The sequence below is a fragment of the Virgibacillus byunsanensis genome (genome assembly GCF_042675965.1).
Taxonomy (GTDB): Bacteria; Bacillota; Bacilli; order Bacillales; family Amphibacillaceae; genus Virgibacillus_R; species Virgibacillus_R byunsanensis.
Genome location: NZ_JBHTKJ010000013.1, coordinates 1 through 57,671, shown reverse-complemented (window position 1 = coordinate 57,671; position 57,671 = coordinate 1). Strand labels below are relative to the sequence as shown.

Here is a 57,671-nt window from a genome sequence, read left to right as displayed (position 1 = left end):
GAAGTAAATACGATTATTGGTGACCCAGTTGAATCTCCAGATGGAAGTGTGATTATTCCAGTATCTAAACTTGGGTTTGGCTTTGCTGCAGGTGGAAGTGAATTTAGTCCATCTCAAAGTTCAGGTGATTCAAGTGAAGATGTACTTCCATTTGGAGGTGGTAGTGGTGGAGGTGTCTCGATAACACCTGTAGCATTTTTAATTGTAAGTGATCGAGGTGTGAAAATGGTGCATTTAGATCAAAGTACACATATATATGAAAAGATGATTGACTTTGCACCTCAAGCTGTAGATAAGATCCAACAAATGCTGAAAGAAGCAACGCAATCAATCGGTTCAAACCAAGGCAAAGAAAAGGATAAAGACCAAGATAAAAATAAAGATAAAGACCAAGACCAGGATAAATCCAAGGATGAGAAAAAGGGAAAAGAGAATAAACAACAAAATGAACGTTCAAATTATGACATTTAAGATTTGAATCATTGGACATATGACTTGTACTTCTTCATAATTTAATTATATAGAAAGTAAATTTTTAGGAGGAATGATTCATATGGCTAATGTTACATTCCATCAAGAACCTGTCACACTTGTGGGTACAGAAATTAAAGTCGGGGATCAGGCACAAAACTTTAAAGTGTTGACAAACGACTTAAAAGAGGCCAACTTCGATGACTATAAAGGAAAAGTAAAGTTAATTAGTGTTGTACCGTCCATTGATACTGGCGTTTGTGCTGAACAGACAAAACGATTTAATGAGGAAGCAGACAAAATTGAAAACGTACAAGTTTTAACAATTAGTATGGACTTGCCATTTGCGCAGAAACGTTGGTCTTCAGCTAATGATATTACAAAATTAGAAACGTTATCAGACCATCGCGATGCAGATTTCGGTGAAAAATATGGTGTGTTAATTAAGGAATTACGATTGCTATCAAGATCTATATTTGTTGTAGACTCTAACGACAAAGTAACATATGTAGAGTATGTAAAAGAAGTAACGAACCATCCAGATTATGATGAAGCATTAAAAGCTGCTCAGGCTGCTAAATAAGTCAAAGTAAATCTCCCTCACTACAATAAGTGGGGGAGATTTTTATTATAAGTAATGAAAGTATAATTTGAAAAGTCATAGCTAAAACGTACAGGATAAGGAATGCTTCTTTAAAACGTAGCATCGCACAGATTTTCAAGGACGTGACGTTTTCATCGTCCAGTGCTTAGACACCCGAGGTATAAGCAGATCAACTTAAAGGTATCCACACTACGCGACCTGCTTATATTTGTCTTGTCATTCAAGGCGCTTTCCTTTTGTTTGATACCTTTATTTGTACATCCCCACCTTTATTTTGGTACAATAGAAACGCTTTAGCAGGATGGAACGGAGGATAAATAATGAATAAATCAAATGTAGAAACGTTATTCGAATGGATTGACCAAACAACAGAAACAATTCAACAGCATGAAAATGAACCATACTTAGATAGCTTAGCAGTTTCGTTTGAAACACTTTTTCACCAGAATGTTTCGGAGGAGATTGATGATATATTAACGCATAAATTACAAAATCAGCTAAAAAATATAGACACTGCTGCTTACAATACGGAAGATATTCGTAAGGCAACACAGCTTGCTATTCTAAAAGGAATGAAGGGATCGACTCAACAACAGCATTTAATGACGCCTGATACTGTTGCTTTAATCGTAGGATATCTTGCAGAGAAGGTGACAGAACCTAAAGAGAACCTGCGTATTTTTGACCCTGTAAGTGGAACTGCTAATTTATTAACGGTTGTTTTGGACCACTTGAAGCAACAGGTCGATGCTCTTGCAAGTGAGGTGGACCCAACATTAATTAAACTCTCATTGCTGAATGCAAACTTACAGAAGAAGCAGGTTGAATTCTTCCACCAGGATAGTTTAACACCATTTTTATTAGATCCAGTTGACTTAGTAGTTGCTGACTTGCCAATAGGGTACTATCCAGATGACGTTCGAGCTAATGATTTCGAGCTTAAGGCTGATACTGGTCATTCTTACTCTCATCACCTTCTCATGGAGCAAAGTTTACGTTATACAAAGGATGGTGGATACCTAATATTTGTTATTCCAAGTTTTCTGTTTGAAAGTGACCAATCAGATAAACTTCATACTTTTTTACATGAGTATGCACATATTGTAGGAGTCTTACAATTACCTGAAAGTGCCTTTAAATCAGAAAAAAATAGTAAGAGTATTCTAGTTTTACAAAAGAAAGGCGAAAATACAGTTACTCCGAAACAACCTTTGCTTGTTAAACTTCCTTCATTTAAAAATACGAAAGCTATGGAGGATATATTAAGCCAGATGAATGCTTGGTTTTCTACGTATAATAGCAAATAGATCCAAGAAGGAGTTGAGCTTCATTGAGTAATGTTTTAGCTATAAATGCTGGTAGTTCTTCATTAAAATTTCAGTTGATTCAAATGCCCATGGAAGAGGTAATGGCTAAAGGCTTAATCGAGCGAATAGGGATTTCTGATTCTGTCTTTACTATGGAGATAAACGATAATAAAGATAAAATGGTGAATGATATACCTAATCACGAACAGGCAGTTAAACATTTACTTGAAAAGTTAAAGGCTTCAGGGATCATACAATCCTTAGAGGAAATTGATGCTATTGGACATCGTGTAGTTCATGGTGGAGAGAATTTTAATGATTCAGTAAAAATCACTGAAGAAGTTATACAAACAATAGATGAAGTATCAGAATTAGCTCCATTACACAATCCGGCTAATCTTACAGGAATTCGTGCATTTCAAGAAATTTTACCAAATATTCCCATGGTCGCTGTATTTGATACAGCTTTTCACCAAACGATGCCGGAGAAATCATATTTATATAGCTTACCATATGAATATTATGAAAAATATGGAATCCGAAAATATGGTTTTCATGGGACCTCACATAAATATGTTTCACAACGGGCAGCTGAAATGCTTGGAATGCCATTAGAGCAATTGCGTTTAATTTCGTGTCACTTGGGAAATGGGGCGAGTATAGCAGCCATTGAACAAGGGCGTTCTATTGACACGTCAATGGGTTTCACACCGCTAGCTGGAGTCACAATGGGTACACGTTCTGGGAATATTGACCCTGCATTGATACCCTACATCATGGAGAAAACAGGTCAATCTGCTTTTGATGTAATTGAAGTACTGAATAAAAAGAGTGGAATGCTAGCATTATCAGGGTTTTCCAGCGATTTACGTGACATCGAACAACACGCTTTAGATGATGATCGTGCAGAACTTGCACTAGAAGTCTTTGCTGCTCGTATTCACAAATATTTAGGCTCGTATGCGGCAAGAATGTCTGGAGTCGATGCTATTATATTTACTGCTGGAGTTGGGGAAAACAGTGATACGATTCGTGAGAAAGTTTTAACCGGATTAGAGTTCATGGGTGTTTATTGGGATCCTAAATTAAATAAGGTTCGTGGTAAAGAAGCATTTATAAGCTACCCACATTCACCAGTTAAAGTGATGATTATCCCAACGAATGAAGAAGTTATGATAGCGCGTGATACGGTACGCTTAACTTCCGATAGTTAGTTATAAAAGAGGGGAGAAAGGGTATGTCTGTTAAGGAACATAAAAACAATCAGTTATCTGTAAATTGTATGATTATAACAGTTAGTGATACAAGGACTGACAAAACAGACAAAAGTGGGAACTTAATGGTTAAACTGTTAGAACAAGCTGGTCATCGGATTGTTCTGAAAGAAATAGTACCTGATGAAAGGTCTGCAATTAAAAATATGATTGATACTGGACGGAACAATCAGGATGTTGATGTCATTTTAACCAATGGTGGTACAGGAGTTTCTTTTCGAGATGTTACCATTGAGACTATCAAAAACATGCTTGATAAAGAAATGTCGGGATTCGGTGAGCTATTCAGGATGTTAAGCTATCAAGAGGACATTGGTTCTGCTGCTATACTTTCACGAGCTTTAGCAGGTGTTAGTAATCATACCGTTATATTTGCCACACCAGGTTCATCTGGAGCAGTGAAACTGGCTATGAATAAATTAATTTTACCGGAGCTCTCACACACTGTTAAAGAAGTGAAAAAGGATATAGAATAATAAAACGTCCTCCCAATTGGAGGACGTTTTGAATATGGAAACTTATCGTATGACTAACACGTCACAGTTGGCATACCTTGTAATACTCTCTGATACGCTGCCAATCAGGAAACGTTCTACAGCATTCATTCCTGTTGCTCCGCAAATAATTAAGTCAGCACCAAAGCTTTGTGCAATATCTTTAGCAATTTTTACTTTTGGTGAACCATATTCTACACATCGTACAAGGTCTGTAACACCTACTGTTTTGGCATTCTCAACATAACTGTCTAATAGTTCTTTTGCGTATTCTTCTGCTCGTTCTGCTAGGGTGCGGTCATAGGCTTCCGCTGTAGCAAATGTCCGCGAATCAACTACATGTGCGAGGATAAGCCTTGCATGGTTGCGTTTTACAATATCTAATGATTTTTTAAAAGCCTTTTCTGATGCTTCAGAACCGTCAACGGCAACCACAATATTCTTGTATTCAAAATCCATGCTTCCTCTCCCCTTTCATCTCTCTATATTTATTATATACCCTTTTCAGTCGTATAGTAAGCCTTTTTTACTAAATATGGTAACCAAAATATCGATAGAGTTACAATTTTGTGGACACACTAAGCATGGAGGTGATGGTGTTGGTAAAAAAAGAAAAGAAGCAGAAAAAAGAAACGTTTTTTGAGGATAAAGATGGTGTAGCAGCTGTACAAAACCAACTAAATGAAAGTTATCAAAGTGGCGTAGTAGAAGACCAATTGCACAATAATAGGGGCATATACACGTTTAATAACCAAAAAAAATAATAATGATTAGGACAATCCATCCTTGCTACGGGGATGGATTGTTTTCCTTTAGGGGCTTGTATTATGATATAATTTTAGATATAAATTGATGGTTCTTTTTGTTGTAAAGGGGGGCGAAAATTGGGTCATGCTCTAATAACTGCAGGAACTTCTGGACTTGGCAGGCAAGTAATAGAAGCTTTCTTGAAGGCAGGTCATCATGTAACCACTACATATCATAGTAATCTTGAAAAGTCTTTACAGGTTAAAGAAGATTTATCTGCCTATAGTGATTTATTACATATCGTACAAGCTGATGTTACACAAAAGAGGGATATGGAGGACTTAGTGGATGCTGCAAATAAGCATCAAGGAGGGATTGATTATTTAATTAATAACGCTGGTCCATTCATTTTTGAGCGGAAAAAACTACTTGATTATTCTGAGGAAGAATGGCAGGAAATGATGCGAGGAAATCTGGACGCAGTCTTCTATTTATTAAAGTTAACAGTTCCATACATGCGTAAGCAAAAATTTGGCAGGATTATAAATTATGGATTTCAAGGTGCAAACAGTGCATCCGGCTGGTTGTATCGTTCGGCGTTTGCCGCAGCAAAAAGCGGCTTGGTCTCATTGACAAAAACAATCGCTTTCGAAGAGGCTGAGTATAAAATCACTTCAAATATGGTCTGTCCCGGAAATATTATGGGGGCTATGAAAGAAGCTCAAATAAAAGACAGCAAAAAAATTTTTGATGATGATACCCCGGTAGGACGATCTGGAACTGGTGAAGATATTGCAAGAACCATTCTTTTTTTATGTGATGATGACTCTGATATGATTACAGGTTCTGTTTTTGAAATTACTGGTGGTCAGGATGTGATTCATCGTTATAGGTAATAAATTATTATTGGTGCTTTTTTCTGATGTATTTGTTACACTCGGAAGTAGGAAATACTTTCTAAGATTATATCTATAATTCTTCCAAAAATTATAATAATAATAGTGTTAGGAGGATTTTAAAATGAAAATTGGAATACCAAGAGAAATTAAAAATAACGAAAACAGAGTCGCCATCACACCGGCAGGAGTATTGTCTTTAAAACAGGCAGGGCATGACGTTTTTGTTGAAACTGAAGCAGGGTTAGGATCTGGATTTATGGATGATCAATATACCGAAGCGGGTGCCATTATTGTATCCACTGCAAAAGAAACTTGGGAGCAAGAAATGGTAATGAAAGTAAAAGAACCTCTATCTGAGGAATATGACTATTTTTATGAGGGTCTTATTTTATTTACTTATTTACATCTAGCAGCTGAACCAGAATTAACGAAAGCATTAATCGATAAAAAAGTAGTCGGTATCGCATATGAGACGGTTCAATTATCTAATAATTCATTACCACTTCTAACACCAATGAGTGAAGTAGCTGGACGTATGGCCTCACAAATCGGTGCACAATTTTTAGAGAAATCTAAAGGTGGTAAAGGGATACTTTTAGCTGGGATTCCAGGTGTGAAACGTGGAAAGGTTACCATAATTGGTGGCGGTGTAGTTGGTACAAATGCTACTAAAATAGCAGTTGGATTAGGTGCTGATGTAACTATTATTGACTTAAATCCTGAGCGATTAAGGCAACTAGATGACATTTTTGGTTCGTCGATCAATACAATGATGTCCAATCCGCTTTCTATTAGTGAATCTATTGCTGAATCAGATCTAGTAATTGGAGCTGTTTTAATTCCAGGAGCGAAAGCACCCAAGCTTATCTCCGATGAAATGGTGCGAGGTATGAAAGAAGGATCTGTAATTGTTGATGTTGCAATTGATCAAGGTGGTATTTTTGAAACGAGTGATCGTATAACGACACATGATAATCCTACATATACAAAGCATGGAGTGTTACATTACTCTGTTGCAAATATGCCTGGCGCTGTACCACGAACATCAACTATTGGTTTAACAAACGTAACTGTTCCATATGCATTACAGTTGGCTAATAAAGGTTATAAAAAAGCATGTCTTGATAATGAAGCATTGTTTAAAGGACTTAATACATTAGATGGCTATGTAACGTTCAAGGCTGTTGCAGAATCACATGAATTAGCTTATGATGACGCACATGCCCTATTAAAAAAATAAACCATTAAAAAAGAGCACATTGAATGTAACGGGTTTTGTTCCTATCACAAACATTAAAAATGTAACGTAAAATGCCCATCAAGGTGTATGCAAATTTGATGAGCATTTTTTGGTGGTATAATAGAAATTTACTGTTTAAAATCCATTATAATTGTCGTGTGATTTATACCCCCGATTTGTTTGGTAATAATAGCAAGTGTAAGTCTACATTTTGACCTACAAATTCGGATGCAAATTACCATACATAAATTTACCAATAAATTGGGAATCGTTTTACGGATGGCACAAGAAGAGCAGTCGCTTCTTGTGAAAAGAGGTAGATAATGGACGGAGAAATTTTAAGCGGACCCCAGTGCCCTTATTTGTGTCAAAAACAATGATTTTAAGGTCGAGCGGACTCAACGGACCTTATTGCATTAAAAAACAGTCTATTACCCCTAGAACTGTTACAAATAAGGTCCGCTGAGTCCGACAACAGCGATGAATATACATAATGAAAGAAAATAAGGTCCAATGAGTCCGCAAAAAAGATAGGTTGTCACACCAAGGGGACCTTTTTTATTCAATACGCATTTTGCTTTATTACAGGAATGCTTTCTTATTTGCCAAGAAAAATCTCAGTCCAGTGAACAGAGATTTTTAAATTTTTAGTTACGAAATACCACTATTAATACGATGCGATTAATTGTACAAATTTAGGTACATTTTATAGTGTGATTTCGAGTTTTGCGATAGGTAACGGAACTCGTTAACATTGAATGCTCTTTTTTAACTGCTTAGGAATTTATAAAAATAGGAGCCCATGGTTAACTTTTAACTGTTTAAGCCACGTTCGGCTCCAGCGCCCGTACTGTTAGTGGGCTTCCTAATCCTCCTTACGATAAGTCAACATCGATTCGATTAAGCATTAGGACGGCCGACTAAAAACGGGCTCCCGGTCCAACGTCGACCCACCCGCGATGCGCGGGCGCAGCCCATACGTCGCTAAACGGGCACTTCGAGCTTTTGTTCTATTATTCAATTATTTGTAATTCTTTTGGAAATTTGGTTAATGATTCCGGTCCTCTGTCAGTCATGAAAACCATATCCTCGATCCTCACTCCTCCAGTATTCGGAACATAGATTCCAGGTTCAATTGTGTAGCACATCCCTGCTTGAAGCGGAAGTTCGTTCTTGCTATGCATGGAAGGGTACTCGTGTGTTTGTATACCTATGCCATGACCAATACGGTGTTTAAAGTAATCCCCGTAACCAGCTTGGGAAATGTGATTTCTCGCAGCTTGATCAATATCTCCTACAGCCGTACCTATTTGAGAAGCTTCAAATGACTTTTGTTCAGCAGAGAGTACAGTGTTATAAATTTTTTCTTGCTCTTTTGTTATTGATTTATATGCAACGGTTCTAGTTGTGTCTGAACAATAGCCTTCAAATATGACACCGAGATCAAATAACACCATATCTCCTTCTGTTATCTTTTTCATGTTGGGTGTGCCATGCGGGGATGCTGTTTTTGTACCAGATAAACACATAGTGTTAAAAGACATTTCCTGAATACCTTGTTTTTTCAATTCATATTCTATTTTAGCAATAACTTCCAGTTCGCTAACTCCTTTATTTATTGCTTTTATTCCTGTTTCTACTCCAAAGTCAGCTAGAGAAGCTGCTTGTTTAAGAAGTGTATATTCTTTCTTGCTTTTGATAACTCTTAAGTTGGCTAATATTACCTGTGCGTCTGATATGTTTGCCTTAGGAAGAACTTGTTTTATTTGATTGTAACGTTCCATTGTCAGATGGTTATGCTCAAGACTTATTGATTGAGGAATACTATTGTTTCGTTTCAGATAGTCCTTAAAGAGGCTCCAGGGATCTTCATGATCCTCGTAACCAATTAGTTCATAACTCCAACCAGCATTTTTGGCATCTTCTATTTCCATAGAGGGTACTATTAATAATGGATCATGGCATTGACTAACGTAGACAGCAATAACACGTTCATGTGGCTCTGTATAGTAATTGCTCAGGTAGTAGAAGTTTGCTTTTGATGTAACAAGCATACTATCAACGTTATTCTCTTTTATTTTATCCAGTAGTGTGTCTAATCTGTTTGTCATGTAAGCACCTCATTTAAATTTAATTATTTCCATTATAGCAAAACAAAATAACCTTTCAAAAAAAGAAATTATGTTACTCTTATTTATGAAACCTTTTTATAAATAAATACGTATTAAATATGGAACAACATTTTAGATGGCATATGAGGTGGCGTAATGGGTCTATTTTCAAAAATTTTCTCAAAAAAAGAACAGCATAAACCCGTACCAAAAGAACGTACAGCATTGTCCATAGCAGTTGGTGATATCGTAACCTATGACCTTAGAGACTATGAGGTTGTCGGGAAAATCACATACCGGGATGGAAGCTATGAATGGTACGGCTATCAGTTACTAGAAGGAAAAGATACTATCTGGCTGGCTGCAGAAATGGATGATGAACTGGAGTTGGGTATATACAAGAAAATACAATACCCTGTATCAAAACCTTTTCCAAAAGAATTAACTTATGAGAATAGGAATTTTTTTCTGGAAGAGACTGGAACAGCAAGAGTTCAAGGAGAGGGTAGGAGTGCCAATCTTCATGGTTCAGAAACAAACTATGCAGTCTATAGTACAGAAGACGAAGCACATTATTTAAGTTTTGAATCGTGGGAAACGGAGATAGAAGCAAGTTATGGGTACCCTATTGAATCTTATGAACTTAAAATATTAGCTGGATCAAAATAGAGGAGGATTACTATGTTCAAATTTTTCAAACGAGTTAAAACGGTAGTGGGTTCTGAAATGAATGCCATGCTTGATAAGGCTGAAGATCCTGTTAAAATGCTGGAACAATTTATGCGGGACATGGCTGAAGATATTCGTGAAGTAGAAGAAGCTGTTGCCAAGCAGATTGCTAACGAAAAGATGCTTAAACGTAAATCAGATGATGCGCAGGCAATGGTGGAGAAACGCCAAAGTCAAGCAGAGCAAGCAATTGAATCTGGTAATGAAGATCTGGCTCGACGTGCACTAGAGGATAAAGGAGAGCATGAGAGCCAAGCAGCATTGCTAAAAGAATCCTGGGAGCGGGCAAAGCTTGACTCCGATACACTTAGAACTAAGCTTGATGAAATGAAAAAAGAATATCAACAGATGACCCTTCAAAAAGATTCTCTAAAAGCACGTGCAGAATCAGCTAAAACCAGAACGAAGATGAATCGGACAATGTCTTCGATAGGAAGTGATGACTCCAAACAAGGATTTGAACGAATGGAAGAAAAGGTTATGCAATTTGAAGCAGAAGCTGAAACCAGTGAGGACCTTTCAAAAGCTAGCCGTACATTGGATGACGAATTTGAAGAATTAGAGAACAAAAACGGAATAGATGATGAGCTTGCAGCACTAAAAAAGAAAATGGGTAAGCAATAAGAAGAGTAAGGAACCGGGACAGACTCTTGCTTTATAAAAGTGGCTGTCCCTACTATGTTATTGTTCGAAATAGAAAGGGGGATCTGTTTGATAAAAAAATGGATTGTTCTCATATGTTTATTATTCATAACCCTTATAGCAACTGCTTGCTCATCTCCTTTTCAGGATAGAGGTATGCCAGAAGAAGTAACGATAACTGCAGGTGACCTCCCTCAGGAACCTGGCAAAGACGAACTTACTTCTACTATTAAAGGAAATACAAGTAATGATATTGATAGCATTATCGAATCCAATTTTCCTTTAATGGATGTTGTTACTGGTGAAGGTAATCAAAGTGCAGAAATATATGCAACAAATGTATTTAGCTTGTCAGAGTTGGAAGCTGTACTTACATCTGCAATAACACCAGAGGAAATAAGTGAAGTGAAGGATAGTCAACAAATTTTAATCTATCCAAACCACTTTGTTACATTGAAGGTTAGTGATGATGATCAGGATGTAATGCTAATTGAAGTTGCTGAGGATGAATTTGTACAAAAGAATTATTCGCCAAGTTTTTTGCAAACTTATTTTGCATTCCGAATTTTAGATAGTGTTCTTGGTGTGAATAATTGGGGAAATAGAAGAGCTAGTGAATGTAGAACAGGAAACTGTTATGGTGGCTATACAGGACAAGGATATGGTACACCTGGCCGTGGCAATTCTTCATATAGAGGCGGCGGGCCTGGATCAGGAAAATAAAAGGAGTGTGACAAAATGGGACCATTTATAGCGACGTTTGTATATTTTGCTATCTCAGTAGTTATCGTTTTGATTGGTTTAGTTATTTTTGAGCAGATTACACGTAAATACAAAGATATGGATGAGGTTTTAAAAGGGAATCAAGCAGTAGCATTATCCATTGCCGGAAAAATAATAGGTATATGTATTGTGTTAGCTTTTGCAATTTATCATAGTAATGAGGTTTATGAAACACTAATTTGGGGCGTATATGGTATGATATTGCAAATGCTTGCTTATGTATTGTTTGAACTGTTTACACGCAAGTTTTCCGTTCAGGAACAATTACTGAAAAATAACATTGCGGTAGGAACTATATCGATGGGAGTTTCAATCGGGTTAGCTTTTGTTATTGGTGCATCTATTACATAGTAGATCTGAACAAAAAAGAATGGACTTTAATGAAGCGGTCAGCATATATGCTTGACCGCATCATTATTTTAAAGTTTAAATACTAGCAGTAAAGCCAAGATTATATAATGGTTTGAAATCATGGAGTGGTTAGTGTGGACGATAAATCTATAAGACAAAGCAACTTCATCTATTGGGCCTCCGGAATTGTATCAATTTGTGGAATTATTTTTGAAGTATTGTTTGGTGCCCTGGGTTCATACATATTAGGTGATGGCGTTAAACAGTATACACTGACAATATCGTTATTCTTAACGGGAATGGGAATAGGTGCTAGTTTAAGTGAAAAAGTAATGAAAAACTTAATCATAGCATTTATCTATATTGAGTTTTCTGTGGCCATAATTGGAGGCTTTTCGAGCTTTACCATGTTTGGTATTACAGCATTTGCACCAGCTGGAACGGATGCATTTTACTTATATCTGATAACAATAATTGTTGGTGCATTGACAGGTGTTGAATTACCGATTCTGATACGTAAAGCAAATGAAATTGGGGTAACACTAAACAAGAGCACGGCCAGGGTTTTGTTCTCTGATTATGCCGGTGGGCTTGTTGGTGGTCTGTTGTTTGTATTTTTACTACGGCCGCAATTTGGCATGGTGAAATCTGCCTTTCTTGTCGGCTGTATCAATTTAACAGTAGCGTTAATCGTATTATGGCTTTTCCGTAAAGAAATTCGTCGATTTGCAATACATGCTATTGTCGGACTTAGTATTGGGCTAATGCTGGTAATTGGTTTATTTTTTGGAGAGGCAATGGCATTTAGTTTTGAACAAAAATTGTATAAGGATCCAATTATACATATGGAGCAAAGCGCCTACCAAAAAATAATCCTCACACAGGATCAGGATGATACGAGGTTGTTCCTGGATGGATCTTTACAATTAAGTTCAATCGATGAATATCGGTATCATGAAGTGCTTGTCCACCCTACAATGGAATATGCAAAGGAACCTGAGAATATCTTGATTTTAGGTGGCGGGGATGGAATAGCTGCAAAGGAAGTACTTAAATATGAAAATGTAAACGACATAACCGTTGTGGACCTTGACCCGGCAGTAACGGATCTGGCAAATTCCAATCGTCTGCTTCTTGAATTAAATGAAGGCGCATTAACGAATGATAAGGTAGAGGTAATTCATATGGATGCATTTACATTTTTGGAAAGTAGCGAGGAATGGTATGACGCAATTATTGTAGATTTGCCTGATCCGAATAATGAAAGTTTAAACAAGCTGTACACAAAGGAATTCTACTCTCTTATACGGAATCATTTGTTACCGGGGGGAGCGGCAATGATTCAGGCAACTAGTCCCATTTTTGCAACCGAAGTATATTGGACCATTTCTAAGACAGTTGCATCAACAGGAATGGAAACAGAAAATCTTCATGTTGATGTCCCTAGTTTCGGGAATTGGGGGTTTGTGATGGCAAGTAGAGGGCAAATTGACATGGATTCGATTACGATCAATAAGTCTACCAGATTTTTAACAGATGGTATACTGAAGGGATTAACTGGATTCGGAAGAGATGAAGATCAACAGATAACAGATGATAAAGGAAACACTGTCAATTTGGAAGTGAACACTTTAATCGATCCTCAATTAATTCAGCTTTATGAAAATGCATGGGAGAACTATTAAACGGGTAAAGGAATTATGTAGTTTCATATTGAATATATAAAGTAGCAAATTTTTAAAAGGAGTGACGAAAATGAAAGTATCTTATCATGGACATTCTGTTGTTCAAGTTAAAACAGATAAGCAAACCATTTTAATTGATCCATTTATATCAGGGAATGAAGCGTGTGACTTGGATGCGGGTACAGTGGAAGCTGATGTAATTTTACTTACACACGGTCATAATGATCATGTGGGTGATACAGTGGATATTGCCAACCGTAATGATGCGCTAGTAGTCGCGCCATTTGAACTGGCTAATTATTTAGGGACTAAAGGACTAACTATTCACCCCATGCATATAGGCGGAGGACATGAATTTGATTTTGGTCATGTGAAATTTACCCAAGCATTTCATGGCTCATCGTATACTGAAGAAGACGGTTCCACTATATATACTGGAATGCCAGGTGGAATACTATTAACTATTGATGGGAAAACAATCTATCATGTGGGTGATACTGGGTTGTTTTCAGATCTGAAGTTAATTGGTGAATTAAATGATATTGATGTAGCTTTTGTCCCAATTGGTGATAACTTTACAATGGGACCAGAGGATGCATTGATTGCAACTGAATGGATTAAAGCCAAGATGATTGTGCCTGTGCATTATAATACGTTCCCAGTAATTGAGCAGGATGCAGGGGCATTTGCTCGTAAGGTTAAAACGGGTGAAGGTAGAGCGATGAGTATTGGAGAAGAACTGGAATTATAGTTAAACGTGAGCTTAAGGCTCACGTTTTTAATTTGAGGAACATGAAATACTTTCTTCTATGACCATGTTCTCACCAATGACTTCTCTATTACATGTTATTTGACCTTCAATAAAGATTTCTGTTAGATTTTTTTTAAATATAATATTTCCCTTAAATGTGGCATCTCCATGTATGTAGATTTCTGTCTTATTTTTTTCAAAGTCAAGATCGCCATTAAAAATAGCATTTCCAAAAACCTCAAGCTCAACATTATTTGGGTTATTCTTAAGTAAGGAAATACTCTTCAAAAACTCTGCATTCCCATCAACTGTAAGAGTAAGACTTCCCTTATTAATCAACAAATCGTTCGGAAATTCTGCATTACCATCTGTGACTATACATCTATAATGAGCGTTTATTTCATTCATATTAAACGATGTGTTTCCAGACAAATTACAGCCATCACGTATATTATCTTTGGTAACTTCATTTGGAAAGTCAATTTCCTCATTTATGGAAACAGAAAAGTTATAGTCTGTTTTGCTTGTCCATGTTGTCTTAACAGAAAAATTTTGATCAGATTTGTTAGAAGTAGTTAGCAATATATGTAATGGTTCAGTATGATCTACATTTTCTACACATCCATTGTTAATTTCTAATTCTCTATTACCGTTAGTGATACTTGTTTCATCCATTACTAGATCTATTCTTCCTTCACTAGTGTCCATACAAAGTATAGAATTTTCGTCATAGTATGTACTTCTCATTTCACTTACAAGAACATTCGTATCTTGTTTTAACGAAATTTGATCACTCGTTTTTTCTTCGCTATTTAATAGCTGGATAATAATTGTCGATGATAAAGTGACAAGAATAGCAAACAAACTTATGGCTGCAAGTAATTCCACTAAAGTCATGCCTTGTTCGTTATGATATTGTCGAAATGGCATATAATTCACATCCGATTTCATGATATAATAGGTAAAAAGTCACTATCAAGGAGTGAACTCTATTGTATAATAGATTGCAAAAAATAAATAGTAGGGGTTTTACTCTTGTAGAAATGGTAGCATCAATAGCCCTTTTAGGAATGGTTATAGCCGTGTTCTTACCTATTTTCCCACAGATAATGGGCTGGACAGAGAACACGGATGAGGAGTTAGTTGCTAGTAATTTATTAAGTCAAGTGGCTAGTGATACAGAGCATATAGAAGTTGTCGACTTTTTTGATGATAGTATAGAAGAATGCAATGCTTTTTTGACGGAGGATGTCTATTATAAAGAGTATCCACTAAATGGTGACATATATAAGGCTAAATTGAATGTATGTAAGGAAATAAATGTCGAATTATACCGAACAAAAATAAAGATCTATTCATCAAATGATAGACTAGTAAGTGAATCTTATACATACATTTCTGGTGATTCAAATGAATAGTTTTAAAAATGAAAAAGGTGCTATGTTAGTACTAACTTTAATGATTATTACATTATTTCTAACTTTTATATTAGTTCAGTTTACGCAAATTACGAATACATCAAGACAAGTAGAAACAATGGAAAAAAATATAGAAGCTAGGCTAATTGCTGAAATGGGAGTAGATTATTACCGTAAACTAGTGAAATCTACTGTTTCTGAAACGGTCGCAAATAGCGATGATATAATATTGCCAGATCTGAGGGAACAACAAATACTCGATGACAAAGGTAATTATAAATATGAAATTAGTAATCCTGAAATAGTGGAAGAATCTTCTGAACAGGTTAAGATCTCATTTACCAGTAAAGGGACAGCCCTTGATACAGTCCAATACATTGAAAATACGACCATTACTATCAATTTACTGACGGAGTGATTATTATGTCTACACGTAAACGTTTAGGAGACCTTCTTCAAGATGCCGGTCTCGTAATGGAGGAACAAGTTAAGGAAGCATTGGAAAATAAAAAAAGTGATCAAAAGCTTGGTGATGCTTTACTTGAAAGAGGTTTTATTACAGAACGTCAACTAATAGAAGTATTAGAATTTCAGTTGGGCATTCCCCATGTCTCCTTATATCAGTATCCAGTTGATGAACAGGTTTTAGGTTATATTTCAAAAGAAATGGCACAACAGAATTTTATTATGCCGTTAACTATTAAGGATAATTCGTTTGTAATCGCTATGAAGGACCCGATGGATTATTACATTATAGACGATTTAGAAATGGCAACAGGATTCAGTATTTCACCAGTAATTGCAACTAAGAATGATATATTATATGCAATCAATAAATATTATTTTAAAAGTAATTCCGAGCTAGAAGTGGAAATGGGGGATAATGACGATGAGGAAGCCCCTGTTATACGATTGTTGGATCGGATTTTAAATACAGGTACTCAATTAAAAGCTAGTGATATACATATTGATCCCCAAGAATCCAATGTACATGTTCGTTATCGAATAGACGGTCGCCTGCAGACGGAAAATATCATTCAAAAAGAAATGCAAAACTCCATAACTGCACGAATAAAAATCTTAGCTGATATGAATATTACGCAAACACGATTACCACAAGATGGTCGAATAAAGATGAAAGTTGGCACGACACCTGTAGATTTACGGATATCTTGTTTACCAACTGTTCATGGAGAAAAAGTTGTCATTCGCATACTAGATTTAAATAATGCACTTATGCAATTAAGCGAATTAAACTTCTCAAAAGAAAATCACAGGAAATACAGACAATTAATCTCACAACCATCAGGACTTGTTTTGTTAACCGGTCCTACTGGTTCCGGGAAAACATCAACACTATATGCTTCCATTAACTTTTTGAATCAAGAAATGGTTAATATTATAACCGTTGAAGACCCCGTTGAATTTCAATTAGAAGGTATTAATCAAGTACAAACTAATAGTTCGATTGGTCTTACATTTGCTAATGGGTTACGCTCCATTTTGCGACAGGATCCAAATATTATTATGGTTGGTGAAGTTCGTGACCAGGAAACTGCTGAGATAGCAATTCGTGCATCACTTACAGGGCACTTCGTTTTAAGTACTTTGCATACGAATAGTGCCATTGATACAGTGCCAAGATTAATTGATATGGGTATTGAACCGTATTTAGTAGTATCTGCCTTAAACGGGATTGTAGCCCAGCGTTTAGTGCGTAAAATCTGTCGTGATTGTCGAACAGAACGAGAGCCGACAGAAATGGAAAAGGAAATTTTCTCGAGCCATAATATCGAAATGGATACGGTTTATTATGCAAAAGGCTGTAACAGCTGTCACCAACGAGGATATCGAGGTAGACTTGCAGTACATGAAGTATTAGTTATTGACGATAAAATAAAAAGTATGTTGCTTAATAAAAAGTCGTTAGCAGAAATTCAAGGCTATGCAAAAGAACAAGGGATGGAATTTTTAATGCAAGATGGACTTGAAAAAGTAAAAGAAGGACTAACGACGATGGAAGAAATGATGCAAGTTTCTATTAGTTTATAAGGGGAGATACACATGAAAGAACAATTTGATAAATGGTTGACAGAGGCATACCATATGAAAGCATCAGACGTTCATTTAACCATTGGTAAACCCCCTATTTTCCGTGTGAATGGCAAATTACTGGACCAAGTTGAAGAAAAATTGGAGCCTCTTCACACAAAGCAAATTGTTAAAGCAATCATTCCTGAAAATTTATGGACAAAGTTGACGGAAAAACGTGAACTGGATTTTTCATACGGAATAAGAGGGTTATCAAGATTTCGGATCAATACCTTCTATCAACGTGGTGAATTATCGCTTGCAATCAGGATTATACCAACGAGAGTCCCTTCCGTTGAAGAGCTGGATTTACCACAAATTGTGAAACAAATGGTTCATGAGCCACAGGGGTTAGTACTTGTTACAGGGCCTACTGGAAGTGGTAAAAGCACAACACTTGCTTCGATGATAAATTATATGAATAAAACGATGAACAAACATATTATTACCCTTGAAGACCCCATTGAATATATGCATAAACATGATCAATCCATTATTGATCAACGGGAAATTGGGTTTGATACAAATAGTTTTGCAGGGGGACTAAGAGCAAGTTTACGACAAGATCCGGATGTTATTCTAGTAGGAGAGATGCGGGACTTAGAAACAATTTCCACAGCAATTACAGCTGCTGAAACTGGTCATTTGGTTTTAGGAACATTACATACAACGGACGCAGTTTCTACCATCGAACGTATTATTGATGTATTTCCTCCAGGTCAACAAACACAGATACGGATTCAACTATCAACCATTTTAAAGGCTGTTATTTCTCAGCGACTACTTATAACGAAAGATAATATGGGTCGCAATGTAGCAACTGAAATATTGATCAATACACCAGCAGTTAAAAATCTAATTCGAAACGAAAAGCTGCATCAAGTTCAGAATGTATTACAAACATCTAAAGAACAAGGTATGCACACTCTAGAAATGGATCTTAAACGTTTACTCCAGGATGATAAAATTTCGCTGGACACTGCTGCTCCTTTTATGCGGGAAAGGAGTTAATCATGAATGAATTACCAATATACTGGTAAAAAAACCTCAGGACAAAAAATAACAGGAAAAGTAGAAGCGGATTCCAAAAAGGATGCACTTGTAGAGCTTGAAAATAGTGGTTTAATAGTTTTTGAGATTGCAGAGGCGAAAACATGGAATAGAGATATTGTACTGAACAAAAAGGTTAATAATAAAGAGTTTGTCATCTTTCTTAGACAATATTCCACTTTAATTCATGCAGGGATTTCGATTTCGGAAGCTACAAAAACCATGTTTAGGCAAACTGAAAGTAAAGTTTTAAAACTTGCACTTATCGACATGGATAAACAATTAGATCAAGGTCAATCACTTTCAAAGGCTGTAGAACGTCATCCAAAAGTGTTCCCGTCACTACTTGTCAATATGATTAACGCAGGAGAAGCTAGTGGTAAATTGGATGACATTCTTAATCAAATGGCAGATTACTATGAAAAGGAATATCGCAATAAACAAAAGGTCGTGTCGGCGTTAATTTATCCAGGTGTAGTAGGAGTTATAACGCTGGTACTTAGTATATTTTTATTAGTTTTTATTGTGCCACAATTTGTCAGTATGTTTCATTCACTTGGTGAGGAGGTCCCTCCGTATACACGATTTATTTTAAATTTAAGTGATTGGCTTCGTTCGTTTTGGTGGGTATTCGTTATATTAATGGCATTGGGGATTGTTATTTACAAGTATGTGATACAATTTGACAGTCTCATTTATCGAATAGATAGAATTAAAATGAAGTTTCCTTTCCTAGGAGCTCTGGTTCATAAAGGTGCAATGGTTCGAATGACACAAACGTTAAGTACATTGGTTAATAGTGCTGTACCTATTTTACAATCGGTAGAAATCACCGAAAAAGTTGTTGGTAATAGGGTGATTCAAGATGTTCTTGAGCAGGCAAGGAAGTCATTGGAGGTAGGCGAGTCGATTACGATACCCATGAAAGATCATTGGGCGTTCCCTGCTTTAGTTACACAGATGATTAAAATCGGTGAAAAAACCGGGACATTAGATCAAATGCTTTCAAAAGCCGCTGAATTCTACGAAGAAGAATTAGATCAGTTGTCTACGAGAATTAAAACATTGATTGAGCCTTTGATGATAATCATATTAACTGTAATAGTTGGAGGTATTATCACAGCAGTGGTTATACCGATGTTTTCGTTGTTTGAAACTTTTTGAATGGTATAGAAATTCATAGATATTTGTCAAGTAATGTATTATAATGGAAATAGAACTTTAGTAGGATACTTTGATAGACTATCTTCATTTGGGCACTTGGTTAGTCAGGAGTACGTAGTACAACCGACCAGCTATGGTATGAAATTTTTATGCTTTAAAAAGGTGGGAATAATTTATGCTAACACGCATGAAAAAGATATTGAAAAGGGAAAAAGGATTCACTTTAGTAGAGTTATTGGCAGTTATCGCTATTTTAGCAATTATTACGGCAATCGCAGTACCGACTATTGGGAATGTTATTGGAGATTCTGAGGAAAAGGCACATGAGGCTAATGTTAAATTAATAGAAAATGCTGCTAGATTAGCATATATTGGTGGTTTAGATGAAGTTCAAGACGGTAATGTTACAATTAACGAACTTGTTGAGAATGATTATTTAGATGATGTACCTCAAGATGTTGGTGACCACGAATATAATGAAGATCATGTGATTAATAATGTTTCAGAATCTGGTGCTACATTTTGATGTTAAAATTGGTTTTATCTGAAAAAGTAGTACGGTGAATAATGACGCCCATGCAATTTTGTTGCAGGGCGTTTTATCTTATAGGGACAGGAGCTTTATTACATGGATACAGTAATAATCTTATTTTTCTTCCTACTTGGCCTAATCTTCGGCTCATTCTTCAATGTAGTCGGCTTACGCTTACCACAAAATCAACCCTTCGCGAACGATCGATCAATTTGCCCACACTGTAACCATACACTCTCATGGTATGAACTCATTCCGGTTTTATCCTACATATTTCAGGGTGGGAAGTGTCGCCATTGTAAAGGGGAAATATCGTTTATTTATCCTGTGATGGAGCTAACGACTGGATTATTATTTGCATATAGTTATGTTACGATTGGCTTAAAGATAGAATTAATTGTAGCATTACTATTAATTTCAATGCTTGTTATAATAATCGTTTCTGATATGACATACATGCTCATACCAAATAAGGTATTACTGTTCTTCTTACCTCTATTTATCATCATGCGCTTTATACAACCACTTGATCCATGGTGGACTTCCATTGCAGGGGCGCTAGTAGGCATTGCCACTATTGCAATTGTAATTATGATAAGCCGTGGGGGTATGGGAGCCGGAGATATGAAGTTGTTTGGTGTTCTAGGGATTGTGTTAGGGATCGATAAAGTATTACTAGCCTTTTTCCTCTCTTGTGTGATCGGAGCTCTAGTAGGCATGATATTGCTGGTATTTAAACTAATTAATCGTAAGCAGCCAATTCCTTTTGGTCCATATATTGTTATAGCAACATGGATTACATATTTTTATGGTGAATCCATCATTAATTGGTATTTTAATTTAGTATAAGCAGGTGGCAACATGGGATATTTGAATAATGGCAGAGTAAATATAGTAATAACAAATCGTCTTTTGCGTTTCACCTACCATAAAAATCCTTCAGCAGAGGGATTGGTTACACATGGTGAGGTAGAGCTTCCAGAAGGCACTATTAAGGATGGAACAATTGTTAATAAATCAGCACTATTAGAAGTCATCCATCAACTAGTTCGTAAACATAAATGGAAGCGGAAAAAACTTATATTTGCTGTTCCAGATGATACGGTTGTTATTCGACAGTTGCAAATTCCTATTTCTCTAACGAAAGAAGAATCAATTTCTTATGTAAACACACAAATAGGGAATAGTTTCTATTTGCCATTTGCAAATCCAGCACTGGACATTGAATTTTTGGGTGAAGACGAGCAAAACAGGAACATCCTTTTATTTGCTTACCCAAAGGAAAAAATCATAGCATATGAAACCGTTTTTGAGGAAGCCGGACTAAAACCAATTGCTGCCGATCTTACTACGTTGTCCGTTTATCGGTATTATTATTTGCAGCAAATGGAGGAAAAAGCTCATGTACTTCTTATTCATTGGAATCAGGATGCACTAATACTGACTGCGTTTCAGCATCATAAAGCAGTTTTTACTAGATATATGACAATAGAAGCTAATACAGAGGGAAATGAAGAAATAGCAAAAGAAATCATTAATGAATTTGTAATTGAGATTAACCGGATTATCGACTTTTATCATTTTTCCATTACAAAAGGTGAGGCAAGTATTAATAGGTTGCTTTTAACAGGTGATTTCTCTTTTTTAAATTCTGTTAAAGAAACACTTTCTGAATCAGTGACGATACCAATACAAAGCTTTGAAAAAGAAGAATTACAGTCAGCATATATCGATGTCCTTGGTTTGGCATTAAAACGAGATGTTTAAAAAGGGGTAACACAATATGAATACAGAAATCAATCTTCTGGAAAAACAACCAAATAAATATATAGCCCCAGTAGTTTTTGGTATTTTGTTTATTCTATTGATGGTAGGTATTTTTGCGTTCTTACTTATTCAAAAAAATAATTACGAAAGTCAAATTGAGAACCAGGAAAGCAAGATTGCTCAAATCAATACGTTATTAATGGAGCATCAAGAAGATACCTCCAGCGAACGAAATCTTAAACAACTAGAACAAGCCATTACTTCTTTACAAGCCGAAAAGCTACCCATTGTTGAACTATATAAACGTGTTATTGGGTTATTAACGTCTCCTCAACAATTAATTGATTACGATTTCACAGAAGAAAATGAACTCATTATGAATGCTAGCTTTGATAACCTCAATGATGTTGCAGATTTTGTAACGAGGTTACTAGAACAACCATTCATAGACGACACAGAATTAACGAGCATCAGAAACGTAGAATCAGCTTATCAAGCAACGTTAACTATTAGCTTGAATAATAAAATATTGGTAGAGGAGCTTGGTGAAAATGAATAAACAATGGACGAAAAAATATACATTTATCACAGTAGCGATAGTTGTAGCAGCTCTTTTAATCTACGGTATTACTTATTTTTCTATTATTAAGCCGATACAAAAAGAAGCAAGAACCTTAGAGCAAGAAGCAAAGATGTATGAAACACAATATGAAAGAATAACAAATGAAGATGATCGTTCATTAAATGAGGAATCTCCTGATGCAATTATGAAAATTCCAAATCTGTCATCTCCAGATAACGTGTTAAATAACCTTGAAAGTTTCGCCAGTTCAACAAATACAACGATCACATACATAGAGTCGATCACTACTGATAGATCAGAGGAATTGGAAAAAGATGGGGTTGCTAGTCAGGAATACGCTATGGATATCACTGGTGGAAATTTGGCTGATATAGATAACTTTTTAGAAGCGATGCTAGAAAGCGAACGATTATTGTTTATTGATACCATATATATTAGCAAATTAGATGAAAGTCATGATCTATCGTTAACATTTAGAGCTTTCTCAACGAAATAATACTAGCAGACAGAGTAATTTTGCAGAAAGTTACTCTGTTCTTTTGAATGATTAGTTCTTTAAGACTTCTTTTCATCATAGATTAACACCAAAAGGAGGAGTTAATTTGCGACATTATGCTATTTTACGTATATTACTTGCTGGCTTTTTTCTATATTTCGCTTGGCCAATAATTCCTGAAGCAGTCACACAAATAGAATTTATTTTCTGGGGAGGATGGCTTGCATTTTTCTTACTTGTGATTGGCTCTAATTTTGCAACACTCTTACAAATGACTTCCCCACCTGTAATGGAACAGGAAAGAACAAGGGAGCGCCAAACCCTTAATCATTGAGCTTCTGTGAAATCAACTGTATAATAATATGTAAGTAAAGAGACTAGTACAGTTGAAAGTCGGTGAATAACTAATGGCAACAAAGCACGAGCAAATTCTGCAGCATATTATTTCCTTAGGTGTTGGAAATAAGATATCGGTAAGACAAATTGCTAAAGCACTAAATGTAAGTGAAGGAACGGCATATAGGGCGATTAAAGAAGCTGAAAACCAAGGATTGGTCAGTACTATGGAACGTGTTGGCACGATTCGGATTGAACGTAAGAAAAAAGAGAATTTTGAACGGTTAACATTTGCCGAAGTTATCAATATTGTAGATGGACAAGTACTAGGTGGACGGGAAGGTTTGCATAAAACGTTAAATAAATTTGTTATTGGTGCAATGCAACTTGACGATATGATGCGATATACAGAAGCAGACTCCTTATTAATTGTTGGTAATCGTGTGAAAGCACATGAATTGGCATTGAATGAAGGGGCTGCTGTATTAATTACAGGTGGTTTTGATACTGACGACCATATCAAACGGTTAGCAGATGAAAAGCAATTGCCAATAATGTCGACAAGTTATGATACATTCACAGTGGCCGCTATGATCAATCGTGCCATTTATGATCAATTAATCAAAAAAGAAATTGTGTTTGTTGGTGACATTTATACACCTTATGATCAGTCATTCTACTTATATAACAAAGATACATTGAAAAGATGGTATGAATTAAATGAGCAATCAAAACATACACGTTATCCAATTGTTGATGATAAAAAAAGAGTATCTGGCATGTTGACTTCCAAGGATGTTATAGGGAAAGATCCCAACTTACTGATCGAGAAGGTGATGACTAAAAATCCATTAGTTGTTCAATTTAAAACATCCTTAGCTTATGTAGCACATATGATGGTGTGGGAAGGTATTGAAGTAGTTCCAGTTGTAGATCAATCCTATATATTACAAGGGGTTGTTTCGAGACAAGATGTGTTAAAGGCATTACAACAAATACAACGCCAACCTCAGATTGGTGAAACGATTGAAGACATTGTATCGAGCAATTTGGAGACAGTTGAAGATGAGCAAACGGTATTCCGAGCAAAAGTAACGCCGCAAATGACTAACCAATTAGGTACGCTTTCTAATGGGGTTTTCACGGCATTAATTACCGAAGCAAGCAGTCGGCTCTTGTTATATGTTAAAAAAGGTGATCTTGTTGTTGAAAATCTAACGGTGTATTTTATAAAACCAGTTCAGATTGATAGCAATTTAATCGTTAAACCAAAGCTTCTAGAAGCTGGTCGAATTTATGCTAAAATTGATGTAGAAGTGTTTAGTAATCAGAAATTAGTAGGAAAAGGTTTATTAATGGCTCAATTAATCGATCGATAAAGAAAAGCTGACTATTCGTATAGTCAGCTTCTGATTATTTTTCTATGATGACGGATTCAATCGTTTCCACTCATTTCGATAATGCTTTACTTCTTTGAAACCTAGATTTAATTGCATACCACCTAGAACTAATAGGATTATTCCTATAAACAGTGAAATTTGTGTCTCATAAAAAAGATATTGATTTATGGCAAAAAAGAAAACGAAACTTCCAAGGCAAATTCGAGATTTAGCATTAAAATAGGATTGAGTTAACGGATCCTTTGTTTTAAGAATGGCCACCTTATAATATATGTATAAGACAAGTGATAGAGCAATAATAGTAGGGAAAATAATCATAAGACATACTCCTATGTTAAAATTTTGAATCAAATTCCTTTCCTCATTGTAGCTTGTTTTTACTAATTATGCTAGAAATAAATAGTTAGGGGTAGAGAAATGACAAAAGAGAAAATAATACATACTATGAAGGAATTCGAGACAATTATTATCCATCGACATGTACGACCTGACCCAGATGCAATTGGGTCCCAGGCAGGTTTGCGTGAGATGATTAAACATTCATTTCCAGAAAAGAACGTGTTTATAGTTGGGGATGAGGAACCATCTCTACTCTTTCTTGCTCAAATGGATGAGGTTGAAGATGAAGTGTATAAAAATGCGTTAGTAATTGTATGTGATACAGCTAATGCAGCACGTATTAGTGATGCAAGGTATAAATTAGGTAAAAAAGTAATTAAAATTGACCATCACCCGAATGTCGATCTGTATGGTGATCTTATTTGGGTTGATACAGAATCAAGTTCCACAAGTGAGATGATTTACGAATTAGTACTATTGGCTAAGTATGAGGGGTTCACATTGAATAATGAAGGTGCAAAGCTTATATATGGAGGGATTGTCGGGGATACAGGCAGGTTTTTATTTCCGAGCACAACAAAGAAGACATTTCAGTATGCAGCTGATTTAGTTACTTATGATTTTGATCGCTCGAATTTATATGATGGTATTTATAATACGAAGGACAATATTGCTAGATTAAGGGGCTTTATCCTACAGCATTTTAAATTGTCATCTTCAGGTATGAGTACCATAAAATTGACAACGTCTATCTTAGATGAGTATAAAATTAGTCCAAATGAAACTTCTCAGTTGGTAAATGTATTAGGAGATATTGAGGGGATTAAAGCGTGGGCTTTCTTTATCGAAGAAGAAGACCTAATACGTGTGAGGCTCCGTTCGAAAGGGCCTGTTATTAATGATATTGCAGCAAAATATGATGGTGGCGGTCACCCTATGGCAGCTGGTGCATCTGTTCGAACATGGGATGAAACGGACAAGGTTACCCATGATTTAGACCAAGTATGTATGGCATTTGAATAAATTTAGATAAAGAACAAAAGCGCAAGCGCCCGTTTAGCGACGTATGGACTGGACTTATCCGCATGAGATAAAGGAAACACGAAGAGCGGTAGCGAATCGATGTTGACTTATCGTAAGGAGGATAGGGAAGGCCAATAGTCGCTAAACGGGCGCTGGAGCTGGACGCGGCTTACACAGTCAATAAATTATTCACAGGCCTCCAAATTTTATAATTTCCTAGAATAATAAAAAGTGGTGAAACTCAGAGAATGAGTTCACCACCAGTATGTTTAATAACGTATGCCTGTTTCATTAGCTGCTCTTTTTATCAGATAGTGGTATAAACCAACATCCTGTAGTAGAGCAATCGAAATGAACAGTCAAATGTTCCTTTTCTATATCACGTTTGATTAACCGTATTAGTTCATGAGATTCTGCGTATGCCGTACGGCCGTTCTTTAGTAGTGCAATCTTTTCGTCACGAATACGTCGATTCATAACCAACATATAAAACAGCTCCCTTCCATAATGTACTATATGAAGTTTATGTGGAAAGTTTTCTTATCTGTACAATAATTATATAAGAATTTTCTCAGGAATACTATAGGTTTACGTATTTTTTCATGAAATGTTCACATCAGTTGGAAACTTTTGCCTCAACTGTTAATTTAACCGTTTGTGAAATGGTAAGCTTGCTAACATCGAAATAATACGTAAAATCATCTACAGTGAAACCTTTATTTTCAATAGTAGATATTAAAAGTTGGTCACTCTTGTCAATAACGTTAATGTCTTGACCGATGACGTGACTAATTTCCTGCTTAACCATTTCTTCTAATTGATGTATAATTAATCTGTCTAATCTTAATTGTTCTTCATTAGTGATTTTCACCTCAACCGTGTTGATAACCAACGGCTCCTTTGCCTTTTCATCTAAATCCTCTTTGTCTTCTAACAATGCTTCATTTTGATTTTTTAATTCAGTTACCTGTGATTGTAAGTCAAGGTTTTGTTCAAGTAGTCTTTCATACATAGCCCCGTACATAAAGATGACAATACAGTATGCAATGATACCTCCAATAACTATTCCAATTAAAAAACGTTGCCAGCTAGGCTTTTTATGATATGGAGGTATGTGCATTAGGTTATATCCTCCTGTATAAGCCATTCGATTAAGATAATAGCCGTTTTAACTCCGCCCATCGCAGACAAGATAAACAAAAATTGCTTAAATAGGTCTATTGTTTGTCCGTCCAAAAACCCCTTTTCAAAATTGGATATCGCATCGAATGTGCCACCAATTGCGGCCACTATCGCCCAGATACGGAGACTTTTCGCTATTCGGCTTATTGTTGTAAGAGGGGCATCCCCTGTAATAAAAGCACCAATACTGCCGATGATTGCACCACCAATAATTACACCAAAGGCGATAAAGTAACAATGAATAAATGAAGCTATAAATCGTTCCTCCATAACATTCTCCCCTTACTAGACAAACTTCCTTTCATTATATGAGAATAGTGGACGAGATATGTTATGATGCACGTTAGGACAATATGAAACAACATATATGCAGTACATAGATAGATTAGCTATAATAAAGAATAGAGAAACTTTCAAGGTGGGATGATATGTCTTTTACACATTTGCAGGTTCGAAGTGGTTATAGCTTGATGGAAAGCACCATAACGATAGAAAAATTAGTTGAGAAAGCTAGCTCGCTACATTTTGATGCACTAGCACTTACTGATGAGCACGTCTTATACGGTGCCATTTCCTTTTATAAGACATGTGAGAGGTATGGGGTTAAACCAATTATTGGTATGTCTGTTAAGGTTCTGGATGAGGACCAGCAGATGGTGTCCTGTATTTTACTAGCAAAGAGCAATAAAGGATATAACCAATTATCAAAATTAAGTACATATATCCAACAACACAAACAAGAGTCAATAACTATAAAAGAACTTCAGTCTTTTATTTATGACCTTATTTGTATTTTGCCAACGGATAATAAAATAGTCGAATCCTTATTACTTACAGAACCATACATGAAAGCAAAAGGATACATACAAACATGGAGGAATATGTTTCATGATGAAGATTTTTATTTTGGTATTCTAGATCATGGGTTGGAAAATGATCGAAAGGTACAAACTTCTCTTAAAGCATTTCATGAAAACTATCAAATTCCGGTGGTAGCTATAAATGATGTACGTTATCTTAACCAGGAAGACGTTGTTGCTTATGATTGTTTACAAGCGATGAAAAAAGGCAATAAGTGGTCAAAAGATAACGTAGATACGAGTAATGAGCAACACCACTTACGATCCAGCTCTGAAATGGATACGTTATTTCAATTTTGGCCTGAAGTAATAGAGGAAACGACTAAAATAAAAAAGAAGTGTAATGTATCGTTTGATTTTAATAAAAGAATGCTCCCGGCATATCCCGTTCCAGAAGCAATGGATGCACACGAATTTTTGGAAAAGTTGTGTTGGACGAATGTGGAACAAAAATACGACCAACCTAACTATCAAGTAAATGACCGTTTGAGCTATGAATTAAGCGTTATACAATCTATGCAATATAGTGATTACTTTTTGATCGTGTGGGATTTTATTGCCTATGCAAAAAATAACAATATAACAGTAGGTCCTGGACGTGGTTCGTCTGCAGGTTCTTTGGTCGCTTTTGTTCTAGGTATTACTGAAGTTGATCCAATGAAATATAATCTGATTTTCGAGCGTTTTCTTAATCCTGAGCGAATAACAATGCCAGATATTGATATCGACTTTTCAGATCAACGGCGGGATGACGTTATTGATTATGTGCGTGACAAATACGGACATGAAAATGTAGCACAAATCATTACTTTCGGTACTTTTGCAGCGCGTTCCTTATTACGGGAATTGATGAAAACTATTAGTATTGATCAACAAGATGCTAATTTTATTTTAAAGGAAATTCCAATTCAGGCAAAAAAATCATTACGCGAATATGTTCTTGATTCCGAGGGATTAAAGCAATATATTAAACAATCACCCCCGTTGACAACCTTGTTTTCAATTGCAACAAAATTGGAAGGAATACCAAGGCATATATCAACACATGCAGCAGGTGTAGTTATAAGTGAACAGCCCCTTGTAGAGCATACACCATTAACTGTTGGTGCAAATGAAACCAGTCTTACACAATTCCCAATGAATGATCTTGAAGCAATCGGCTTGTTGAAAATGGATTTTTTAGGATTACGTAATTTGTCATTGTTGGAGAAAGTCGTTCGGACGATTGGATATACTGCCAACAAAGAAATAGATTACCGTAAAATTCCTGAGCATGATGTAAAAACGTTTGAATTATTACAAAAGGGAAAAACAAACGGAGTATTCCAGTTAGAATCCAAAGGAATGAAGCAAGTTCTTACACAGTTAAAACCAACATCCTTTGAAGATATTGTAGCAGTTAATGCTTTATTCAGACCGGGTCCAATGGAATATATTTCGGTTTATATTGACCGGAAACACCGACGAAAGCCGGTAACCTTTCCACATCCTGATTTGGAACCAATATTAAAACAAACATATGGTGTACTCATCTATCAAGAACAAATTCTGCAAATAGCACATAAAATTGCTGGTTTTTCTTTAGGTGAGGCAGATGTTCTGCGCCGGGCTGTTAGTAAAAAACAACAAGCGGTCATGGATCAACAAAAAGAAGTTTTTATCCAAGGATGTTTAAAAAATAGATATGAAAAAGAGGTAGCAGAAGAATTATTTGCATGGGTTGTAAAGTTTTCAGATTATGGGTTCCCAAGAAGTCATGCAGTTGCTTATAGTAAAATTTCGTATCAGCTTGCCTATTTAAAGGCGCATTATCCTGCTTGTTTTTTTGCTGAACTATTAAGTTCTGTTGCAAACCAACAAGATAAAATTCAATTATATTTACAGGAAATGAAGGAATTAGAGATTTCTTTAGCTTCACCGTCGATCAATAAAAGTTTTGGGAAGTATGCAGTAGAAAGTAACAATATAAGAATGGGTCTGTTGTCCATAAAAGGAATAGGCAATCAAGTAGTACGAGAGATTATTCAAGTAAGAAATGCAGGGGCATTTAAAAGCTTATTTGATTTTTGCCTACGGATTTCGTTAAAGATAGTGACTAAAAAAACAATCGAGACACTAATACTAGCTGGAGCATTTGATGAACTCTATACTAACCGCGCAAGTCTTCTGGCATCCATTGACCAAGCTATTGAACAAGGGGAACTTTTTGGTGAATTCAATGATCAGCCAAGTCTATTTCATGACAAGCTTGAATTGGAAGAGATCTATGTCGAAATAGAAGATTTTAGTCAAATGAAGAAATTAACAGATGAAAAAGAACTGCTTGGAGTCTATGTATCCAGTCATCCTTTGCAGAACCATCGTCATATTTTACGAGAAAATGGTCATGTGTCACTCAATAAGGCACAACACCTAGTTGGTAAGAAAAAAATAAATAGTGCGGGGATCATTCAGACTATTAAACCTATACGAACTAAGCGTGGGGACTCAATGGCTTTTATGACAATTGAGGATGAAACAGGAGAGATGGAGGCAGTGATTTTCCCTGATTTGTATCGAAATGTTTACAGGTGGCTTCAGGAGGAAATGATTATCGTATTCAATGGAAAAGTAGAATTAAGAAATAAAAGTATGCAATGGATTATCTCTGATGTACATCCACTTAAAGAAGAGACTTTTCAAGTTCAACAGAAGACTCAGCGATTATTTATAAAATTATCCGATCAAACTAAGGAAACGGCATTAAAGATAATAAAGAATATTGCCAATGAATCCCCTGGAAGTACACCGATTATTGTGTACCATGCTGAGAAAAAACAGACATATAAGTTAGCTAATGATTATTATATCAACCCGAGTTATGCCTGCTTGCAGTCGTTCATAAGTGAGTTTGGTAAGAACAGTGTTGTGTTAGAAAAAAGAAACAATAAATAGACTTCCTTGCACCATCTTGCACCATATAGAATACTTTACACATATACACCTTCTGTTATAATAAAAATAGCAAAGTGGTCTGACCACCCTGGAAATAATCCTATAATTTCTATTACTAAAAGGAGTGAACTATACGTGTCAAACTTAAGAGACGAAGCGCTACATATGCATAGAGTAAATAAAGGAAAGTTAGAAATAAAATCTAAGGTACCAGTACGCAATGCTAGAGATTTAAGTCTTGCATATTCTCCTGGTGTAGCGGAACCCTGTAAAGAAATATATGATCGTAAAGAAGTTGTATATGATTATACCATGAAAGGAAATATGGTAGCAGTAGTTAGTGACGGTTCTGCTGTATTGGGACTTGGAAATATAGGACCGGAAGCTGCATTGCCAGTTATGGAAGGGAAATCAGTTTTATTTAAAAGTTTTGCCGGTGTTGATTCATTTCCTTTATGTTTGGCGACACATGATGTAGAAGAGATTGTTCGCACAGTAAAATTAATGGAGCCAACTTTTGGCGGGGTAAATTTAGAAGACATTGCTGCACCAAACTGCTTTATTATTGAGGAAAGGCTAAAGAAAGAAACGAATATTCCAATCTTTCATGATGATCAGCATGGTACTGCCATTGTTACGGTTGCAGGATTAATCAATGCTTTAAAGTTAATCGGGAAATCATTTTCTGATATTAAAGTAGTAGCTAATGGTGCTGGGGCTGCCGGTATTGCAATTATAAAATTATTATATAACTTTGGTGTTCGTGACATGATTATGTGCGATTCAAAGGGAGCTATTTTTGAAGGCAGACCCTATGGAATGAATGATGTAAAAGATCAAGTGGCTAAAATGACGAACAAAGAAAAAGTAGAAGGTGATTTGGAAAAAACACTTGAAGGAGCTGACGTATTTATTGGCGTTTCAGTAGGTGGCCTTTTATCAGAAGAAATGGTTAAAAAAATGAATGATGATCCTATTATATTTGCAATGGCAAATCCTGATCCAGAAATTATGCCTGATGCGGCAAAACATGCAGGTGCAAAAGTTATCGGTACGGGTAGATCTGATTTTCCAAACCAGGTTAATAATGTATTAGCATTTCCAGGTATTTTCCGTGGCGCACTAGATGTACGAGCGACACGTATAAATGAAAAGATGAAAGTTGCTGCTGCTGAGGCAATTGCTTCACTTATTTCTGAGGAAGAATTGGAAGCAGATTATGTTATTCCAGCGCCATTTGATGCACGCGTAGCACCACTGGTAGCTTCAAGTGTTGCGAAGGCTGCTATGGAGTCTGGAGTAGCAAGGATCACACTTGACCCTGAAGAAGTAGCTGAAAAAACAAGAAGATTAACTGAAATAGATGAAGACTAAAGTAGTTTAAAGGAGTGAATCATGGCAGTGTCCATGTCGCCTAAACAAAAAGTATACCAAGGAGTATTAACGGAAATACGTAAATTCATTGAAGATAACGACTTAAAGCCAGGTGATAAGCTTCCTTCTGAGAGAGAGTTAGCAGAAAAATTAGAAGCAGGGAGATCTTCTGTTAGAGAAGCATTGCGGGCGATGGAACTATTGGGCCTTATAGAAACCAGACGCGGTGAAGGGACATATCTGAGCACATATCGTCCTTATCAAACGGTTGAGTTATTATCGTCATTTATTTTACAGGAAAAGAACACAATAAGTGACTTAGCACTAGCAAAGCAAGTATTAGAGAAAGAAGCTGCTAAACTGGCCTTTGACCACATAAAAAGAATAGATATAGAGGAACTAAGGGCTTTATTGCATGATTCTAATTTAATGTTGCATGAAAAGCATGAAGCATTTTTTAACTATTTATTTAATAAGACAGAGAATTTTTTATTAACAAAAATTTGGAATCTAATGGAAGATTTTTCTCGTACAGTAAACAAGCATTATTATATGGAAGAGTTTTATACTTCACTAATTACATATTATTCAAAAAAGAGGTATGACCATATTGAGGATTTATTTTTAACTTCAAGGTACAAGGAAGAAGTATAAACATACACATTAACTTTGTATTCTAAAGCATATTAACGGCAGAATATGTCGCCATTTTGTAATTATATTCGTTATACTATAATAGAGTTAATCGCAATCATATCTATATTGAGTTATCTGTACATGCATTGGTTTTGAGAAGGAGGAGCTACCTTGCTTAAGGATTTTTTTGTAAAGAAAAGAAAGTATGCATCTATCCCTAGTGAACAGGCTAAACAGGATGTTCCTGAAGGGTTAATGATGAAGTGTGATGGTTGTCATAAAATCTATTATCGCAAAGAGATGAAGAAAAATATAAATGTCTGTCCAAACTGTGATTTCCACCACCAGTTAAATGCCTGGGAACGTATCGAAAGTTTATTTGATGAGGGTACTTTTCAGGAATGGGATAGTGGTTTAATTACAGGTAACCCTCTAGATTTCCCGGATTATGAGGAAAAAGTGGAGAAGGACCGTAAAAAGACAGGGCTGAATGAATGTGTGATAACAGGGAAAGGGTTCATTAATGGGCAAGAAACAGCATTCAGTGTAATGGATTCTACTTTTAGAATGGGGAGTATGGGCTCTGTTGCTGGAGAAAAAATTGCTAGAGCAATTGAAAATGCAAAAAATGAATCGATCCCTTTCATTATTTTTACTGCTTCAGGTGGTGCAAGAATGCAAGAAGGTGTCTTAAGTTTAATGCAAATGTCCAAGACATCTATAGCTATAAAACGTTTTAGTAATGAAGGTGGTCTAATGCTTTCCATAATGACACATCCTACTACTGGAGGTGTATCAGCAAGCTTTGCATCACTAGGAGACTATAATTTTGCCGAACCTGGGGCTTTAATTGGTTTTGCTGGGAGACGAATAATCGAACAAACCATACGCGAAAAGCTGCCAGATGATTTTCAAACTGCAGAATTTCTATTAAAACATGGACAACTAGATAAGGTTGTACATCGGCATGAAATGAAGCAACTTCTGACAACATTGCTTGGAATGCATCAGAAGGGTGGAAACAACTCATGAAACAAGTGTTAGATTTTGAAAAACCAATTGTTAATCTTAAGGATAAAATTGCAGAGCTTAAAAAGTTCACGAAGGATAGTGATATTGATTTATCAGATGAGATTCGTACCTTAGAAAAAAGATTAGCCGTATTAGAAGACGATATTTATGGTAATTTAAAGCCTTGGGACCGTGTCCAAATGGCTAGACATCAACAGCGGCCAACTACATTAGATTATATACAACGTCTGTTTACTAATTTTATTGAGTTTCATGGCGACAGGCTATATGGTGATGATGAAGCAATTGTAGCGGGCATGGCTTATTATAAAGATAATCCTGTTACTGTTATTGGACATCAACGGGGTAAGGACACAAAAGAAAATATCCGAAGAAATTTCGGCATGCCTCATCCAGAGGGTTATCGCAAAGCGCTACGTCATATGAAGCAAGCTGAGAAATTTGACCGACCAATTGTTTGTTTCATTGATACCAAAGGAGCTTATCCAGGAAAAGCAGCAGAAGAACGTGGACAGAGTGAAGCGATTGCTCGTAATTTAATGGAAATGGCTGGTCTTACAGTACCAATTGTTTGTATTGTAATTGGTGAAGGGGGAAGTGGTGGAGCACTAGCTTTAAGTGTAGGTGATCACATACATATGCTAGAGAACTCAACCTATTCTGTTATTTCTCCAGAAGGTGCTGCAGCTTTATTGTGGAAAGACTCAGGTCAAGCACAAAAAGCAGCTGAATCAATGAAAATCACCTCTTATGACTTGAAAGATTTAGGAGTTATCGATACGATTATCTCTGAGCCAAAGGGTGGAGCACATCGTGATATTGAACAACAAGCCATCAATATTGATCGGGTATTAGAGGAGTCATTAATAGCATTAAATGAATGTAAGAAAGATGAATTACTTGAGAAAAGATGGGAAAAATATAAAAAAATTGGTGATTACAAAGAGAGCTAATAACACTACATCCATGTTGAGGTTGACTTTTGTCAACCTCATGATTGTTTAGACATGCAAATAATTGATAATTTATACTATAAAGATTATCTTAGTATAGACAGAAATATTTCAGACTAACCTGAGGTGAAACTGATGAAAAAAATAGGTGTTTTAACAAGTGGCGGAGATGCTCCTGGAATGAATGCTGCTATACGAGCTGTTGTACGTAAATCTATTTATCATGAAATAGAAGTTTATGGTATAGAAAGTGGATTTCAAGGTCTTATAGACGGTCATATTAAAAAAATGGACATCGGTTCAGTAGGTGACATCATCCAACGTGGTGGTACCATTCTTCGCTCTGCCAGATGTGAAGAATTCAAAACCGATGCAGGACAACAAAAAGGTATTGATCAATTGGAAAAGCATGGGATAGAAGGATTAATTGTTATCGGTGGCGACGGAAGTTTTCGTGGTGCACAAAAGCTAACGGAAAAAGGGTATCCATGTATAGGGGTTCCAGGAACTATTGATAACGATATCCCGGGAACCGATTTTACAATTGGTTTTGATACAGCACTAAATACTATTATTGAAGCAATTGACAAAATTAGAGATACAGCAACCTCACATGAGCGTACATATGTGATTGAAGTAATGGGTCGTGACGCAGGTGACCTGGCTTTGTGGGCAGGTTTAGCAGATGGTGCTGAAAGTATACTCATCCCGGAAAAGAAAGATGATTTTCAAGAAGTAGTTGAGCGTCTGCAACGAGGACATGATCGTGGTAAAAAACATAGTATAATCATTTTGGCTGAAGGTGTAGGTAGTGGGGTTACATATGGTGAAAAAATACAAAAGGCTACTAACTTAGAAACCCGAGTAACTGTCTTAGGTTATATCCAACGTGGTGGTTCTCCCACTGCTTCTGATCGTGTATTAGCAAGTCGCTTAGGTGCTAAAGCAGTTGATTTACTGTTAGAAGGAAGAGCCGGAAAAATGGTAGGAATTAAAAATAATAAAATAGTTGATAAAAACATAATGGATGTTCTAATCGAAGCGCACACCATTAATGAAGACATGTATAAGCTTTCAAAAGAATTATCTATATAGGCAAAAAAAGAAGGAGGAAGCAAAATTGAGAAAAACTAAAATCGTATGTACGATTGGACCTGCTTCTGAATCGATCGAAACCCTTGAAACATTGATTGAATCAGGAATGAATGTAGCCCGTTTGAATTTTTCACATGGTGATTTTAAAGAGCATGGTGAGCGTATTAAAAATATTAGAAGTGCAGCAAATAGAGCTGGAAAAACAGTTGGTATTCTATTAGATACTAAAGGACCTGAAATACGAACTGGATCGTTTGAAAATGGTGAGGCTGAACTAACAGAAGGTAGTACTGTATATGTCTCTATGGATAATATTGAAGGAAATGCTGAACGTTTTTCTGTTACCTATCAAGGGTTAATTGATGATGTTCATGAAGGGTCCAACATATTGCTTGATGATGGGCTTATTGAACTAGAGGTATTAGAAGTTGATCGTGATAATCATGAAATTAAAACAAAAGCATTAAACTCAGGAACAATAAAAAATAAAAAAGGTGTTAACGTTCCAAACGTTAGTGTCAATTTACCTGGAATTACCGAAAAAGATGCAAAAGATATAGAGTTCGGGATAGAACAAGGGATAGATTTTATAGCGGCCTCTTTTGTTCGTCGTGCATCTGATATTCTGGAGATTCAGGAACTTTTGGAAAAACACAATGCGACATATATTCAAATTATACCTAAAATAGAGAATCAGGAAGGCGTAGATAATATTGATTCCATCTTGGAAGTAAGCAATGGTTTGATGGTTGCGCGCGGGGATTTGGGTGTAGAAATACCAGCCGAGGATGTCCCTCTAGTGCAGAAAGAATTAATTAAAAAATGTAATATTGCTGGAAAACCAGTTATAACCGCTACACAAATGTTGGACTCTATGCAACGTAACCCCCGTCCAACAAGGGCAGAAGCATCTGATGTTGCTAATGCTATATTTGATGGAACTGATGCAATTATGCTTTCAGGTGAGACTGCTGCAGGAAATTATCCTGTGGAATCTGTCCAAACGATGAGTAATATTGCATTAAAAGCTGAAACGGCTATTGATCATTCCAGTATATTGAAAAATCGTTCTAGGTCAGTTGACATGACAATTACGGATGCGATTAGTCAATCTGTAACACACACAGCTATGAATTTATCTGTGAGTGCAATTATTACGCCAACTGAAAGTGGACATACAGCTAGAATGATCTCAAAATATCGACCAAAGTCACCTATAGTTGCGGTTACTTTCGCAGAGAAAGTAAATCGTCAGTTATCACTGGTTTGGGGTGTCCACGCTGTAATGGGTGAACAAGCACATTCTACAGACGAAATGTTGGATGTAGCTATTGATCGAGGTTTAAGCACTAATTTATTTAAACGTGGAAGTAGAGTCATCATTACAGCAGGTGTTCCAGTAGGAGAAAGTGGAACTACAAACTTAATGAAGGTTCATGTTATTGGTGATGTAGCTGCCAAAGGCCAAGGAATCGGTCGTCGTAGTGCATATGGGAAAGCAGTAATAGCCAAAAATGCCGAAGAGGCAATAGAGAAAGTAAGCGAAGGAGATATACTTGTAACCTATGGAACAGACCGGGACATGATGGTAGCGGTTGAAAAAGCTAGTGGCATCATTACCGAAGAAGGCGGTCTTACTTCACATGCAGCAGTCGTTGGTTTAAGTTTAGGGATACCTGTTGTTGTCGGTGTTCGAAATGCTTTTGAATTAATCGAAGATGGTGAAGATATTACCATTGATGGTTCTAAAGGTGATATTTATAAAGGGCATGCAAGTGTATTATAAAAGAAGGGGGGATTTCCCTTCTTTTTTACACGTTTGAAATGTAAAGGAGGACGTTTAATGCGATGGTTATTGCTTGCGCTTCTTGTTATACCAGCATTGGAAATTGGGGTGTTTATTTGGGCAGGAGGTATGATAGGTCCATGGTGGGTTGTAGGACTAATTTTACTTACTGGCGTAGTTGGAGTAACGATTGCAAAGCAGCAAGGCATGGAAACATGGAATCGTGCAAGGGCTTCAATGAGTTACGGTCAGGTTCCGGCAAATGAAATAATTGACGGGATATGTATTTTTGTTGGAGCGGTTTTTCTATTTACACCCGGTTTCTTAACTGACATAGTTGGTTTTATATTAGTGCTTCCTACGACAAGAACCCCATTTAAAATATGGTTGCAGAAGTATATTAAGTATATGATGGATAAAGGAACTGTTGTCTATCGTAAGTAGTAATAGTTATCCTTTGATGTATAACCATATGGTATGAAAAACACCCGTCTTGTAAAGTACATTTAGTAAAACGAGCAGGATTGGGGCAATAATTATTCCCATTACTCCCCATAATTGATAACTTATAAATAAACAAATAAGTGCTGCAAGTGGATTAATTCCTATGCTGCTCGAAATAATTCGTGGTTCTAGTAACTGTCGAGTAATCACAACGAGCATATATAATACACAAATACTTATTGTTAAGAAATAGTCAGCGGTTACAAAGAGATAGACAATCCAAGGTATAAAGATGATTCCTGTACCAATAAGAGGTAAGAAGTCAACAACTCCTGCTAGTAAAGCGATTGTAATTGCATGATCTATCTGTAAAACCAGTAGTCCTATTGCAATAATGGATGTAGAAATAATAATGAGTATTAGTTGTGCTTTAAAGAATCCAAGTATCGCTTTCTTTAATTGTTCCCAAACATTTTTGCTAGCTCTATTTGCAGAAATAGGAAATAGTTCTATGAACCATTGTCTCCACTGATACCAGTCTTTTGTTAGAAAAAATGTTGCTAATAAAATAAAAATAAAAACGGTTAGTGAGTTAGGGAGTATTGAGAGAAAGTTGGGTATAGCTAATAACAAGCTTTGTAATAATTCAGCCCCAATAGAACCTAGTTGGGCCAACAGATTTTGGATGTTTTCGTTTATTGTTTCTTGCTGATGAGAACTAAGCGTATGAAATATAGAAATAATCTCATGATAAGCAGGAAGTATTTTTTCATGAACCATATTTTTTATAAATGAAATAAACTCATGAATATGTGTGGGGAGTTTTTCTGCTAAGTACGCTGTACCTTGAATTAACTCTGTAATTATAAATAATATAACTCCAAATGATAACACTAGTATTGAAATAATAACAGTTATAGTAGATAAAGCTCGTGGTAACTTTACCTGTCCTTCTAAAAAAGTGACGATAGGATTCAGTAACATTGAAAAGATTATTGCAAATAATAATGGATAAAGATAAGGTAAGGTGTATTTTAATAAAAAGAAGGTTCCAACTATGACAATTATAACAAATAGAAATCTGATCAGTTGATATAAAAATTGCTTGGACAAGCTGTTTCCCTCCAATCGAACATTATCATGCTTGTACTATGTTACATATGATAAATAAAAGGGAAATAGAATTAAGATATTTTCATCTTCATAGTTGATATAAAATGCGCCATAACTGCCAGGTTGATTTCCGCTGTGGTCAGTCGCTTTCCGCGGCACGGCTTCAGCCTCCGAAGCGGAAAATCACCGCTGCGGGGTCTTCAGACACGTGCTGTTCCCGCAGGAGTCGACTGACCTCCGCTCCAATCAACCATCATAAAGTGGCAGTTTATGCTATAGAAAACCAAATGATAGCTGTTGTTTTATTGTGGACGCTATACCAGCGCCGGAAATACACGAAGACTCCTTGAAAATAAAGACCAATTTTCTGCGTGCGATGTAATGCTGCCGGAGCTTTCCTTGTCCTGCGGGAGGATAGGCATAGGTGAGTCACCAAAGTGCTTCAGCACGTGATGGCTCACCAGCCGCCCTAAGGTGCGCGAAGTGTATTTCCAGAGCGAGTATAAGCACCAACCATCATCTCAAGTTACGTCGCATTATATATCTATACTGTTAAAAGCAATAATCTTTACTAAAACAGTCTAAATAATGTAATTTCCTAAAAATTTGTTGATTTTCAACTGTTTCAATTCACATTGTCTGTATAATACTTTATAATTGACCGTGGGGCTGATGATGTTATGTCGGAATATTGTCAAATATAGTATTTTGTTTGATTATCCTAATTTAATGAACAAATTATAGAAAAAGGAGAGGGTTTGTTATGACAACAACTAAAGGGCTTGAAGGGGTTGTAGCAACTCAATCGTCAATTAGTTCCATTATTGATGATCAACTTACATATGTTGGTTACCGAATTGATGATTTAGCGGAGAATTCAAGTTTTGAAGAAGTAGTTTATTTACTATGGAATCAAAAACTACCTAACAAATCAGAACTAGATGCATTTAAAACAGAACTGGCTTCTAATATGGAGGTTCCTGATGCCGTAATTGATCATTTACGCTCCTATGATTTATCAACTGTTCACCCAATGGCAGCATTAAGATCAGCTGTTTCGATTCTTGGGTTGTACGATGAAGATGCAGATGTGATGGAAGAAGCTGCGAACAAACAAAAAGCGTTACGTATACAAGCGAAAATATCTACAATCGTTACTGCATTTGCACGCATTCGTAAAGGTAAAGATCCTGTAAAACCCAAAAAAGACTTAGGGTATGCAGCAAACTTCCTTTACATGTTGAATGAAGAAGAACCAAAAGATGTTGAAGTAGAAGCAATTAATAAAGCCTTAGTACTTCATGCAGATCATGAACTAAACGCATCTACTTTTACAGCACGAGTATGTGTCGCTACCCTATCTGATATTTATTCAGGTGTGACTGCAGCGATTGGTGCACTTAAAGGTCCATTACATGGTGGGGCCAACGAACGTGTGATGAAAATGCTAACGGAAATAGATGTTGAAGAAAATGCTATTCCGTACATCAAAGAAAAAGTAGCTAACAAAGAAAAAATTATGGGAATGGGACATCGAGTTTACGAAAATGGCGACCCACGTGCCAAACATTTAAAACGTATGTCAAAAGAGTTAACTAAATTAACTGGGCAAGCAAAATGGTATAATATGTCCGTTAAAATTGAAGATTATATTAAAGAAGAAAAAGGTTTACCCGCAAACGTAGACTTTTATTCTGCTTCTGTGTATCACAGCCTAGGAATTGATCATGATTTGTTTACACCGATCTTTGCAGTTAGTCGTGTTTCTGGATGGTTAGCACACATTTTAGAGCAGTATGATAATAACCGTTTAATTCGCCCACGTGCTGAGTATGTTGGTCCAAAAACACAAAGTTATGTAGCAATGGATAAACGGGCTTAAACTAAAAGTGAGCGATTTTATAATGGCCGGGAAACCGGCTATTAACATGATTAAACGTATTATGATAAAATAACTATGTTACGAAGAACTAGGAGGTATTTATATGACACAAGGTGAAAAAATTATTGTAGAAAATGGAAAGATGAATGTACCTGATAATCCGATTATTCCATTTATTGAAGGAGATGGAACTGGACCGGATATTTGGGCATCTGCACGAAGAGTGATTGAAGCAGCAGTTGAAAAAGCTTACAATGGTACAAAGAAAATTGAATGGACAGAAGTGTTAGCAGGACAAAAGGCGTTTGACAAAACTGGTGAATGGTTACCAAGTGAAACCCTCGATACAATCAATGAATATAAAATTGCTATTAAAGGACCTTTGACAACACCAATTGGTGGAGGGATTCGTTCATTAAACGTAGCACTTCGTCAAGAATTAGACCTATACACATGCCTGCGTCCCGTTCGTTATTTCGAAGGTGTGCCATCACCAGTAAAGCGTCCAGAAGATGTTGACATGGTAATTTTCCGTGAAAACACAGAAGATATTTATGCAGGGATTGAATGGCAAAAAGGTTCTGCAGAAGTTAAAAAAGTAATTGACTTCTTGAAAAGTGAAATGGAAGTTAGTAATATCCGTTTCCCTGAAACTTCTGGTATTGGTGTGAAACCAGTATCTGAGGAAGGTACAAAACGTCTTGTTCGTTCAAGTATTGAATACGCAATTAATGAAGGACGAAAAAGTGTTACTTTAGTACATAAAGGTAACATAATGAAATTCACTGAAGGTGCATTCAAAGCATGGGGGTATGAAGTAGCGGAAGAAGAATTCGGCGATAAAGTATTCACATGGGCTGAGTATGACCGTATTGTTGAAAAAGACGGTAAAGATGTAGCTAACAAAGCACAAGATGAAGCTGTAGCAGCAGGTAAAATCTTAGTGAAAGATTCTATTGCTGATATCTTCTTACAACAAATCTTAACGCGCCCAAATGAATTTGATGTTGTTGCAACCATGAACCTTAACGGTGATTATATTTCTGATGCTTTAGCAGCACAAGTTGGTGGAATTGGTATCGCACCTGGAGCAAACATTAATTTCCAATCTGGTCACGCAATTTTTGAAGCAACACATGGTACTGCACCTAAATATGCTGGACTGGATAAAGTAAACCCATCTTCCATTATTTTGTCAGCAGTATTAATGCTTGAGCATTTAGAGTGGAGAGAAGCAGCAGACCTAATCACTAAATCTATGGATAAAACAATTGCTTCAAAAGTAGTAACATATGATTTTGCTCGTCTAATGGACGGTGCAACAGAAGTCAAAACTTCTGAATTCGGTGACGAATTAATTAAAAATATGGATTAATATTGATGGAGGGGGATTCACATGGCTATAAAACGTCATAAAATTTCTGTGATTGGTTCAGGATTTACTGGAGCAACAACCGCATTAATGATTGCCCAAAAAGAACTTGGTGACGTCGTATTAGTAGATATACCTAATATGGAAGATCCTACAAAAGGAAAGGCACTAGACATGCTTGAAGCAAGCCCGGTTCAGGGATTTGATGCCAACATAACAGGTACTTCTAATTATGAAGACACAAAAGACTCAGACCTTGTTATTATTACAGCAGGTATTGCTCGTAAACCAGGTATGAGCCGTGACGATTTAGTAAATACAAATGCTAAAATTATGAAGTCTGTTGCACAGGAAATCGTAAAGTATTCGCCTGAAACATATATTGTGGTTCTAACAAACCCAGTTGATGCAATGACGTATACTGTATTTAAAGAATCAGGTTTCCCTAAGGAACGTGTTATTGGACAATCTGGTGTACTAGATTCAGCTCGTTTCCGTACATTTGTAGCACAAGAGCTAAACTTGTCGGTTAAAGATATTACCGGTTTTGTTCTAGGTGGACACGGTGATGACATGGTTCCATTAATTCGGTATTCATACGCAGGTGGAATTCCGTTAGATAAATTAATTTCAAAAGATCGTTTAGACTCAATTGTTGAACGTACACGTAAAGGTGGCGGTGAGATTGTAGGACTACTAGGTAATGGTAGTGCATACTATGCTCCAGCTGCTTCTTTAACAGTAATGACTGAAGCAATATTAAAAGATCAACGTCGTGTACTTCCGACTATTGCTTACTTAGAAGGTGAATATGGATATTCTGATATTTATCTTGGGGTACCAACCGTTATAGGCGGTAACGGTATTGAAGAAATTATTGAGTTAGATCTAACAGAACAGGAAAAAGCTGAGTTAGACAAATCAGCTGATTCAGTTAAAAATGTACTTGATGTTTTAAAATAGTATAGTATTATAAAGGCTTCTTTTTACAACAATGTTGTAAAAAGAAGTTTTTTTGTTTTATATTTATAGAAGTAAAGGCTTTTTTTTGATATAATGGTAAACGCTTACATATTTGGAGGTGGGTAAATATGATTGGTAAAAAAAGAAAGCTTGGTAAGAAAATAAATGACTTACAAGTAGGAGAATCTTATACTGCTTCACATATTATTGAAGATAAAGATCTACTACTATATTTAGGATTAACAAATGATGCTAACCCATTATATATTCAACATGATTATGCATCACAGACGCCGTATAAACAACCGATTGTACCATCTGTTATGTTATTTGGAATGGTTTCTTCTATTGTCTCGATGCACTTACCGGGACCAGGGAGTCATATTACTCAACATGAAATGGCATTTCCAAACCCTGTTTATCATAACTCAGAAGTGAAGTTCACATTAGAGATCATTGCTATTGACCATGAAAATCACCAGGTTACTTTATCTGTAATTGGTTTTGATGTTAATGGAGATGAAGTAGTACGTGGAAAGTTACATGTCTGTCCAGCTTATGAACCAGAGTCAATTACAGCTCAATCACTTGAAAACTTTTTTTAAATTATATGAAATGATTAAGATACTATCACACAAACTATAAAGTGATAGTATTTTTTTTCTTTTTTGTAAATTTTTCTTTACGTTTTCGGAATCTTGTTCACTTTAGTGCTACTTCGTTGTAAGATGAAAGTAAGCTACATTTGAGTTGTAAGGATATAGAAATGGGGTTTTCAAGGTGAAGGGTAAAATTCTCATAGTCGATGATGAAGTATCAATTGTTAAATTGTTAACATTTAATTTAAAGCAAGCTGGATATCAAATTGAGGTTGCATATGATGGTGAACAAGCAGTAGATAAAGCAGAAAGAAATAATTATGATATGATTATTTTGGACTTAATGCTTCCTAAGATGGATGGTATGGAAGTATGTAAACACCTAAGACAAAATCGAAATGATACACCTATTTTAATGCTAACAGCCAAAGATGAGGAATTTGATAAAGTGTTAGGATTAGAGCTAGGGGCTGATGACTATTTAACTAAGCCATTTAGTCCCAAGGAAGTAGTCGCAAGAGTAAAAGCAATTCTAAGGCGAATACAAAAAGGAACAGATACAAACAATTTAAACACGATTGAAATTGGTGATTTGGTCATATATCCAGAACGTTATGAAGCTGAAATGAATAATACCTTAATAACGTTTACTAGAAAGGAATTCGAACTTTTACACTATCTTGCAATGAACAAGGGGAGAATTATTTCACGGGATCAACTACTCAGTGGAGTCTGGGATTATGATTTTGTTGGCGATACTCGTATTGTCGATGTACATGTAAGCCATTTAAGAGACAAAATTGAACCAGATACAAAGCAACCGTTTTATATTAAAACTATCCGAGGGCTCGGCTATAAATTGGAGGATCCAACCTAATGAAAGTGTTATTTACTAGACCGTTATTTCCGTATGTTATAGGCATATTTACGGTCGTACTATTTACAGGATTAGTATTAAATCAAATGGTAGACAATTTTATTGTACTTATTTCCGTATTGTTAACGGAATATATTATATTATTATTATTTTTAGTTCATATTTTTGATCGCTATATTAAACCGATAACAAAAGCAACAAAAACAATTGGTGAAATCGTGAAAGGAAATTATCGTGCTCGAATTCATCATCCTTCAAATGGGAGTGTGGGTGACTTAAACAGCAGTATAAATAAGTTAGCACGTAATTTGAGTGAACTTACCATAAATGAGCAACTGCAAGCAAAACAATTATCAACAGTAATTGATAATACTGAAAGTGGATTAGTGCTTATTGATGAGAAGGGCTACATTCATCTTGTAAACCGAAAGTTCATATCTATGTTCGGGAATACATCAAAGGATTATCATGGATTTTTATATTATGATGTGTTAGATAATGAAATCATCCATCAAACAGTACAGAAAACGTTTTTATACGAAAAGAATGTTAAGGAATCGTTTACACATTTGAGAGGTATAGAAAATTATCACTTTGAAATTGTTGGAGCGCCTATTTTTAACGAACGGAATATGTTAAAAGGTGCTGTGTTAGTTTTATATGATATTACAGAACTGAAAAGGCTAGAATTAATGCGAAAAGACTTTGTAGCAAATGTCTCTCATGAGCTTAAAACACCGATTACATCAATTAAAGGGTTTGCTGAAACATTACTAGATGAATCCATGAAGGACGTGGAAACGAGAAGAGAATTTCTTGGAATAATATATGATGAGAGCAATCGATTGCAGCTTTTAATTGAAGACTTATTAACTTTGTCAAAATTGGAAAGAGATGATTTTCAACTTACCTTAACAGAAGTAAACATTCAGAAATTACTAGAAGAAATTACACCAGTGATCAATCACAAGGCAAAGCAGAAAAAAATCACATTTACTGTTGATGTAGCTAAAAACATGTTTCTTATGGCTGATAAAGAAAGAGTGAAACAAGTATTTATTAATCTTTTGGATAATGCGATTAGCTATACACCAGAAAAAGGTGATGTTGTTGTTAGGATTAATTCTGAAGGTGAGTATATCCATATCCAAGTTAAAGACACAGGTATTGGAATTGAACAAGAGGCGATACCAAGAATTTTTGAGCGATTTTACCGAATAGACAAAGCGCGAAGCAGAAATACTGGGGGTACCGGTTTAGGCCTATCAATTGCTAAGCATATTGTAGAAGTTCATGATGGTAATATTTCAATAGAAAGTGAACTAAATAAAGGCACAACGATTCATGTATATTTACCAACAAAACACCCTCTTTAATAGAGGGTGTTTTGTTATACTTAGGATAAGAAGTAAAGGCATCCTAAGTTTTGTTGCTTTTTATTCGTCGCAGTTGATGTAAACTGCGACATAACTTGATGTGACGGTTAACCTACCGCTACGGAAATACACTTCGCTTTCCGTGGGCGGCTGATGAGCCTCCTCGAGCTAACGCTCTGCGGGGTCTCAACTAGGAGGCTGTCCGACGAAGTGAAATTGCCGAATATTTATTCAAAATATGGTGGATTATACATTAATAATTCAGTGTGAATGCATATATATTCACAGAAATTATTCCATCGGACAGCCTCCTAGGCCTCTGCTCCCACAGGATAAGGAAAGCTATATAGCTAGACATCGCACGCAAAAAATCGGGTTTGTATTTTCAAGGAGTCTACGTGTATTTCCTCCACTGTTATTTCTGTTACTGTCGTGGGACTGTATTAGTATTAATAGAACCCCTTACCAGTCAGGGTGAGCGGAGGGCGGTGACTCCTGCGGGAACAGCACGTGTCTGAAGACACCGAAGCGGTGGTTTTCCGCTTCGGAGGCTGAAGCCGTGCCCGCGGAAAGCATCCGCCCGTAGCGATCCCAGACGGCGGCAATAGCACAACTTATGGAAATCAACCAAGCGTTACGTCGCAGTTTATATCTATTGTGTGACAAAAACAATCTATTTAAAATCAATGAAGGAGTGGTCGTTATGGATGGTTTAGGTATAATTATTGTTATCTCAATAATCTACTTACCAATTGTTTATAATTTACAAAAACGAATTCGTCATTTAGAAGATCAAGTAAGTAAATTGAAAAAGCGTATATAATTTTTTCAATTACCCAAGTACAATGATAAAATATATGTAATGAATATTGCAGTTGATTGGAGGAGTAACATATGTCAAATAAGCTTGTCTTGATTGATGGAAATAGTATTATATACCGTGCTTTTTTTGCACTTCCTTTATTAAATAATGAAAAAGGTGTTTATACTAACGCGGTTTACGGGTTTACAACCATGCTTTTGCGTATTTTAGAGGAAGAACAACCAACACATATGTTAGTTGCCTTTGATGCAGGGAAAACAACTTTTCGTCATGAAACATATAAAGAATATAAAGGTGGACGCCAGAAAACACCTCCTGAATTATCAGAACAATTTCCAATACTTAAGGAAGTACTTGATGCATTCCATATCCCTCACTACCAGTTAGACCAATTTGAAGCAGATGATATTATTGGAACATTTGCTAATAAAGGAAAAAGTTCTGGTTTTGATGTTACAGTAATATCTGGAGATAAAGATTTACTACAACTTGTGTCTGATAGTGTCACCGTTAACCTTACGAAAAAAGGCATAAGTGATGTAGAGAAGTATACACCCGACTTTATGAAGGAGAAAATGGAATTATCACCAGATCAAATTATTGATTTAAAAGCCTTGATGGGTGATAGTTCCGATAATATTCCTGGTGTTCCTGGAGTTGGTCAAAAAACAGCTACGAAATTACTGAAACAATATGAGACGTTGGAAGAAGTTTATCAACATGTGGATGATGTTAGTGGAAAAAAACTGAAGGAAAATCTTATCACTAATAAAGATGATGCTTTTATGAGTAAAGAATTAGTTACCATAAATTGTGATTCACCAATAACAATAACAATTGATGATCTAATGTATGAAGGATATGAACAGAATAAAGTAAGTACCATATTTAAGGATCTCGGCTTTCAATCACTATTAACGAAGCTTGAAGGAGAAACAATAGATGGAGAGACTAATGAAGTAGAGTTAAAAGAAATAAACTTCTCCATTTTAAAAGAAGTTACCTCAGATATATTTACAGGTAATGAAGCACTAGTAATTGAGATGATAGGTGATAATTATCATACAGCTACAATTGAAGGATTCGGTTTAGTTAATGAAAAGGATGCATATTACATACCTACAAAAGTAGCTCTGCAATCGAAGACTTTTAAAGAGTGGGCAGAAGATGGTAACAAAACAAAGAGCGTTTTCGACGCAAAGAAAACGTTGGTAGCATTATTGAAGCATAATATTCATATAAAAGGAATTACATTTGATATGCTTCTATCTTCTTATTTGCTAAATCCGTCAGAAAACCATCATGATATTCCTGCAATTGCCAACAGAATGGGCAAGACTGATGTACTGTTTGACGAGGAAGTATATGGAAAAGGTGCTAAAATCAAAGTTCCAGAAGAATCGATATTAGCTGAGCATGTAGTACGTAAAACAAATACGCTGTTTTCATTGAAAGATGAAACAGAAAATGAGTTAAAAAATAATGAACAATATGAATTATGTAAAGAATTGGAAATGCCTCTTGCGCTAATCTTAGGTGAGATGGAGCATACAGGTGTACAAGTGAATACGGACCGTCTAAAGGAAATGAGAGAAGACCTGAAACATCGCCTAAATGAACTTGAAAAAGAGGTGTATGAATTAGCGGGAGAAACGTTTAATCTTAATTCACCTAAGCAATTAGGGCCTATATTGTTTGAAAAGCTCGAATTACCTGTTTTTAAAAAGACTAAAACTGGTTACTCAACCGCAGCTGATGTTTTAGAACAATTGCAGAATGAACATGAGATTATACCGAAACTTCTCTTGTACAGACAGTTAGGAAAGCTGCAATCCACGTATATCGAAGGACTGCTAAAAGTAGTTAATAACGATACGAACAAAATACACACACGTTTTAACCAAGCATTAACACAAACTGGAAGATTAAGTTCCATCGAACCTAACTTGCAAAATATCCCAATTCGATTAGAGGAAGGCCGTAAAATCAGACAAGCTTTTGTACCTGTGAAAAAGGATTGGATTATGTTTGCTTCTGATTACTCACAGATCGAATTACGCGTATTAGCACACATAGCTAACGATGAAAAGTTAGTCGCTGCATTTAAGGAAAACTCAGATATTCATACTCAAACAGCAATGGATGTGTTTCATGTTACTAAGGAAGAAATAACAGCGAATATGCGTCGTCAAGCTAAAGCAGTTAACTTTGGAATAGTGTACGGAATTAGTGATTATGGACTTTCACAAAATCTTGGAATAACAAGAAAAGAAGCTAAAAAGTTTATTGAACGCTATTTTGAAAGTTACCCAGGTGTGAAAACGTACATGGAAGAGATTGTACAAGAGGCAAAACATAAAGGGTATGTCAGCACATTAATGAAACGTAGAAGATATTTGCCAGATATAACCAACAGAAATTTTAATCTGCGAAGTTTTGCAGAACGTACAGCAATGAACACTCCAATTCAAGGAAGTGCAGCTGATATTATAAAAAAAGCAATGATTGATTTGCATGGAAAATTAAAAGAAGAAAATCTAGAAGCTCGGATGTTATTACAGGTGCATGATGAATTAATCATTGAAGCACCACCAGAAGAGTTGGAGAGCTTAAAAAAAATAGTACCTGATGTTATGGAAAACACTGTGGAATTAAACGTACCGTTAAAGGTTGATTATGCATATGGCGAAAGCTGGTTTGATGCAAAATAAGGAGATATAAAACATGCCAGAACTACCAGAAGTAGAAACGGTAAGAAAAACACTAAAACAATTTGTTATAAATAAAAAAATAGAACAAGTTTCCGTATATTGGCCAAACATTATCAAAGAGCCAGATGATAGTGAGCAATTTAAATTCCTGATAGCTGGCCAAACGATCCAGGATATTACAAGAAAAGGAAAATTCCTAGTTTTCCAATTAGATGACTATGTCCTTATTTCTCATTTACGTATGGAAGGAAAGTATAGTGTTCATCAATCAATTGAACCTATTAAGAAACATACACATGTCATTTTTACATTCGAAGGTGGGGAAGAACTTCGGTACAATGATGTTCGTAAGTTTGGTACGATGCACATTTATCCTAAAGGTGAAGAATTAATTCGAAAACCGTTAAACCAATTAGGACCAGATCCATTTGATGAGCTATTCACCTTTGATTACTTTTTTGAAAAGCTAAAGAAAACCGAACGAAGTATAAAAGCTGTTCTATTGGACCAAAGTATCGTAGCAGGATTAGGTAATATTTACGTTGATGAAACGTTATTTAGGGCTAATGTACACCCATTAAAACAGTCAAGTAAATTAACGAAAAAAGAAGTGAAGGCAATACAGAAACAGGCAATCTTAACGTTAGATGAGGCTCTCAGGCAAGGTGGTACTACAATTCGTTCTTATGTAAATTCTCAGGGTGAAATGGGAATGTTTCAGCAGGAACTATTTGTTTATGGACAAGAAAATAAAGCATGTAAGCAGTGTGGTAAACCGATTGTTAAAATGAAAGTTGGAGGTCGCGGTACCCATGTATGTACGACCTGCCAAAAAAAATAATGGGGGGATAATTCATGGCATTAATTTTAGGTTTAACTGGGAGTATAGCAACTGGTAAGAGTACTGTATCGTTAATGTTTGATGACTTTAATATACCAGTAGTGGATGCGGATAAAGTTGCGAGAGAAGTTGTGTGTCCAGGTGAAAAAGCCTATGATCAAATAATACAGACATTTGGAGATACTGTGCTTCGAGAAGACAAAACGATTGATCGCCCCAAGTTAGGTGAGATTGTTTTTGCTGATGAATCAAAACGTATGCAATTAAATGAAATTGTGCATCCGTCAGTAAGAGAAAAAATGTTGCAACATAAAAATGAATTTGTGGATAGAGGAGCACAATGTGTTGTACTTGATATCCCTTTATTATTTGAGAGTAAGTTAACTCATTTTGTTGATAAAACAATTGTTGTTGCTGTTGAAAAAAAAGTACAGCTTCAACGTTTAATGGAACGTGATCAGTATAATGAGGAAGAGGCAAAACAGCGTATACATTCACAGATGTCAATTGATGAAAAAGTCGAACTAGCAGATGCGGTTATCGATAACAATGGTACAAAATCACAGTCATATGAACAACTGGAATCTTTGTTACATAAATGGAATGTATTATAAGAAGTAACAAAGCTTAGAAATTCTACTAATTTCTAAGCTTTTTTTGATAAAATTGGGGCACATTTTTACGTTTAATATGTTATACTAATCATAATAATTAACTTAAAAAGTATAACATATATAGGAGGACTACAAATGAATAAAACTCGATTAGCAATTAATGGTTTTGGCCGAATTGGAAGGATGGTATTCCGTCAGGCTATTACAGACAATCAATTAGAGGTTGTAGCAATAAATGCAAGCTATCCTCCAGAAACACTTGCCCACCTAATAAAATATGATAGTGTACATGGTATTTTTAATGGAGAAGTGAAAGCACTTAATGATTACATTGAAGTTAATGGCAAAAAAGTATTACTTGTCCATTCACGTGATCCTCAACAGCTTCCATGGAAAGAGAATGATATTGATGTTGTTATAGAAGCAACAGGTAAATTTAAAACTAAAGAAGATGCAGGTTTGCATTTGGTAGCAGGAGCAAAGAAAGTTGTAATTACCGCACCAGGTAAAGAGATAGATAAAACAATTGTAATGGGTGTAAATCATATGGATTATAACCCAGGTGAAGATGATGTTATCTCAAATGCGTCATGTACAACAAACTGTTTAGCACCTATCGTGAAAGTCTTAGATGATTACTTCTCCATCGTTAATGGATTGATGACAACTGTCCATGCTTTTACAAATGATCAGAAAAACTTAGATAATCCACATAAAGATTTACGTCGTGCAAGGGGTTGCACGCAATCAATAATTCCTACATCAACCGGAGCAGCAAAGGCATTGGGAGAGGTGTTACCTCACTTACATGGTAAATTACACGGTATGGCCTTACGTGTACCGACACCTAATGTGTCATTAGTGGATTTAGTAGTAGATGTAACAGAAGAAGTTACAATCAATCAAGTCAATGATGCATTTAGGCAGGAAGCTCAAAATGATCTCAAAGGTATTGTGAAATATACTGATGAACCTCTTGTATCGATTGATTACACTTCAACAGATTATTCTGCAATTATAGATGGCTTATCTACTATGGTAATGGGTGACAATAAAATTAAAATTATAGCATGGTATGATAATGAATGGGGTTATTCAAGCAGGGTTGTAGATTTAGCAAAATATGTGGGAAGCTATCTACATCAAGAACAAGTAAAAATATCTTAAAGGATAGTGAATGTAATTATAAAATGGTATTGCAATAGTATCCAAAACAGTTTATAATTTTGTCTGAACTTCTATAGCAAATTAGTAGCTGCTTAAAGGGTTAGGATCTCTTTGGACTAACTTTCCCCCGTGGCAGTATGAGTAACATGGATAGAAGTATATTAGTCATATTAGGGGGAATACGTTATGGATACAATGGGAAGACACGTAATTGCAGAGCTATGGGATTGTAATATAAATAAACTAAATGATATGGGTTTAATCGAAAGGATTTTTGTTGATGCAGCACTAAAAGCTGGAGCAGAAATTCGAGAAGTTGCTTTTCATAAATTTGCACCACATGGTGTTAGTGGTGTCGTAATTATTTCAGAGTCACATCTAACCATTCACAGTTTTCCAGAGCACGGTTATGCTAGCATTGATGTTTACACATGTGGTGATATAATTGACCCGAATGTAGCAGCGACTTATATTGCAAAAATGCTAGAAGCTAAAACATATGAGAAGGTAGAAGTGCCACGTGGTATGGGGCCTGTGAAAGTAAAAGAATTTCAAAATGCATTATAAATAATGGCTGCTTTCGTAAAGTTTGTTGCTTTTGAGAGAATAGATATATAATGCGACGTAACGCTTGGTTGATTTCTATAAGTTGTGCTATTGTCGCCGTTCGGGATCGCTCCGGGAGGATGCTTTCCGCGGGCACGGTCTCAGCCTCCTCGAGAAAACCACTCTGCGGGGTCTTCGAACACGTGCTGTTCCCGCAGGAGTCACCTCCCTTCGCTCACCCTGACTGGTAAAGCTGCATTATAAGTTTTTTCTCGCTACGCTGCTATTAATTATCAGATAGCACTATATTAGCAGCCGGAATAGACGAAGACTCCTTGAAAGTACAGACCAATTTTCTGCGTGCGATGTAATACTGCCGTAGCTTTCCTTGTTCTGCGGGAGGATAGGCATAGGTGAGATTCTAAAAATGCGTCAGCATGAAGAAGCTCACCAGCCACCCTAAGATGCGCGAAGTGTATTTCCAGAGCGAATAATAGCACCCACCATTAGCTCAAGTTACGACGCATCATATATCAACTATGAGGTGAAAATGCAACAATGCGTGCGAAAACAGCCTAAATAATAAACAAGGATTGACCAATTCAGCTAACAATTGGTCAATCCTCTTTTATTTTATAAGGTTGTCCGATAAACATGTAGCGTGATTACGAATTATCTCAATTCAGTTAGTCGATTTCAAGAAAACATGTTAAAATAGTAGAAAGTTAACATACGTTTATAATTTATTTATTAGATTACACATAGAGATTGGCTACTGAATAGGTGAGGTGCAGAGAATGTCTTTTCGTCAAAAACTGACCAAATACTTAGATAATCATGCTGAAACAAGGGAAAATCACCAGGATTCATCGCTACAAACAAGATATTATAAAACAACAAAAGATAAAGGCTTAAAAATGCTGGAAAATTACTTTCGAAATTCCCCAGATTATAAATTAAATGCTGTATCAAGTGAACGTGGTGAAATAAGTGTGATTACAAATAAGGGGAGAAAGGCTTTTATAGTTGTGACCGTTATTATGGTTAGGCCATTTTTTACAGCTATAGATTTCTCAGTTACTACCGAAACAGTACTACCTATTGACTTTGGTTTTAGTACAAAGGTCATTCACCAACTTTACGATCAAGTTAATAAGGAACTCATTCAAATTGATGATATCAGAATGGGTAGTTAAATGATTGGGGCTAAAATGATATGCGATGTTCAAATTGCCAAAATAAAAGTACAAAGGTATTAGACTCAAGACCAATTGAAGAAGGACGTTCTATCAGAAGAAGAAGAGAGTGCGAGCGGTGTGGTTTTCGGTTTACCACATTTGAACGGATTGAAGAAGTACCATTGATTGTTGTGAAGAAAGATGGTGCTAGACAGGAATACAGTAGAGAAAAGTTAATTAGAGGATTAATCAAGGCATGTGAGAAGCGTCCTGTGCCACTTGAAAAAATTGAAACACTTGCTCTTGAAGTTGAGAAAGAATTACGTAGTACAGGTGTTTCAGAGATTGAAAGTAACGAAATAGGTGAAATGGTAATGGACAGGCTATCAAAAGTGGATGAAGTCGCATATGTCCGTTTTGCATCAGTCTATCGTCAGTTTAAGGATATAAGTGTATTTTTAGATGAATTAAAAGATCTCATTAAAACAGATAAAAAAGAGGACTCCTGATGATTTTTCACACTTACATTCAGGAGATATGTATTAGGTTATTTTTGTCTAAAGGGGAAGGGTTAGAACAATGAATGTTATCGGGAAAATTTTACCTATTGACGGGTATCGTGTTTTGCTTAAAGGGAGCTTGCCAGTAGATTATGCAAAATCTTTAACCCATCTTTATCAACCGTTAATTGGTATTCAACCAATTTCTCTATATCAAACCCTATTACACGATATAGATTTGCAAGATTCTTCGGTTCAAACACATCATATTTTGATGAATTACTTAAATATCCCACTAGACGAACTCTATCGTGCTAGATTAAAACTTGAAGGCATTGGTTTACTGAAATCATATAAAAATAAAGATGATGAACACACTATTTATACCTATGAACTACAATGTCCTTTCGCACCAGCAGAATTCTTTAAAGATGCTATGCTTACTCAGCTTCTTTATCATCATTTAGGAAATGACAAACACAACGTATTAAAAAATGCTTTTGTAAAACGAAAGACATATAATAATGAGAATAATATTACAGCTTCCTTCCATGACGTATTTCAAACCTTCCAACCATATATGGATAACATGAATATGGATGAAGATGCTCACCAGGTGGAGTCAAGTGCTGAAATAGAAACAATTGATTTTTCATGGTTGGAGCAAATGTTAAAGCAACGTATGATTCCTGTTAATAAAGTATTGACCTCTCATAATAAAAAAATGATATCACAAATGATGATTCTATATGATTTAGCATCCTACGAAATAGAAAAGTCCTTATTATGGGCATTATCTGATGAGAATTATTTAAATAACAATGAATTTAAAGATGCCTGTCATGACGTATTTAAATCTAAACATAACAAACCAAACATTAAATTAATAGAAAAAAACGAGAATACCATTAAGAGAACAGTTGATTATAAACCAACTACTAAAGAAGAACAGCTTATACACGAATTAGAAACGATCTCACCAAAGCAATTGTTAGAAGATTTATCTAGTGGGAATCAAGCATCTGCACAAGACATGAAAATTATTCGTGAGGTAATGACTACACAAGGCCTACCTTCTCCAGTAATGAATGTACTCATTCATTATGTATTATTGCAGTCTAATATGAAATTATCACGCGCATACTTAGAGAAAATAGCAAGTCACTGGTCACGAGCAAATTTGCAAACTGCTAGAGAAGCTATGGCGTTTGCTAAAAAAGAAAAAGACAGATATCGTAAAGATGCATCCCCAAAAACAACATATAAGAAGAATAGCTCAAAAGAAATAGTACCAGATTGGTTTAAAGAACGTAAAAATAAAAAACAAAAATCATCATCTCAGCAAAAAGATTCCAATTTAGAACAGGAGAAAGAAGAGTTAGAAACGCTTTTACGAAAGCATTCAAGTATTAACAAAAATAATCATTTACAAGGATGATTTCGATGAAACCAGTCCAATCAGAGTTGAAGAAGTGGATGCAGGAGAATGAAAATTTCCAAGAAAATTATACAAGAATTAAAAAAGAAGTTTTACATGATCCTGAAATTAAAGAGTTTATATCACTTCACCCAAATTTAACTCAACGAGAAATTGATAAAAATTTAATTAGGTTATATGAATATAAAACACAATCAAAACAGTGTGATAAGTGTTCTTGCTTCGAAAAGTGTGTGAATATGTTACAGGGGTATTCGCCTATTTTGCATGTTGATCATAATGAAATTCATTTATCATATGAAAAGTGTCATAGTAGAACCGATTATGAAAAGCAAAAGAAGCAGCAAAAGTTAATTCAAAGTTTATATATGCCAAAAGAAATATTGAACGCATCAATTGGAGATATTGAAAATGATGAAACTAGATTCAAGGCCATACGTGAGTTAATTACCTTTATAGAGGAATCTAAATCCGGCATTCCATCAAAGGGACTTTATTTCTATGGACCATTTGGTGTAGGGAAAACGTATTTTCTCGGTGCGCTTGCTAATAAATTAAAAGAGTTTAATATATCATCTATGCTTATATATATGCCAGAGTTCGTTCGTGAGATAAAAAATTCATTACAAGATAACTCCATTAATGAAAAGATAGATTACTTTAAAAATGCTGATATATTAATGCTGGATGATATAGGTGCCGAAACACAATCTGCATGGTTTCGTGATGAAATACTAGGATCCATTTTACAATATCGTATGATGGAGCAACTGCCTGTTTTCTTTACTTCCAATTATAGTTTGGAACAATTAGAGAGTCATCTGGCAAAGTCAAATCGTGGAGATGTAGAAATAGTTAAGGCGGGTCGAATTATTGAACGAATTAAACAAGTGAGTAAAGAAGTTTCATTGTCTGGCGAGAACCGAAGAGAAGAATAAACTACTGAAAACATGAAAATTAATTACTTTCATGTTTTTTTTAGTAGATAAGAAAGTATAAAACTTTCTTATCTACATAAGTACAACTAAGGCTTCCGGAGCGACCGAGCATAGGTCGTGTAATTTAGCAGGTGCGAATCCTGCTTGACA

At 35.8% G+C, this 57,671-nt stretch carries 59 protein-coding genes and 1 riboswitch (1 of these 60 running past the window's edge); of the genes, 51 read left to right on the top strand and 8 right to left on the bottom strand.

Translation table 11 applies throughout. The annotated features are described in order from the left end of the window. From ytfJ to ACFQ3N_RS06910, 5 genes are all read left to right on the top strand, one after another. Nucleotides 1-471, top strand: the 3' portion of a protein-coding gene (gene ytfJ, locus ACFQ3N_RS06930) for a GerW family sporulation protein (protein ID WP_390360854.1). The gene continues 63 nt to the left of window position 1, outside the view; only the last 471 of its 534 coding nucleotides appear in the window; its start codon lies off the left edge, out of view; the stop codon is at nt 469-471. A gap of 82 nt (nt 472-553) precedes the next feature. Beyond that, a complete protein-coding gene (gene tpx / locus ACFQ3N_RS06925) occupies nt 554-1,054 on the top strand; it encodes a thiol peroxidase (protein WP_390360852.1) in 501 nt (166 codons plus the stop codon). Between the two features lie 341 nt (nt 1,055-1,395). Then, entirely contained in the window at nt 1,396-2,382 is a 987-nt protein-coding gene (locus tag ACFQ3N_RS06920) for a class I SAM-dependent methyltransferase (RefSeq protein WP_390360850.1), read from the top strand. Nucleotides 2,383-2,405: 23 nt separating this feature from the next. Continuing rightward, nucleotides 2,406-3,596, top strand: coding sequence for an acetate kinase (locus ACFQ3N_RS06915; RefSeq protein ID WP_390360848.1), 1,191 nt, complete (start codon nt 2,406-2,408; stop codon nt 3,594-3,596). 23 nt (nt 3,597-3,619) lie between these two features. Continuing rightward, nucleotides 3,620-4,132, top strand: a complete 513-nt coding sequence (locus ACFQ3N_RS06910; protein WP_390360846.1) for a MogA/MoaB family molybdenum cofactor biosynthesis protein — start codon at nt 3,620-3,622, stop codon at nt 4,130-4,132. A gap of 42 nt (nt 4,133-4,174) precedes the next feature. On the opposite strand, the gene ACFQ3N_RS06905 is transcribed toward ACFQ3N_RS06910, so the two are convergent. Next, nucleotides 4,175-4,609, bottom strand: a complete 435-nt coding sequence (locus ACFQ3N_RS06905; RefSeq protein WP_390360844.1) for a universal stress protein — start codon at nt 4,607-4,609, stop codon at nt 4,175-4,177. A 140-nt stretch (nt 4,610-4,749) separates the two neighbouring features. On the opposite strand from ACFQ3N_RS06905, the gene ACFQ3N_RS06900 reads away from it, so the two are divergent. From ACFQ3N_RS06900 to ald, 3 genes are all read left to right on the top strand, one after another. Next, nucleotides 4,750-4,914: a hypothetical protein gene (locus ACFQ3N_RS06900; RefSeq protein ID WP_390360842.1), complete on the top strand. Its 165-nt coding sequence runs from the start codon at nt 4,750-4,752 to the stop codon at nt 4,912-4,914. Between the two features lie 84 nt (nt 4,915-4,998). After that, nucleotides 4,999-5,793 (top strand): SDR family oxidoreductase, encoded by a 795-nt coding sequence (locus ACFQ3N_RS06895; protein ID WP_390360949.1) that lies wholly within the window; start codon nt 4,999-5,001, stop codon nt 5,791-5,793. A 124-nt stretch (nt 5,794-5,917) separates the two neighbouring features. Further along, nucleotides 5,918-7,036 carry an alanine dehydrogenase gene (gene ald / locus ACFQ3N_RS06890; protein ID WP_390360841.1) on the top strand — a complete coding sequence of 373 codons (1,119 nt, stop codon included), beginning with the start codon at nt 5,918-5,920 and terminating at the stop codon, nt 7,034-7,036. A 1,013-nt stretch (nt 7,037-8,049) separates the two neighbouring features. Here the strand turns inward: ald and ACFQ3N_RS06885 are convergent. Beyond that, the gene (locus ACFQ3N_RS06885; RefSeq protein ID WP_390360839.1) at nt 8,050-9,147 is read right to left on the bottom strand and encodes a M24 family metallopeptidase; all 1,098 of its coding nucleotides are present in this window, start codon (nt 9,145-9,147) and stop codon (nt 8,050-8,052) included. Between the two features lie 156 nt (nt 9,148-9,303). Between ACFQ3N_RS06885 and ACFQ3N_RS06880 the strand changes: the two genes are divergently transcribed. From ACFQ3N_RS06880 to ACFQ3N_RS06855, 6 genes are all read left to right on the top strand, one after another. Next, on the top strand, nt 9,304-9,816 hold the full coding sequence (locus ACFQ3N_RS06880) for a DUF4178 domain-containing protein (protein ID WP_390360837.1): 513 nt from the start codon (nt 9,304-9,306) through the stop codon (nt 9,814-9,816). A 12-nt stretch (nt 9,817-9,828) separates the two neighbouring features. Further along, on the top strand, nt 9,829-10,500 hold the full coding sequence (locus tag ACFQ3N_RS06875; RefSeq protein ID WP_390360836.1) for a PspA/IM30 family protein: 672 nt from the start codon (nt 9,829-9,831) through the stop codon (nt 10,498-10,500). 87 nt (nt 10,501-10,587) lie between these two features. Then, nucleotides 10,588-11,241, top strand: a complete 654-nt coding sequence (locus ACFQ3N_RS06870; RefSeq protein WP_390360834.1) for a DUF4247 domain-containing protein — start codon at nt 10,588-10,590, stop codon at nt 11,239-11,241. Between the two features lie 15 nt (nt 11,242-11,256). Continuing rightward, nucleotides 11,257-11,652 carry a DUF350 domain-containing protein gene (locus ACFQ3N_RS06865; protein WP_390360832.1) on the top strand — a complete coding sequence of 132 codons (396 nt, stop codon included), beginning with the start codon at nt 11,257-11,259 and terminating at the stop codon, nt 11,650-11,652. Between the two features lie 134 nt (nt 11,653-11,786). After that, complete coding sequence (locus tag ACFQ3N_RS06860; RefSeq protein WP_390360830.1) at nt 11,787-13,337, top strand: polyamine aminopropyltransferase; 1,551 nt, start codon at nt 11,787-11,789, stop codon at nt 13,335-13,337. A 70-nt stretch (nt 13,338-13,407) separates the two neighbouring features. Further along, a complete protein-coding gene (locus ACFQ3N_RS06855) occupies nt 13,408-14,088 on the top strand; it encodes a metal-dependent hydrolase (RefSeq protein ID WP_390360828.1) in 681 nt (226 codons plus the stop codon). A 27-nt stretch (nt 14,089-14,115) separates the two neighbouring features. Here ACFQ3N_RS06855 and ACFQ3N_RS06850 read toward each other — a convergent pair whose 3' ends face one another. Continuing rightward, nucleotides 14,116-15,018 (bottom strand): PulJ/GspJ family protein, encoded by a 903-nt coding sequence (locus ACFQ3N_RS06850; RefSeq protein ID WP_390360827.1) that lies wholly within the window; start codon nt 15,016-15,018, stop codon nt 14,116-14,118. A gap of 62 nt (nt 15,019-15,080) precedes the next feature. On the opposite strand from ACFQ3N_RS06850, the gene ACFQ3N_RS06845 reads away from it, so the two are divergent. The 12 genes from ACFQ3N_RS06845 to ACFQ3N_RS06790 all read left to right on the top strand — a co-directional run bounded on the left by ACFQ3N_RS06845 (nt 15,081) and on the right by ACFQ3N_RS06790 (nt 24,904). Next, nucleotides 15,081-15,506, top strand: a complete 426-nt coding sequence (locus ACFQ3N_RS06845) for a type II secretion system protein (protein ID WP_390360825.1) — start codon at nt 15,081-15,083, stop codon at nt 15,504-15,506. A gap of 22 nt (nt 15,507-15,528) precedes the next feature. Further along, complete coding sequence (locus tag ACFQ3N_RS06840; protein ID WP_390360823.1) at nt 15,529-15,924, top strand: hypothetical protein; 396 nt, start codon at nt 15,529-15,531, stop codon at nt 15,922-15,924. 5 nt (nt 15,925-15,929) lie between these two features. Continuing rightward, entirely contained in the window at nt 15,930-17,558 is a 1,629-nt protein-coding gene (locus ACFQ3N_RS06835; protein ID WP_390360821.1) for a GspE/PulE family protein, read from the top strand. A gap of 12 nt (nt 17,559-17,570) precedes the next feature. Further along, the gene (locus tag ACFQ3N_RS06830; RefSeq protein WP_390360819.1) at nt 17,571-18,608 is read left to right on the top strand and encodes a type IV pilus twitching motility protein PilT; all 1,038 of its coding nucleotides are present in this window, start codon (nt 17,571-17,573) and stop codon (nt 18,606-18,608) included. Between the two features lie 6 nt (nt 18,609-18,614). After that, entirely contained in the window at nt 18,615-19,811 is a 1,197-nt protein-coding gene (locus ACFQ3N_RS06825; RefSeq protein ID WP_390360817.1) for a type II secretion system F family protein, read from the top strand. Nucleotides 19,812-19,865: 54 nt separating this feature from the next. Then, a riboswitch (cyclic di-GMP riboswitch) is annotated at nt 19,866-19,949 on the top strand. Nucleotides 19,950-19,986: 37 nt separating this feature from the next. Beyond that, nucleotides 19,987-20,337, top strand: coding sequence for a prepilin-type N-terminal cleavage/methylation domain-containing protein (locus tag ACFQ3N_RS06820; protein ID WP_390360815.1), 351 nt, complete (start codon nt 19,987-19,989; stop codon nt 20,335-20,337). 102 nt (nt 20,338-20,439) lie between these two features. Then, nucleotides 20,440-21,192, top strand: a complete 753-nt coding sequence (locus tag ACFQ3N_RS06815) for a prepilin peptidase (RefSeq protein ID WP_390360813.1) — start codon at nt 20,440-20,442, stop codon at nt 21,190-21,192. Between the two features lie 12 nt (nt 21,193-21,204). Then, nucleotides 21,205-22,110: a type IV pilus biogenesis protein PilM gene (gene pilM, locus ACFQ3N_RS06810; RefSeq protein WP_390360811.1), complete on the top strand. Its 906-nt coding sequence runs from the start codon at nt 21,205-21,207 to the stop codon at nt 22,108-22,110. A gap of 16 nt (nt 22,111-22,126) precedes the next feature. Next, nucleotides 22,127-22,669, top strand: a complete 543-nt coding sequence (locus ACFQ3N_RS06805; RefSeq protein ID WP_390360809.1) for a PilN domain-containing protein — start codon at nt 22,127-22,129, stop codon at nt 22,667-22,669. Further along, complete coding sequence (locus ACFQ3N_RS06800) at nt 22,662-23,189, top strand: hypothetical protein (protein ID WP_390360807.1); 528 nt, start codon at nt 22,662-22,664, stop codon at nt 23,187-23,189. Before ACFQ3N_RS06805 ends, ACFQ3N_RS06800 begins: the two co-directional genes overlap by 8 nt. A 106-nt stretch (nt 23,190-23,295) precedes the next feature. After that, nucleotides 23,296-23,523, top strand: a complete 228-nt coding sequence (locus ACFQ3N_RS06795; protein WP_390360805.1) for a hypothetical protein — start codon at nt 23,296-23,298, stop codon at nt 23,521-23,523. A gap of 73 nt (nt 23,524-23,596) precedes the next feature. After that, nucleotides 23,597-24,904 carry a DRTGG domain-containing protein gene (locus tag ACFQ3N_RS06790; protein ID WP_390360804.1) on the top strand — a complete coding sequence of 436 codons (1,308 nt, stop codon included), beginning with the start codon at nt 23,597-23,599 and terminating at the stop codon, nt 24,902-24,904. Nucleotides 24,905-24,946: 42 nt separating this feature from the next. Here ACFQ3N_RS06790 and ACFQ3N_RS06785 read toward each other — a convergent pair whose 3' ends face one another. Continuing rightward, nucleotides 24,947-25,243, bottom strand: coding sequence for a YtpI family protein (locus tag ACFQ3N_RS06785; RefSeq protein ID WP_390360802.1), 297 nt, complete (start codon nt 25,241-25,243; stop codon nt 24,947-24,949). Nucleotides 25,244-25,342: 99 nt separating this feature from the next. Between ACFQ3N_RS06785 and ACFQ3N_RS06780 the strand changes: the two genes are divergently transcribed. Continuing rightward, nucleotides 25,343-26,287 carry a DHH family phosphoesterase gene (locus tag ACFQ3N_RS06780; protein WP_390360800.1) on the top strand — a complete coding sequence of 315 codons (945 nt, stop codon included), beginning with the start codon at nt 25,343-25,345 and terminating at the stop codon, nt 26,285-26,287. A 291-nt stretch (nt 26,288-26,578) separates the two neighbouring features. Here the strand turns inward: ACFQ3N_RS06780 and ACFQ3N_RS06775 are convergent, their stop codons facing one another. From ACFQ3N_RS06775 to ACFQ3N_RS06765, 3 genes are all read right to left on the bottom strand, one after another. After that, complete coding sequence (locus ACFQ3N_RS06775; RefSeq protein WP_390360798.1) at nt 26,579-26,764, bottom strand: hypothetical protein; 186 nt, start codon at nt 26,762-26,764, stop codon at nt 26,579-26,581. 139 nt (nt 26,765-26,903) lie between these two features. Next, the gene (ytrI, locus tag ACFQ3N_RS06770) at nt 26,904-27,407 is read right to left on the bottom strand and encodes a sporulation membrane protein YtrI (protein WP_390360796.1); all 504 of its coding nucleotides are present in this window, start codon (nt 27,405-27,407) and stop codon (nt 26,904-26,906) included. Continuing rightward, nucleotides 27,407-27,739 (bottom strand): YtrH family sporulation protein, encoded by a 333-nt coding sequence (locus ACFQ3N_RS06765; protein ID WP_390360795.1) that lies wholly within the window; start codon nt 27,737-27,739, stop codon nt 27,407-27,409. The genes ytrI and ACFQ3N_RS06765 overlap by 1 nt, the downstream gene beginning before the upstream one ends. A 158-nt stretch (nt 27,740-27,897) precedes the next feature. On the opposite strand from ACFQ3N_RS06765, the gene dnaE reads away from it, so the two are divergent. The 8 genes from dnaE to ACFQ3N_RS06725 all read left to right on the top strand — a co-directional run bounded on the left by dnaE (nt 27,898) and on the right by ACFQ3N_RS06725 (nt 38,583). Continuing rightward, nucleotides 27,898-31,263, top strand: coding sequence for a DNA polymerase III subunit alpha (gene dnaE / locus ACFQ3N_RS06760; protein ID WP_390360792.1), 3,366 nt, complete (start codon nt 27,898-27,900; stop codon nt 31,261-31,263). 135 nt (nt 31,264-31,398) lie between these two features. Continuing rightward, nucleotides 31,399-32,637: an NAD(P)-dependent malic enzyme gene (locus ACFQ3N_RS06755; protein ID WP_390360790.1), complete on the top strand. Its 1,239-nt coding sequence runs from the start codon at nt 31,399-31,401 to the stop codon at nt 32,635-32,637. 21 nt (nt 32,638-32,658) lie between these two features. Further along, nucleotides 32,659-33,291 (top strand): FadR/GntR family transcriptional regulator, encoded by a 633-nt coding sequence (locus ACFQ3N_RS06750; RefSeq protein ID WP_390360788.1) that lies wholly within the window; start codon nt 32,659-32,661, stop codon nt 33,289-33,291. Between the two features lie 153 nt (nt 33,292-33,444). Next, a complete protein-coding gene (gene accD / locus ACFQ3N_RS06745) occupies nt 33,445-34,305 on the top strand; it encodes an acetyl-CoA carboxylase, carboxyltransferase subunit beta (protein WP_390360787.1) in 861 nt (286 codons plus the stop codon). Continuing rightward, a complete protein-coding gene (gene accA, locus ACFQ3N_RS06740) occupies nt 34,302-35,258 on the top strand; it encodes an acetyl-CoA carboxylase carboxyl transferase subunit alpha (RefSeq protein ID WP_390360785.1) in 957 nt (318 codons plus the stop codon). Before accD ends, accA begins: the two co-directional genes overlap by 4 nt. 135 nt (nt 35,259-35,393) lie before the next feature. Further along, on the top strand, nt 35,394-36,353 hold the full coding sequence (pfkA, locus tag ACFQ3N_RS06735; protein ID WP_390360783.1) for a 6-phosphofructokinase: 960 nt from the start codon (nt 35,394-35,396) through the stop codon (nt 36,351-36,353). A gap of 25 nt (nt 36,354-36,378) precedes the next feature. Beyond that, complete coding sequence (pyk, locus tag ACFQ3N_RS06730) at nt 36,379-38,139, top strand: pyruvate kinase (protein WP_390360781.1); 1,761 nt, start codon at nt 36,379-36,381, stop codon at nt 38,137-38,139. Nucleotides 38,140-38,196: 57 nt separating this feature from the next. After that, nucleotides 38,197-38,583 carry an FxsA family protein gene (locus ACFQ3N_RS06725; protein WP_390360778.1) on the top strand — a complete coding sequence of 129 codons (387 nt, stop codon included), beginning with the start codon at nt 38,197-38,199 and terminating at the stop codon, nt 38,581-38,583. Between the two features lie 6 nt (nt 38,584-38,589). On the opposite strand, the gene ytvI is transcribed toward ACFQ3N_RS06725, so the two are convergent. Continuing rightward, nucleotides 38,590-39,696, bottom strand: a complete 1,107-nt coding sequence (ytvI, locus tag ACFQ3N_RS06720; RefSeq protein WP_390360776.1) for a sporulation integral membrane protein YtvI — start codon at nt 39,694-39,696, stop codon at nt 38,590-38,592. 763 nt (nt 39,697-40,459) lie between these two features. Here ytvI and citZ point away from each other — a divergent pair. From citZ to dnaI, 16 genes are all read left to right on the top strand, one after another. Further along, the gene (gene citZ / locus ACFQ3N_RS06715) at nt 40,460-41,578 is read left to right on the top strand and encodes a citrate synthase (protein ID WP_390360774.1); all 1,119 of its coding nucleotides are present in this window, start codon (nt 40,460-40,462) and stop codon (nt 41,576-41,578) included. A gap of 103 nt (nt 41,579-41,681) precedes the next feature. Then, complete coding sequence (icd, locus tag ACFQ3N_RS06710) at nt 41,682-42,953, top strand: NADP-dependent isocitrate dehydrogenase (RefSeq protein WP_390360772.1); 1,272 nt, start codon at nt 41,682-41,684, stop codon at nt 42,951-42,953. 21 nt (nt 42,954-42,974) lie between these two features. Continuing rightward, nucleotides 42,975-43,913, top strand: a complete 939-nt coding sequence (gene mdh / locus ACFQ3N_RS06705) for a malate dehydrogenase (RefSeq protein WP_390360770.1) — start codon at nt 42,975-42,977, stop codon at nt 43,911-43,913. Between the two features lie 128 nt (nt 43,914-44,041). Next, the gene (locus ACFQ3N_RS06700) at nt 44,042-44,518 is read left to right on the top strand and encodes a MaoC/PaaZ C-terminal domain-containing protein (RefSeq protein ID WP_390360768.1); all 477 of its coding nucleotides are present in this window, start codon (nt 44,042-44,044) and stop codon (nt 44,516-44,518) included. 175 nt (nt 44,519-44,693) lie between these two features. Beyond that, entirely contained in the window at nt 44,694-45,389 is a 696-nt protein-coding gene (locus ACFQ3N_RS06695) for a response regulator transcription factor (protein ID WP_390360766.1), read from the top strand. Next, nucleotides 45,389-46,765: a two-component system histidine kinase PnpS gene (pnpS, locus tag ACFQ3N_RS06690; RefSeq protein WP_390360765.1), complete on the top strand. Its 1,377-nt coding sequence runs from the start codon at nt 45,389-45,391 to the stop codon at nt 46,763-46,765. The genes ACFQ3N_RS06695 and pnpS overlap by 1 nt, the downstream gene beginning before the upstream one ends. A gap of 616 nt (nt 46,766-47,381) precedes the next feature. Next, a complete protein-coding gene (locus ACFQ3N_RS06685; protein WP_390360763.1) occupies nt 47,382-47,588 on the top strand; it encodes a hypothetical protein in 207 nt (68 codons plus the stop codon). A 71-nt stretch (nt 47,589-47,659) separates the two neighbouring features. Next, nucleotides 47,660-50,299, top strand: a complete 2,640-nt coding sequence (gene polA, locus ACFQ3N_RS06680) for a DNA polymerase I (protein ID WP_390360761.1) — start codon at nt 47,660-47,662, stop codon at nt 50,297-50,299. A 13-nt stretch (nt 50,300-50,312) separates the two neighbouring features. Continuing rightward, nucleotides 50,313-51,140: a DNA-formamidopyrimidine glycosylase gene (mutM, locus tag ACFQ3N_RS06675; protein ID WP_390360759.1), complete on the top strand. Its 828-nt coding sequence runs from the start codon at nt 50,313-50,315 to the stop codon at nt 51,138-51,140. A 14-nt stretch (nt 51,141-51,154) separates the two neighbouring features. After that, nucleotides 51,155-51,754, top strand: coding sequence for a dephospho-CoA kinase (gene coaE / locus ACFQ3N_RS06670; protein WP_390360757.1), 600 nt, complete (start codon nt 51,155-51,157; stop codon nt 51,752-51,754). Between the two features lie 135 nt (nt 51,755-51,889). Next, complete coding sequence (locus ACFQ3N_RS06665; RefSeq protein WP_390360755.1) at nt 51,890-52,921, top strand: glyceraldehyde-3-phosphate dehydrogenase; 1,032 nt, start codon at nt 51,890-51,892, stop codon at nt 52,919-52,921. 186 nt (nt 52,922-53,107) lie between these two features. Continuing rightward, a complete protein-coding gene (gene speD, locus ACFQ3N_RS06660) occupies nt 53,108-53,488 on the top strand; it encodes an adenosylmethionine decarboxylase (protein ID WP_390360754.1) in 381 nt (126 codons plus the stop codon). A gap of 776 nt (nt 53,489-54,264) precedes the next feature. Beyond that, the gene (locus tag ACFQ3N_RS06655; RefSeq protein WP_390360752.1) at nt 54,265-54,663 is read left to right on the top strand and encodes a cytosolic protein; all 399 of its coding nucleotides are present in this window, start codon (nt 54,265-54,267) and stop codon (nt 54,661-54,663) included. 20 nt (nt 54,664-54,683) lie between these two features. After that, complete coding sequence (gene nrdR, locus ACFQ3N_RS06650; protein WP_390360750.1) at nt 54,684-55,154, top strand: transcriptional regulator NrdR; 471 nt, start codon at nt 54,684-54,686, stop codon at nt 55,152-55,154. A 70-nt stretch (nt 55,155-55,224) separates the two neighbouring features. Further along, nucleotides 55,225-56,583, top strand: a complete 1,359-nt coding sequence (locus tag ACFQ3N_RS06645; RefSeq protein ID WP_390360748.1) for a replication initiation and membrane attachment family protein — start codon at nt 55,225-55,227, stop codon at nt 56,581-56,583. A gap of 5 nt (nt 56,584-56,588) precedes the next feature. Next, entirely contained in the window at nt 56,589-57,521 is a 933-nt protein-coding gene (gene dnaI, locus ACFQ3N_RS06640; protein ID WP_390360746.1) for a primosomal protein DnaI, read from the top strand. Nucleotides 57,522-57,671: the final 150 nt, after the last annotated feature.

Excerpts from the sequence above, each read along its gene's own strand:
- ACFQ3N_RS06700 (WP_390360768.1), top strand. The coding sequence starts at position 44,042 with ATGATTGGTAAAAAAAGAAAGCTTGGTAAGAAAATAAATGACTTACAA.
- citZ (WP_390360774.1), top strand. The coding sequence starts at position 40,460 with ATGACAACAACTAAAGGGCTTGAAGGGGTTGTAGCAACTCAATCGTCA.
- ACFQ3N_RS06835 (WP_390360821.1), top strand. The coding sequence starts at position 15,930 with ATGTCTACACGTAAACGTTTAGGAGACCTTCTTCAAGATGCCGGTCTC.
- ACFQ3N_RS06645 (WP_390360748.1), top strand. The coding sequence starts at position 55,225 with ATGAATGTTATCGGGAAAATTTTACCTATTGACGGGTATCGTGTTTTG.
- ACFQ3N_RS06765 (WP_390360795.1), bottom strand. The coding sequence starts at position 27,739 with ATGGAGGAACGATTTATAGCTTCATTTATTCATTGTTACTTTATCGCC.
- ACFQ3N_RS06685 (WP_390360763.1), top strand. The coding sequence starts at position 47,382 with ATGGAAATCAACCAAGCGTTACGTCGCAGTTTATATCTATTGTGTGAC.
- ACFQ3N_RS06920 (WP_390360850.1), top strand. The coding sequence starts at position 1,396 with ATGAATAAATCAAATGTAGAAACGTTATTCGAATGGATTGACCAAACA.
- ACFQ3N_RS06875 (WP_390360836.1), top strand. The coding sequence starts at position 9,829 with ATGTTCAAATTTTTCAAACGAGTTAAAACGGTAGTGGGTTCTGAAATG.
- ACFQ3N_RS06905 (WP_390360844.1), bottom strand. The coding sequence starts at position 4,609 with ATGGATTTTGAATACAAGAATATTGTGGTTGCCGTTGACGGTTCTGAA.
- ACFQ3N_RS06885 (WP_390360839.1), bottom strand. The coding sequence starts at position 9,147 with ATGACAAACAGATTAGACACACTACTGGATAAAATAAAAGAGAATAAC.
- pfkA (WP_390360783.1), top strand. The coding sequence starts at position 35,394 with ATGAAAAAAATAGGTGTTTTAACAAGTGGCGGAGATGCTCCTGGAATG.
- ACFQ3N_RS06780 (WP_390360800.1), top strand. The coding sequence starts at position 25,343 with ATGACAAAAGAGAAAATAATACATACTATGAAGGAATTCGAGACAATT.
- ACFQ3N_RS06775 (WP_390360798.1), bottom strand. The coding sequence starts at position 26,764 with ATGAATCGACGTATTCGTGACGAAAAGATTGCACTACTAAAGAACGGC.
- ACFQ3N_RS06910 (WP_390360846.1), top strand. The coding sequence starts at position 3,620 with ATGTCTGTTAAGGAACATAAAAACAATCAGTTATCTGTAAATTGTATG.
- ACFQ3N_RS06850 (WP_390360827.1), bottom strand. The coding sequence starts at position 15,018 with ATGCCATTTCGACAATATCATAACGAACAAGGCATGACTTTAGTGGAA.
- ACFQ3N_RS06880 (WP_390360837.1), top strand. The coding sequence starts at position 9,304 with ATGGGTCTATTTTCAAAAATTTTCTCAAAAAAAGAACAGCATAAACCC.
- ACFQ3N_RS06665 (WP_390360755.1), top strand. The coding sequence starts at position 51,890 with ATGAATAAAACTCGATTAGCAATTAATGGTTTTGGCCGAATTGGAAGG.
- tpx (WP_390360852.1), top strand. The coding sequence starts at position 554 with ATGGCTAATGTTACATTCCATCAAGAACCTGTCACACTTGTGGGTACA.
- coaE (WP_390360757.1), top strand. The coding sequence starts at position 51,155 with ATGGCATTAATTTTAGGTTTAACTGGGAGTATAGCAACTGGTAAGAGT.
- nrdR (WP_390360750.1), top strand. The coding sequence starts at position 54,684 with ATGCGATGTTCAAATTGCCAAAATAAAAGTACAAAGGTATTAGACTCA.
- ACFQ3N_RS06805 (WP_390360809.1), top strand. The coding sequence starts at position 22,127 with ATGAATACAGAAATCAATCTTCTGGAAAAACAACCAAATAAATATATA.
- polA (WP_390360761.1), top strand. The coding sequence starts at position 47,660 with ATGTCAAATAAGCTTGTCTTGATTGATGGAAATAGTATTATATACCGT.
- ACFQ3N_RS06725 (WP_390360778.1), top strand. The coding sequence starts at position 38,197 with ATGCGATGGTTATTGCTTGCGCTTCTTGTTATACCAGCATTGGAAATT.
- ACFQ3N_RS06750 (WP_390360788.1), top strand. The coding sequence starts at position 32,659 with ATGGCAGTGTCCATGTCGCCTAAACAAAAAGTATACCAAGGAGTATTA.
- accA (WP_390360785.1), top strand. The coding sequence starts at position 34,302 with ATGAAACAAGTGTTAGATTTTGAAAAACCAATTGTTAATCTTAAGGAT.
- ACFQ3N_RS06855 (WP_390360828.1), top strand. The coding sequence starts at position 13,408 with ATGAAAGTATCTTATCATGGACATTCTGTTGTTCAAGTTAAAACAGAT.
- ytrI (WP_390360796.1), bottom strand. The coding sequence starts at position 27,407 with ATGCACATACCTCCATATCATAAAAAGCCTAGCTGGCAACGTTTTTTA.
- ACFQ3N_RS06800 (WP_390360807.1), top strand. The coding sequence starts at position 22,662 with ATGAATAAACAATGGACGAAAAAATATACATTTATCACAGTAGCGATA.
- mdh (WP_390360770.1), top strand. The coding sequence starts at position 42,975 with ATGGCTATAAAACGTCATAAAATTTCTGTGATTGGTTCAGGATTTACT.
- mutM (WP_390360759.1), top strand. The coding sequence starts at position 50,313 with ATGCCAGAACTACCAGAAGTAGAAACGGTAAGAAAAACACTAAAACAA.
- pnpS (WP_390360765.1), top strand. The coding sequence starts at position 45,389 with ATGAAAGTGTTATTTACTAGACCGTTATTTCCGTATGTTATAGGCATA.
- dnaE (WP_390360792.1), top strand. The coding sequence starts at position 27,898 with ATGTCTTTTACACATTTGCAGGTTCGAAGTGGTTATAGCTTGATGGAA.
- ACFQ3N_RS06865 (WP_390360832.1), top strand. The coding sequence starts at position 11,257 with ATGGGACCATTTATAGCGACGTTTGTATATTTTGCTATCTCAGTAGTT.
- ACFQ3N_RS06820 (WP_390360815.1), top strand. The coding sequence starts at position 19,987 with ATGCTAACACGCATGAAAAAGATATTGAAAAGGGAAAAAGGATTCACT.
- ald (WP_390360841.1), top strand. The coding sequence starts at position 5,918 with ATGAAAATTGGAATACCAAGAGAAATTAAAAATAACGAAAACAGAGTC.
- icd (WP_390360772.1), top strand. The coding sequence starts at position 41,682 with ATGACACAAGGTGAAAAAATTATTGTAGAAAATGGAAAGATGAATGTA.
- speD (WP_390360754.1), top strand. The coding sequence starts at position 53,108 with ATGGATACAATGGGAAGACACGTAATTGCAGAGCTATGGGATTGTAAT.
- ACFQ3N_RS06790 (WP_390360804.1), top strand. The coding sequence starts at position 23,597 with ATGGCAACAAAGCACGAGCAAATTCTGCAGCATATTATTTCCTTAGGT.
- ACFQ3N_RS06785 (WP_390360802.1), bottom strand. The coding sequence starts at position 25,243 with ATGATTATTTTCCCTACTATTATTGCTCTATCACTTGTCTTATACATA.
- ACFQ3N_RS06840 (WP_390360823.1), top strand. The coding sequence starts at position 15,529 with ATGTTAGTACTAACTTTAATGATTATTACATTATTTCTAACTTTTATA.
- ACFQ3N_RS06825 (WP_390360817.1), top strand. The coding sequence starts at position 18,615 with ATGAATTACCAATATACTGGTAAAAAAACCTCAGGACAAAAAATAACA.
- dnaI (WP_390360746.1), top strand. The coding sequence starts at position 56,589 with ATGAAACCAGTCCAATCAGAGTTGAAGAAGTGGATGCAGGAGAATGAA.
- ACFQ3N_RS06830 (WP_390360819.1), top strand. The coding sequence starts at position 17,571 with ATGAAAGAACAATTTGATAAATGGTTGACAGAGGCATACCATATGAAA.
- ACFQ3N_RS06655 (WP_390360752.1), top strand. The coding sequence starts at position 54,265 with ATGTCTTTTCGTCAAAAACTGACCAAATACTTAGATAATCATGCTGAA.
- pilM (WP_390360811.1), top strand. The coding sequence starts at position 21,205 with ATGGGATATTTGAATAATGGCAGAGTAAATATAGTAATAACAAATCGT.
- ACFQ3N_RS06815 (WP_390360813.1), top strand. The coding sequence starts at position 20,440 with ATGGATACAGTAATAATCTTATTTTTCTTCCTACTTGGCCTAATCTTC.